Annotated in this window: 49 protein-coding genes (1 of these 49 running past the window's edge); 27 read left to right on the forward strand and 22 right to left on the reverse strand. The window is 54.3% G+C overall.

Annotated elements, in window-relative coordinates; translation table 11 throughout:
* The 6 genes from OSC10802_RS49720 to OSC10802_RS0113350 form a co-directional block, all read left to right on the forward strand.
* Positions 1 to 372: hypothetical protein (locus OSC10802_RS49720; RefSeq protein ID WP_232731674.1), on the forward strand; the 372-nt coding region annotated here is incomplete at its 5' end.
* 85 nt (positions 373 to 457) lie between these two features.
* On the forward strand, positions 458 to 1,414 hold the full coding sequence (locus OSC10802_RS0113325; RefSeq protein WP_017717259.1) for a hypothetical protein: 957 nt from the start codon (positions 458 to 460) through the stop codon (positions 1,412 to 1,414).
* A gap of 59 nt (positions 1,415 to 1,473) precedes the next feature.
* Positions 1,474 to 1,710, forward strand: coding sequence for a hypothetical protein (locus OSC10802_RS0113330; RefSeq protein WP_017717260.1), 237 nt, complete (start codon positions 1,474 to 1,476; stop codon positions 1,708 to 1,710).
* 406 nt (positions 1,711 to 2,116) lie between these two features.
* On the forward strand, positions 2,117 to 5,098 hold the full coding sequence (locus tag OSC10802_RS44330; RefSeq protein WP_198525113.1) for a CHAT domain-containing protein: 2,982 nt from the start codon (positions 2,117 to 2,119) through the stop codon (positions 5,096 to 5,098).
* Positions 5,099 to 5,709: 611 nt separating this feature from the next.
* Positions 5,710 to 7,353, forward strand: a complete 1,644-nt coding sequence (pyrG, locus tag OSC10802_RS0113345) for a CTP synthase (protein WP_017717263.1) — start codon at positions 5,710 to 5,712, stop codon at positions 7,351 to 7,353.
* 37 nt (positions 7,354 to 7,390) lie between these two features.
* On the forward strand, positions 7,391 to 7,609 hold the full coding sequence (locus OSC10802_RS0113350) for a hypothetical protein (RefSeq protein WP_017717264.1): 219 nt from the start codon (positions 7,391 to 7,393) through the stop codon (positions 7,607 to 7,609).
* Between the two features lie 172 nt (positions 7,610 to 7,781).
* On the opposite strand, the gene OSC10802_RS0113360 is transcribed toward OSC10802_RS0113350, so the two are convergent.
* From OSC10802_RS0113360 to trxB, 4 genes are all read right to left on the reverse strand, one after another.
* On the reverse strand, positions 7,782 to 8,702 hold the full coding sequence (locus OSC10802_RS0113360) for an ROK family protein (RefSeq protein WP_017717266.1): 921 nt from the start codon (positions 8,700 to 8,702) through the stop codon (positions 7,782 to 7,784).
* A gap of 463 nt (positions 8,703 to 9,165) precedes the next feature.
* Positions 9,166 to 9,732 carry a hypothetical protein gene (locus OSC10802_RS0113365; RefSeq protein WP_017717267.1) on the reverse strand — a complete coding sequence of 189 codons (567 nt, stop codon included), beginning with the start codon at positions 9,730 to 9,732 and terminating at the stop codon, positions 9,166 to 9,168.
* 361 nt (positions 9,733 to 10,093) lie between these two features.
* On the reverse strand, positions 10,094 to 10,975 hold the full coding sequence (locus OSC10802_RS0113370) for an ABC transporter permease (RefSeq protein ID WP_026098439.1): 882 nt from the start codon (positions 10,973 to 10,975) through the stop codon (positions 10,094 to 10,096).
* A gap of 121 nt (positions 10,976 to 11,096) precedes the next feature.
* On the reverse strand, positions 11,097 to 12,467 hold the full coding sequence (gene trxB, locus OSC10802_RS0113375) for a thioredoxin-disulfide reductase (RefSeq protein WP_017717269.1): 1,371 nt from the start codon (positions 12,465 to 12,467) through the stop codon (positions 11,097 to 11,099).
* A gap of 265 nt (positions 12,468 to 12,732) precedes the next feature.
* Between trxB and OSC10802_RS0113380 the strand changes: the two genes are divergently transcribed.
* Positions 12,733 to 13,203 (forward strand): peptidoglycan-binding domain-containing protein, encoded by a 471-nt coding sequence (locus tag OSC10802_RS0113380; protein ID WP_044170971.1) that lies wholly within the window; start codon positions 12,733 to 12,735, stop codon positions 13,201 to 13,203.
* Positions 13,204 to 13,464: 261 nt separating this feature from the next.
* Entirely contained in the window at positions 13,465 to 14,133 is a 669-nt protein-coding gene (locus tag OSC10802_RS0113385) for a class I SAM-dependent methyltransferase (RefSeq protein ID WP_017717271.1), read from the forward strand.
* Positions 14,134 to 14,158: 25 nt separating this feature from the next.
* Here OSC10802_RS0113385 and OSC10802_RS0113390 read toward each other — a convergent pair whose 3' ends face one another.
* Positions 14,159 to 14,677, reverse strand: a complete 519-nt coding sequence (locus OSC10802_RS0113390; RefSeq protein ID WP_017717272.1) for a macro domain-containing protein — start codon at positions 14,675 to 14,677, stop codon at positions 14,159 to 14,161.
* 67 nt (positions 14,678 to 14,744) lie between these two features.
* Here OSC10802_RS0113390 and OSC10802_RS0113395 point away from each other — a divergent pair, with 67 nt between their 5' ends.
* Positions 14,745 to 15,308, forward strand: coding sequence for an NUDIX hydrolase (locus OSC10802_RS0113395; protein WP_017717273.1), 564 nt, complete (start codon positions 14,745 to 14,747; stop codon positions 15,306 to 15,308).
* A gap of 178 nt (positions 15,309 to 15,486) precedes the next feature.
* Here OSC10802_RS0113395 and OSC10802_RS0113400 read toward each other — a convergent pair whose 3' ends face one another.
* Entirely contained in the window at positions 15,487 to 16,137 is a 651-nt protein-coding gene (locus OSC10802_RS0113400) for an RNA ligase family protein (RefSeq protein WP_026098440.1), read from the reverse strand.
* A 178-nt stretch (positions 16,138 to 16,315) separates the two neighbouring features.
* On the reverse strand, positions 16,316 to 16,600 hold the full coding sequence (locus OSC10802_RS0113405) for a Ycf34 family protein (protein WP_026098441.1): 285 nt from the start codon (positions 16,598 to 16,600) through the stop codon (positions 16,316 to 16,318).
* Positions 16,601 to 16,768: 168 nt separating this feature from the next.
* Here OSC10802_RS0113405 and OSC10802_RS0113410 point away from each other — a divergent pair, with 168 nt between their 5' ends.
* The 3 genes from OSC10802_RS0113410 (at position 16,769) to OSC10802_RS54385 (ending at position 19,597) form a co-directional block, all read left to right on the forward strand.
* On the forward strand, positions 16,769 to 18,058 hold the full coding sequence (locus OSC10802_RS0113410) for a CCA tRNA nucleotidyltransferase (RefSeq protein WP_044170117.1): 1,290 nt from the start codon (positions 16,769 to 16,771) through the stop codon (positions 18,056 to 18,058).
* A 131-nt stretch (positions 18,059 to 18,189) separates the two neighbouring features.
* Positions 18,190 to 18,369 carry an Asl3888 family RNA-binding protein gene (locus tag OSC10802_RS0113415; protein WP_017717277.1) on the forward strand — a complete coding sequence of 60 codons (180 nt, stop codon included), beginning with the start codon at positions 18,190 to 18,192 and terminating at the stop codon, positions 18,367 to 18,369.
* 832 nt (positions 18,370 to 19,201) lie between these two features.
* A complete protein-coding gene (locus OSC10802_RS54385) occupies positions 19,202 to 19,597 on the forward strand; it encodes a con-10 family general stress protein (RefSeq protein WP_017717278.1) in 396 nt (131 codons plus the stop codon).
* A gap of 146 nt (positions 19,598 to 19,743) precedes the next feature.
* Here OSC10802_RS54385 and OSC10802_RS0113425 read toward each other — a convergent pair whose 3' ends face one another.
* Positions 19,744 to 20,865: an NAD(P)/FAD-dependent oxidoreductase gene (locus OSC10802_RS0113425; protein WP_198525114.1), complete on the reverse strand. Its 1,122-nt coding sequence runs from the start codon at positions 20,863 to 20,865 to the stop codon at positions 19,744 to 19,746.
* Between the two features lie 308 nt (positions 20,866 to 21,173).
* Between OSC10802_RS0113425 and OSC10802_RS0113430 the strand changes: the two genes are divergently transcribed.
* Both OSC10802_RS0113430 and OSC10802_RS0113435 read left to right on the forward strand, forming a co-directional pair.
* Positions 21,174 to 22,016, forward strand: a complete 843-nt coding sequence (locus OSC10802_RS0113430) for a YaaW family protein (protein WP_017717280.1) — start codon at positions 21,174 to 21,176, stop codon at positions 22,014 to 22,016.
* A 13-nt stretch (positions 22,017 to 22,029) separates the two neighbouring features.
* Complete coding sequence (locus OSC10802_RS0113435) at positions 22,030 to 23,508, forward strand: O-antigen ligase family protein (RefSeq protein ID WP_017717281.1); 1,479 nt, start codon at positions 22,030 to 22,032, stop codon at positions 23,506 to 23,508.
* A gap of 218 nt (positions 23,509 to 23,726) precedes the next feature.
* On the opposite strand, the gene OSC10802_RS0113440 is transcribed toward OSC10802_RS0113435, so the two are convergent.
* The 4 genes from OSC10802_RS0113440 to OSC10802_RS0113455 all read right to left on the reverse strand — a co-directional run bounded on the left by OSC10802_RS0113440 (position 23,727) and on the right by OSC10802_RS0113455 (position 26,538).
* Positions 23,727 to 25,226 (reverse strand): hypothetical protein, encoded by a 1,500-nt coding sequence (locus OSC10802_RS0113440; RefSeq protein ID WP_017717282.1) that lies wholly within the window; start codon positions 25,224 to 25,226, stop codon positions 23,727 to 23,729.
* 109 nt (positions 25,227 to 25,335) lie between these two features.
* Positions 25,336 to 25,593: a hypothetical protein gene (locus OSC10802_RS0113445; RefSeq protein ID WP_017717283.1), complete on the reverse strand. Its 258-nt coding sequence runs from the start codon at positions 25,591 to 25,593 to the stop codon at positions 25,336 to 25,338.
* 101 nt (positions 25,594 to 25,694) lie between these two features.
* The gene (locus OSC10802_RS0113450; RefSeq protein ID WP_155967693.1) at positions 25,695 to 25,955 is read right to left on the reverse strand and encodes a hypothetical protein; all 261 of its coding nucleotides are present in this window, start codon (positions 25,953 to 25,955) and stop codon (positions 25,695 to 25,697) included.
* 310 nt (positions 25,956 to 26,265) lie between these two features.
* A complete protein-coding gene (locus OSC10802_RS0113455) occupies positions 26,266 to 26,538 on the reverse strand; it encodes a hypothetical protein (protein WP_155967696.1) in 273 nt (90 codons plus the stop codon).
* 53 nt (positions 26,539 to 26,591) lie between these two features.
* Here OSC10802_RS0113455 and OSC10802_RS49725 point away from each other — a divergent pair, with 53 nt between their 5' ends.
* From OSC10802_RS49725 to OSC10802_RS0113470, 3 genes are all read left to right on the forward strand, one after another.
* Entirely contained in the window at positions 26,592 to 28,103 is a 1,512-nt protein-coding gene (locus tag OSC10802_RS49725; RefSeq protein WP_017717286.1) for a pentapeptide repeat-containing protein, read from the forward strand.
* A 116-nt stretch (positions 28,104 to 28,219) separates the two neighbouring features.
* Positions 28,220 to 28,807: a J domain-containing protein gene (locus OSC10802_RS0113465; RefSeq protein WP_017717287.1), complete on the forward strand. Its 588-nt coding sequence runs from the start codon at positions 28,220 to 28,222 to the stop codon at positions 28,805 to 28,807.
* Positions 28,808 to 29,162: 355 nt separating this feature from the next.
* A complete protein-coding gene (locus OSC10802_RS0113470; RefSeq protein WP_017717288.1) occupies positions 29,163 to 29,435 on the forward strand; it encodes a DUF3143 domain-containing protein in 273 nt (90 codons plus the stop codon).
* A gap of 387 nt (positions 29,436 to 29,822) precedes the next feature.
* Here the strand turns inward: OSC10802_RS0113470 and uppS are convergent, their stop codons facing one another.
* The 3 genes from uppS to lysA form a co-directional block, all read right to left on the reverse strand.
* Positions 29,823 to 30,578: an undecaprenyl pyrophosphate synthase gene (uppS, locus tag OSC10802_RS0113475; protein ID WP_017717289.1), complete on the reverse strand. Its 756-nt coding sequence runs from the start codon at positions 30,576 to 30,578 to the stop codon at positions 29,823 to 29,825.
* Positions 30,575 to 31,519 carry a diadenylate cyclase CdaA gene (gene cdaA, locus OSC10802_RS0113480; RefSeq protein ID WP_017717290.1) on the reverse strand — a complete coding sequence of 315 codons (945 nt, stop codon included), beginning with the start codon at positions 31,517 to 31,519 and terminating at the stop codon, positions 30,575 to 30,577. The genes uppS and cdaA overlap by 4 nt, the downstream gene beginning before the upstream one ends.
* Before the next feature lie 606 nt (positions 31,520 to 32,125).
* A complete protein-coding gene (lysA, locus tag OSC10802_RS0113485; RefSeq protein WP_026098444.1) occupies positions 32,126 to 33,559 on the reverse strand; it encodes a diaminopimelate decarboxylase in 1,434 nt (477 codons plus the stop codon).
* 105 nt (positions 33,560 to 33,664) lie between these two features.
* Here lysA and rimI point away from each other — a divergent pair, with 105 nt between their 5' ends.
* Complete coding sequence (gene rimI, locus OSC10802_RS0113490) at positions 33,665 to 34,249, forward strand: ribosomal protein S18-alanine N-acetyltransferase (protein ID WP_017717292.1); 585 nt, start codon at positions 33,665 to 33,667, stop codon at positions 34,247 to 34,249.
* Between the two features lie 404 nt (positions 34,250 to 34,653).
* Positions 34,654 to 37,125, forward strand: coding sequence for an ATP-dependent Clp protease ATP-binding subunit (locus OSC10802_RS0113500; RefSeq protein ID WP_017717294.1), 2,472 nt, complete (start codon positions 34,654 to 34,656; stop codon positions 37,123 to 37,125).
* A 394-nt stretch (positions 37,126 to 37,519) separates the two neighbouring features.
* Here the strand turns inward: OSC10802_RS0113500 and OSC10802_RS0113505 are convergent, their stop codons facing one another.
* Positions 37,520 to 38,422, reverse strand: a complete 903-nt coding sequence (locus OSC10802_RS0113505) for a PEP-CTERM sorting domain-containing protein (protein WP_026098446.1) — start codon at positions 38,420 to 38,422, stop codon at positions 37,520 to 37,522.
* Between the two features lie 728 nt (positions 38,423 to 39,150).
* Here OSC10802_RS0113505 and lepB point away from each other — a divergent pair.
* Positions 39,151 to 39,747 carry a signal peptidase I gene (gene lepB / locus OSC10802_RS0113510; RefSeq protein ID WP_017717296.1) on the forward strand — a complete coding sequence of 199 codons (597 nt, stop codon included), beginning with the start codon at positions 39,151 to 39,153 and terminating at the stop codon, positions 39,745 to 39,747.
* A 211-nt stretch (positions 39,748 to 39,958) separates the two neighbouring features.
* Positions 39,959 to 40,282 (forward strand): DUF1825 family protein, encoded by a 324-nt coding sequence (locus OSC10802_RS0113515; RefSeq protein ID WP_017717297.1) that lies wholly within the window; start codon positions 39,959 to 39,961, stop codon positions 40,280 to 40,282.
* 200 nt (positions 40,283 to 40,482) lie between these two features.
* On the opposite strand, the gene OSC10802_RS0113520 is transcribed toward OSC10802_RS0113515, so the two are convergent.
* Positions 40,483 to 42,399: a transglycosylase domain-containing protein gene (locus tag OSC10802_RS0113520; protein WP_026098447.1), complete on the reverse strand. Its 1,917-nt coding sequence runs from the start codon at positions 42,397 to 42,399 to the stop codon at positions 40,483 to 40,485.
* Positions 42,400 to 42,784: 385 nt separating this feature from the next.
* On the opposite strand from OSC10802_RS0113520, the gene tyrS reads away from it, so the two are divergent.
* From tyrS to OSC10802_RS0113540, 4 genes are all read left to right on the forward strand, one after another.
* Positions 42,785 to 44,035 carry a tyrosine--tRNA ligase gene (gene tyrS / locus OSC10802_RS0113525; RefSeq protein ID WP_017717299.1) on the forward strand — a complete coding sequence of 417 codons (1,251 nt, stop codon included), beginning with the start codon at positions 42,785 to 42,787 and terminating at the stop codon, positions 44,033 to 44,035.
* 112 nt (positions 44,036 to 44,147) lie between these two features.
* Positions 44,148 to 44,858, forward strand: a complete 711-nt coding sequence (gene pyrF / locus OSC10802_RS0113530; RefSeq protein WP_017717300.1) for an orotidine-5'-phosphate decarboxylase — start codon at positions 44,148 to 44,150, stop codon at positions 44,856 to 44,858.
* Between the two features lie 8 nt (positions 44,859 to 44,866).
* On the forward strand, positions 44,867 to 45,469 hold the full coding sequence (locus OSC10802_RS0113535; RefSeq protein ID WP_017717301.1) for a hypothetical protein: 603 nt from the start codon (positions 44,867 to 44,869) through the stop codon (positions 45,467 to 45,469).
* Positions 45,470 to 45,800: 331 nt separating this feature from the next.
* Positions 45,801 to 46,478, forward strand: a complete 678-nt coding sequence (locus OSC10802_RS0113540; protein WP_026098449.1) for a phosphoribosyltransferase — start codon at positions 45,801 to 45,803, stop codon at positions 46,476 to 46,478.
* Positions 46,479 to 46,676: 198 nt separating this feature from the next.
* Here the strand turns inward: OSC10802_RS0113540 and OSC10802_RS0113545 are convergent, their stop codons facing one another.
* Together OSC10802_RS0113545 and OSC10802_RS0113550 are read right to left on the reverse strand one after the other, a co-directional pair.
* Positions 46,677 to 48,113, reverse strand: a complete 1,437-nt coding sequence (locus OSC10802_RS0113545) for an adenylate/guanylate cyclase domain-containing protein (RefSeq protein ID WP_017717303.1) — start codon at positions 48,111 to 48,113, stop codon at positions 46,677 to 46,679.
* A 330-nt stretch (positions 48,114 to 48,443) separates the two neighbouring features.
* Positions 48,444 to 53,834, reverse strand: coding sequence for a trifunctional serine/threonine-protein kinase/ATP-binding protein/sensor histidine kinase (locus OSC10802_RS0113550; protein ID WP_026098450.1), 5,391 nt, complete (start codon positions 53,832 to 53,834; stop codon positions 48,444 to 48,446).
* 651 nt (positions 53,835 to 54,485) lie between these two features.
* On the opposite strand from OSC10802_RS0113550, the gene OSC10802_RS0113555 reads away from it, so the two are divergent.
* Positions 54,486 to 54,782: a hypothetical protein gene (locus OSC10802_RS0113555; protein WP_017717305.1), complete on the forward strand. Its 297-nt coding sequence runs from the start codon at positions 54,486 to 54,488 to the stop codon at positions 54,780 to 54,782.
* Between the two features lie 195 nt (positions 54,783 to 54,977).
* Here the strand turns inward: OSC10802_RS0113555 and OSC10802_RS0113560 are convergent, their stop codons facing one another.
* Both OSC10802_RS0113560 and psb29 read right to left on the reverse strand, forming a co-directional pair.
* Positions 54,978 to 55,364, reverse strand: coding sequence for a VOC family protein (locus tag OSC10802_RS0113560; protein ID WP_017717306.1), 387 nt, complete (start codon positions 55,362 to 55,364; stop codon positions 54,978 to 54,980).
* A 170-nt stretch (positions 55,365 to 55,534) separates the two neighbouring features.
* Entirely contained in the window at positions 55,535 to 56,239 is a 705-nt protein-coding gene (psb29, locus tag OSC10802_RS0113565; protein WP_017717307.1) for a photosystem II biogenesis protein Psp29, read from the reverse strand.
* A 328-nt stretch (positions 56,240 to 56,567) separates the two neighbouring features.
* On the opposite strand from psb29, the gene OSC10802_RS0113570 reads away from it, so the two are divergent.
* The gene (locus OSC10802_RS0113570; RefSeq protein WP_017717308.1) at positions 56,568 to 57,188 is read left to right on the forward strand and encodes a chromophore lyase CpcT/CpeT; all 621 of its coding nucleotides are present in this window, start codon (positions 56,568 to 56,570) and stop codon (positions 57,186 to 57,188) included.
* 148 nt (positions 57,189 to 57,336) lie between these two features.
* Here the strand turns inward: OSC10802_RS0113570 and OSC10802_RS0113575 are convergent, their stop codons facing one another.
* A protein-coding gene (locus OSC10802_RS0113575; RefSeq protein WP_017717309.1) for an STAS domain-containing protein crosses the window boundary here: on the reverse strand, positions 57,337 to 57,671 show its 3' portion. It continues 28 nt past the right edge of the window; only the last 335 of its 363 coding nucleotides appear in the window; its start codon lies off the right edge, out of view; the stop codon is at positions 57,337 to 57,339.

Genomic DNA, 57,671 nt, shown 5'->3' on the forward strand with positions numbered 1-57,671 from the left:
GGTTCGTGCCAAATCGGGTGCTGGAAACCTCTTGGCGTGGGCGATCGGAAAGGCCGGTTCTCGCGGTTGGCCAAGGGGAATTGCCCCCCGTCTGGCCGGTTCGTGCCAAATCGGGTGCTGGAAACCTCTTGGCGTGGGCGATCGGAAATGCCGGTTCTCGCGGTTGGCCAAGGGGAATTGCCCCCCGTCTGGCCGGTTCGTGCCGAAATCGGGTGCTGGAAACCTCTTGGTGTGGGCGATCGGAAAGGCCGGTTCTCGCGGTTGGCCAAGGGGAATTGCCCCCCGTCTGGCCGGTTCGTGCCAAATCGGGTGCTGGAAACCTCTTGGTGTGGGCCAGATCCCCCCCAACCCCCCTTAAAAAGGGGGCTTTGAGAATTCCCACCCTTTGTAGGGGCGGGCCCTTCCACCCCGGCGTTGGGGGGGATATAACTGAAAAATCTAATTTTGGAGGTGTCTGATGACTCCCGCAGAAAAGTTTATTAGCGAAATCGCCGGCGAACTGAAAACGCAGCCTGGGTATAATATAAGAGAGGAAGTGTTTTTTCCCCTGCGTTACGCGAAAAATCGCCCGGTGGCAGTTCAACACAAAACAATTGCTGAAAAGTTGATGCCACAAGATCCCCGGCTTGGGCCGGGAAAGTATGCAGCGGGAATTGGCACACACGAGCAAAATGTTCGGCGGGCGATTGTAAATAAATATGAAGAAGAGATGACAGCCGATGGGGTGGATGTTAATATCTTACTCAATGGGCAAGTAGGACAAGGAGGCATTTGGCGAACGGCTTATGAGTGGCTGTGGAAACACAAATACCCGCGCTGGCTGGAGGCGAATAGGCAATGGCTGGAGGCGAATAGCTGGGAGCTTTTGCGGGAAAAGGCAAAATCCCCTGCCAATTGGATACAGTTTAAAACAAACGAGGAGGCAGCCCAGCTAGGGGTAGATAGAGGCCCTATTCTGCCATCGGCTCCCCCTGCGGTGCAGAAAAATCCCGCAACGATTCCCGCCAACCAGTCGCTTTGGATGGTAATTGATTTAGACTTTTCTAAGTCTCCAGTGCTGTTGTTGAATCGCAGTCAAGATGGGGAATGTTTGCTCTGTCCATCTTCTGCTTATGCACCGAATGCTATTATGGAGGAACCGCCGCTTTTGCTGCCTCAAAAGGATTCTTGGGCGGCTCTGGATGAGGAAAAGACAAATTTTAAGTTTGACAAACTGGGAAAGGAGGAGTTTTTAGCAATTGTCTTGAAGCAACCTTTAAACTTACCTTGGTTGACCCCCCGTGAAGATGAAGGACTGATAGAATGGAATGGTGAGCGGATTATGGATTTATTTGACCACTTGGAACAGCCAGGGGAATGGCAGGTTTTTTATCAAAGTTTTGAAGTGGTGGAATTGAAACCCGCAGATGGGTGAGCAAGTGAAACCCGGTTTCAGACACCGGGTTTTTTTAAGAATCATGGTGTGGTGACAGCATGAAATATCTGAACCTAGAGGAAAGCGACATCGCCCTAACAGCAATTGTTGATGAGATTGCTGCTACCCTGTCTGAGGTTGTCATTATCCGTAAGGGTTTGCCAGTCGCTCGTATTGTTCACTATTCGATTCCTGAGCCGCCTGGAAAAAATTATCCCCTGCAGGGAAGTCCAATCAAAATTGCCGCCGATTTTGATGAACCGATGCCTGAACTTTGGGATGCTTTGGGAGAATGATTTTACTCGATCCTCATGTTTGGTTATGGCTACTTCACGATCCGCGTCAATTGTCGGATGCTGCACGCACAGCCGTGTAACAGCGCAACAAAAATCAGGTATCGCGTTGGGTTTCGTTGCCTCAACCCAACCTACATGAAAGAAAAACTGGAAACCAAATATGCTTATAATCTCTGCTATAAAAAAAAATTATCCCAAACTGTCTTATAGTTTACTGGAATGTTTTGCGTTAATCATTGTACTGCCAAGTGCTTTAGTCGGATTAATTCTGTTGGCTATACCATTCAAAATCGCTAGTTTTTTTAATAAAAAAGCATCTAAAAGTATTCTCAATTATTACAAAAAAATTGGTTCATACTTGAGAGATTTTTTTGTTAGCGATATTCCGCCAACAGCAGTTAGAAAAATGACGGCAGATATTTTATTGGCCTTTGGAATTGACCATTATAATAATGGTTTATTCGGCATGGCTTGGAATTGCTGGCAACAGTGTCTTAGCATTTATCAAGCTATTCAAGACCGCGAAGGGGAAGCTGATTCTCTGGGAAATTTAGGTGTTGTTTACCGCTCTCTGGGACAATATGAAATAGCCATCACCTCCCACGAACAGTCTTTAGCTATTAGTCAGGAAATCAAATACCGGCAAGGGGAGGCAAATGCTCTGGTAAATTTAGGCAATGCTTACTACTCTCTGGGAGAATATGAACGAGCCATCACCTTCTACGAACAGCATTTAGCTATTAGTCGAAAAATCAAAAACCGCAAAGGGGAAGCAAATTCTCTGAAAAATTTAGGTAATTCTTACGACTCTCTGGGAGAATATGAAGGAGCGATCGCTTTCCACGAACAGTCTTTAGTGATTAGTCAGGAAATCAAATACCGCCAAGGGAAGGCAAATGCTCTGGTAAATTTAGGCAATGCTTACAACTCTCTGGGAGAATATGAACAAGCGATCACATTCCACGAAAAGTCTTTAGCCATTAGTCGGAAAATCAAAGACCGTCAAAATGAAGCAATTTCTCTGGCAGGTTTAGGTAATTCTTACGACTCTCTGGGAGAATATGAACGAGCGATCACATTCCACGAACAGTCTTTAGCCATTAGTCGGAAAATCAAAGACCGTGAAGGGGAGGCTAGTTCTTTGATAAATTTAAGCATTGCTTGTAGCGCTATGGGACAGTATGAACGGGGGATTGATTTCTTTGAACAGTCTTTAGCCATTAGTCGGGAAATCGGATATCGCCAAGGGGAAGCTAATTCTCTGGGAAATTTAGGGATTGCTTACGGATCTTTGGGACAATATGAACGAGCCATCACTTTCTTGGAACAGTCTTTGGTTATTAGTCAGGAAATCAAACACCGCCAAGGGGAAGCTGCTTCTCTGGGAAATTTAGGGATTGCTTACGACTCTATGGGAGAATATGAACGAGCCATCACCTTCTACGAACAGTCTTTAGCTATTAGTCAGGAAATCAAATACCGGCAAGGGGAGGCAAATGATCTGGTAAATTTAGGCTCTGTTTACCGCGAATTACAACAACCAGAAAAAGCCATTCAAAACTATCGAGACTGCCTCAAAATTGCCACTCCCGAAACTATGCCACCCGTATGCTTCACAGGAGGTCGCAACCTCGGCGATACCGGCTTTCTCCAAGGCGACTGGCAACTCGCCTTAGAAGGATACGAACCGGCTATGCAAGCAGTGGAACAACTCCGCAAAGGCTCAACCACCGACAAACGCCGCCAAGAAATCATTAAAGACGCCATATCGGTTTACGCCAACGCAGTCCAATGCTACATCAACCTTAAACAATACGATAAAGCCGTCGAAACCGCAGATCGTTCCCGTTCCCGCCACCTCGCGGACTTATTTTACAGCAAAGACCTCTACCCCCAAGGCGAAATTCCCCCAGAAGTGGCAGAATACTATCGCCTGCAAGAACAAAGTAACCGTTTGCGTATTTCTGACAACGACGGGACAAAAGCATTCGCCGCCACTCGCCAAGCAACCCCCAACAGCGACGCGACGCTTAAACTGATTGAAAACTTAGAGGCACAAAAGCAGCAAGCGTGGCTGAAAATTCGCAGCAAAGACCAGGTTTTGGCCGGTCAATTGCAAGCGGACCCCCTCAGCTTCCAGCAAATGCAAGCCTTAATTCCCGATACCGAAACCGCCATCGTCAATTTTTACACCACTGATAAACATACCCACGTTTTCATCTTGCGGCAAAATCAACCGCCCCAACTCCACACCTGCGAAGGACAAGGGTTTGAAACCTTGCAAAATTGGATCTTTAACAACTGGTTAACACCTTATCTGCAAAACCGAATCGTATGGCAAAGTCAAATGCGGGATTTTCTCCCGGAACTTGCCAACCGGCTGCAACTCAATCAACTGATTGCCGAACATCTCACCGGCATCAAAGAACTGATTATCATCCCGCACCTGTACCTGCATCAAATTCCCTTTGCTGCCTTACCTTTAAACAACACTCCCATTCCCCAAAGCAATACAGCCTACGACAAGACTCGCGTAAAAGCTGTCAAAAAACCCGACCCAGCCGCAGTCGCAGCCGCCAAAACCCCACCCCAACAACCCGAATACCTCAGCGATAAATTCCGCATTCGCATCGTTCCCAGTTGCCAAATTCTCAATTATTGCCACCAGCGAGGCAACCTGAAAATTGAGAATATGGGCATCGTGGAAAATGCCACCGGCGACCTCGTTTTCACCGGCTACGAGTGCGAAACCCTGGCCACCACGCACAAAGTTCCCAAAAACCGCCGCCTGCAATACCAGCAAGCGACTATCAGCAACTATCAAAACTTACTCCACCAAGTGCAAGTCCTCCATTCCAGCCACCACGCGGCTTCTAACCTCAATAATGCCCTGGAATCAATCCTTAAATTATTCGACGGCGATATCAACCTCGCTCGCCTTTTCACCTGGAGATTTCCGCAGCTAGCCGAAGTTATCCTCTCCTGCTGCGAAACCAACTTAACCCTCACCCCAATTACCGATGACCCCCTGAGTATTGCGGCTGGTTTCCTCTGTGCGGGTGCCCGAAATGTGGTCAGTACCTTATGGTCAGTGGATGACTTAGCAACCGCTTTGTTTTGCATTTTGTACTATGAGGAGAAGCGGGACAAGAGCCGGTCCGAAGCCATCCGCCAAACCCAATTTAAGCTGCGTAACTTGACAGGCGACGAATTATATGCTAAGTACAAACCGCAGTTAGAGGCTTATGTTGACCGGCAGCAATGGGGAGAAAACCAAGCCGAAATTATGGCCAATGTGCGATTGCGGTTAGAGTTCCTTCGCCGGGAAACTTTGCCCTTTGTCAGTCCCCATTATTGGTCGGGTTTTGTATCCCAGGGTTTGGCGTAGGAGAACAGCCAAAAACATCTTTTTTGCTCAATTACTTGAGTTAAAACCCTGATGTTTCTTTGGAGAACCCAAGTTCCGCTCCGCCAGCCAACAAACCTGGGCATGTTTTAAAGTCCGCGCAGGCGGACTTTGTTTGTATAGCCGCGATTTCCAATCGCCAGGCCCCTTTGCTAATGCAAAAACGAGATCCTCCCGAACGCACCGCTACTGGGCATGTTTTAAAGTCCGCGCAGGCGGACTTTGTTTGTATAGCCGCGATTTCCAATCGCCAGGCCCCTTTGCTAATGCAAAAACGGGATGCTCCCGAACGCACCGCTACAGGGGGGGTGGGTTCCGCCTTATTAATGCCCGCAACCGAATAAAAAGTGACGGGAGGCGGAACCCACCCTACTATCTTCAAAATATATAATTTAAATGCAGGAACACCTCAACCGGCCAGCTAAACAGTCTGGCCACTCCCAAAGGTGCTCTGACAAGAATGGTATCCTGTCATCTGGGTTGTCTGCCAGCAAGCGCTGACTGCGGACAGCCGGTAAAGGCACGCAGGCGCTTGGGCTGTGGCACAATGAACAGCAGGCGTAGGCGCGGAAATCTAGGCGTTTCGGAAGTTTATGACCAAGTTTGTGTTCGTCACCGGCGGAGTCGTCTCCAGCATTGGCAAGGGAATTGTAGCGGCAAGTCTGGGCCGGCTCCTCAAGTCGCGGGACTATTCCGTCTCCATCTTGAAACTAGACCCCTATATTAACGTCGATCCGGGCACCATGAGCCCCTTCCAGCACGGAGAGGTGTTCGTCACCCAGGATGGCGCAGAAACAGACCTGGACTTGGGGCACTACGAGCGCTTCACCGACACCTCCATGTCTCGCCTGAACAGCGTCACCACCGGCTCCATCTACCAAGCAGTCATCAACAAAGAGCGCCGAGGCGACTATCACGGCGGCACAGTTCAAGTCATCCCCCACATCACCAACGAAATCAAAGAGCGAATCCGCCGGGTGGCCAAAGATACCAACCCAGATGTGGTGATTACCGAAATAGGCGGCACAGTGGGCGACATCGAATCCCAGCCCTTTTTAGAAGCGATCCGGCAGTTCCGCAAGGATGTGGGGCGCAATAATGTCCTCTATATCCACGTCACCCTCGTGCCCTGGATTCCCTCTGCCGGCGAGATGAAAACCAAGCCAACCCAGCACTCCGTCAAAGAGCTGCGTTCCATAGGCATTCAACCGGATATTTTAGTGTGCCGGTGCGACCGGCCCTTGCAGCCGGGCATGAAAGACAAACTCTCAGAATTCTGCGACGTGCCGGTGGAGAGCGTCATTACCTGCCAAGATGCCAAAAGTATCTATGAAGTGCCCCTAATCCTAGAACGGGAGGGACTGGCCCAGCAAGTCCTGGAGTTGCTCCAGCTGGAGCAGCGCCAGCCCGACCTGAAACAGTGGCAAACCCTCGTAGACCGGCTGTATCGCGGCGGCGAAAAGATAGAGCTGGCCATTGTCGGCAAATACGTCCGGCTGACAGATGCCTACCTCTCCGTCGTGGAAGCCCTGCGCCACGCCGCCATCGCAATGGGAAGCGAATTCAACCTGCGCTGGGTCAACTCAGAAGACATCGAAGCGGACGGTGCCGAAGCCCATCTCCAAGGCGTCCACGGCATACTCGTTCCCGGCGGGTTCGGCATCCGGGGGGTGGATGGAAAAATTGCCGCCATTGAACACGCCCGCCAGTCCCAGATACCGTTCCTAGGGTTGTGCCTGGGGATGCAGTGCGCTGTCATAGAGTGGGCGCGTAACCTCGCCGGACTGCAAGATGCCAACAGCGCCGAGTTTGACCCCAGCGGGCGCAATCCGGTGATCAACTTGCTGCCGGAACAGGAAGATGTGGTAGATTTAGGCGGCACAATGCGCCTGGGGCTATATGCCTGCCGCATTGCGCCCGACACCCTGGCGTTCAATCTCTACCAGCAAGAGGTGGTTTACGAACGCCACCGGCACCGCTACGAATTCAACAACGCCTACCGCAACCTGTTTTTAGACACAGGCTTCGCCATCAGCGGCACATCCCCTGACGGGCGCTTGGTGGAAATCATCGAACTGCGCAACCACCCCTTCTTCATCGCCACCCAGTTCCACCCAGAGTTCCAGTCACGCCCGAGCCTGCCTCACCCGCTGTTCAAAGGGTTTGTCAAAGCCGCGATGGCCCGAAAGAAACCCGCAACAGCAGCAGCACCGGCAGTGCCAGCTGAAGTATCCTGACACAGGAATTGCGGCGGCTTTCATCTGAGGAGGTCTTGTGGCGCACTGGATCAAGATAAGTTATGAGCGGGACAAACAAGTATATGTGATCGATCTAGACCGCATCAGCGCTTTCAGCTTGTCTTGGAACGGTCGGCTAACCCTGTATTTGTCCAATCACCAAACCGGCATTGAGATTACTCAGCAGAGCGATCCAGAAGCCTACCACAAGATTCTCGACTACATCAAAGAAACCACTGGGTTTCCTTTACCTTGAATGGGGCATTGGGATTTTGGATTTTGGATTTTGGATTTTGGATTTTGGATTTTCCCGGACAATATGGCGGGGCACAGGCGAGACGCCTGTGCTACGTCAAAATTTTATTTCGTTCCCAGGCGAAATCTCCGTAGGGGCGCGTCCCGCCGCGCCCCGGTGTGCGGCGTCAAAATTAGCCTTTTTCCTCAATCTTTGTTGCTTCTTCCTTTTCCCTAACCAGCTGCCAAGCCAGTTTAGCCGCACCGGCAATCCCCGCAGAATTGCCCAACTCAGCCGTCAGCAACTGCAAACCGGGGCGGCACACCGGCAGCACCCGCCGCTCAATTTCTGCCATAGTTGCAGGGAAGAAAAACTCCGCACTAGCAGCCACACCCCCACCGATGATAATCGCTTCCGGCCCCAGCACATAGATCAGGCTGGCCAAACCGGCACCCAGCTGGTGTCCGTAAGTCTCCCAGAACTCCAAAGCTTGCCGGTTCCCCACTTGCGCCATGTGGCCCAGTTCCGCCGGCTCGCAACCCATGCGCCGGCGAATCGCCCCCACGGAGACAAACTGTTCCAGCGAACCGCGATTGCCGCTATTGCACTCCGGTCCGTAAAGATCCAGGGTGATTAACCCCAGCTCCCCGGCAGCGCCGGTGTGGCCCACAAACAGCTTTCCATCTATAATAATCGCACCGCCCACTCCCGTGCCCAAAGTCAGCACAATCAAATTGCGGAAGCGGCGACCGGCACCCAGCCAAGCTTCTCCCAAACCCGCGCAATTAGCGTCATTCGCCAGAACTGCCGGTCTTTTGGTCTTTTCTTCGAGCCAGTCAGCCAGGGGCACATCGCGCCACCCCGCCAGATTAATCGCCACTTTGGCCACCCGACCCGCCGCATCCGCCGGCCCGGGCGTCCCCACCCCTATGGCCAAGCATTGCCGGTCGGGGTCAAGTTGCTCAATTGCCTCAGCCATAACGCCCAACACAGCTGCCGGTGTGGCCGGTTGCGGCGTGGCCACACTCAGCGATTGGCTGCAATTGCCATCCGGGGTGAATCTCCCCAGCTTAATTGCTGTCCCCCCTAAATCAATTCCAATCACTTCGCCCATACTCGAACCTTTAATATCTTTTCTTCCATTGTAGGTTTAATTTTATATTTTTAACCGCAGATGAACGCAGATGTACTCAGATATAGCGTGTCTAAATCCTTCGTGTAAATTTCAGAACCCAGTTTCTTAAAGAAACCAGGGTTCTGTGCCCCTAGCGGTTGCGCAAATCATTCAGACCTGCTATAATCGTATCCAGTTAGGTTAGGACGTAGGACAGGCGTCTCGCCTGTCCCTTTTCCTACTAGCCAGTGAGATGCCTTGTCCTAAACTGACTGTTTCTTGCTCTATATAGCAGCAGTCATATTGGTTAGGACAATAGGAGCTTCGGGAGCGGGGGAGCAAGGGAGGCCGGAATGTACGTTCCCTAAATGCCTACTGCTATATAGACGTAGGGCAGGCGTCCCGCCCCCCTGAAGGTCTAATGTCCTAATCTAAGTGGATGCTACTATAATTCTGAGGTCAGCTAGTCGGCAATCCTGAAAGCCTTCAAAAACGCTTGAAAATCCTTCTCTGCCTGCCGGTAAGCCGCTGCTTTCTGGTCAAGCGCAGCCTTAGTAATTTCTCTGTCTTGGAATTGCTTTTGCGCTAATTCAAATTCCAGCTTTTTGATTTGGTAATTCTGCTGTCTCACCGTCCCTTCAACAGAGCCCACCCAATTGGTAAACCCCAGAGTTTGCGTTTCCGGGTCTGTATTGCCGGCATTCCTGAGCGCCGGCTCTCCCAGCTTAGCTTTCGCGGTTGCTGTCAGCCGGCAGAAGCTTTCTAAAGCTCCCTTAATTTGCTGGATGCGGCTCAGAGAGTTTTGCAAAGAAAACCTTTGATTGAGAGTGTCGCTGAGAGGTTCATCTGGAGAAACCGGGCGCTGGCTTAACTGCATCGCTGGGGGAGAGGCGTGCTGTGCCGTGCCGGTGGTAGCACTGACTGCCGGTTGCGCCGGCAGCTTCCAGACCGACCAAAACATCCCAGCGACGGTGAAAGGAACCAGCGCTAAAGGAATAACTGCTGCCAGAAAAGCTCGGTTGATTTGCATAGAAGACCCCCCAGAGAAATCAACTCTTAAACATTTAATTTGGTTTGTGTGGCGGCGCGGCACGTCCCTCGCTCCAGGAGGAGACAGGTAGAGGCGCGACCTGTCGCGTCTCTAGAAATAATGAGAGTGCGGGCCGTTTTGCCAGCCCCGCTAAAATAGCAAATTAGATGTGCGTAACGCGGATCGCCACCGGTCGCCTGAGTTTAGCTACAGCAGCCGGTGGCAGAATTCCAGTTATAAAGAAGAGAGAAAAGACCGGCAGTCTTCGGTAAACGAATTGAGCGGAAAGCCAGACAGGGAGAGCGAGAGACAGACAAAAAATCCCCCAATCCCCAAATCCCGGCTCCCACCTTTCCACCGGCTATTCTCGCCGCAACTTAGGATTGACGAACTCGTTCAACCCCTCTCCCACCAGCGACAGCCCCACAACCATCAGCGTCAGGGCCAAACCGGGGAATAGGGCAGTCCACCAGATGCCGGTGGGCAGCGCCTCCAGCGCTTGGCGCAAATCGTGCCCCCACTCCGCTGTCTCTTCCGGCAAACCCAAACCGAGAAATCCCAAACCCCCGAGGGTGAGAATGGCGTCAGCGGCGTTGAGGGTGAACACCACCGGCACGCTTTGAATCACGTTGAGGAAGAGGTAGCGGCTGAGAACTGTCCAAGTGTCGGCACCCATCGAGCGGGCGGCTTCGACAAACAGTTCAGTCTTGACGCTGACGGTGTGGTTGCGGACTATCCGATAGTATTGCGGGATGTAGGAAATACTCAGGGCGATGGCGGCATTGAGCACTCCCCGCCCGACGACAAAGGCCAGGGTAATCGACAGCAGCAGTCCGGGGAGGGTGTAGATGGTATCCATCAAAAACAGCAGCGCCCGGTCGAGTCTGCCCCCCACATAGCCGCTCACCATACCCAAGGGCACGCCGGCAACCAGACTGAGTGCTGTAGCCAGGATAACCACTTGCCATGCAGCTTGGCTGCCGAACAGGGTGCGCGAGAATACATCGTAGCCCAGGCCGCTGGTGCCGAACCAGTGGCTGGGGGAGGGTGGCTCGTGCAAGGGGTTGCTGAGGAATTCTGTGGGGCTCTGTATCCATCCCCGCGCCAGGAAAGTGGGAGCCAAGAGGGCGGTGAGCACGAAAAACAGGGTAATCGCCAGCCCCACCCACATCATCTGCATGGAGAGGCTGGGGCGAGCGGAAAGACGTAAAAATCGGGGCAGTTGCAGTCTGCTAGGAGCCATGAGAGTGGGGAGTAAGAACTAGGGAATGATTGTATCCTCTAGTTTCCAACCACTCGCTCAAGTTTCCCTACAGATTGCTACAGGGGGTGTGCGGTGCGTTCTCCCGGAACGCACCCTACTGCTACAGATTGCTTTCAATCAATTGCCGGTACTGGCTCTTTTGCTTGACGCCCTTGAGCTCGCCCACTTTGTCTTTGTGCTTGAAGAACTGAATGGTGGGCGTTCCGGTGACACCGGCAGCCTCGGCAATGTTTGGGTCTTGCTCAATGTCGATCTCGACATAGTGAATTTTGCCATCGAACTCATCCACAACTTTGCTCAAAATGGGCTTGAGGGTGTGGCATGGCCCACAGGTGGGTGAGGAATATTTTACCACGATCAGCCGGTCGCTATCATGGTACAGCTTGCGCAGCGCCCAGCCCCCCTCGTGCCGCGTCGAGGAGATGTTAAATGTCGCTTCTGTCTCCACCGGCTTTTCTTCAGCCGCCTTTTGAGCCGGCTTCTCAGCCTCACCGGCTTGATGGAATTCCTGCGCCAGCCCCTTCTCGGACAGCCACCGCTCGGCTAGCATCGCCGCCATGCAGCCTGTGCCGGCAGCTGTGATCGCTTGGCGGAACTCGTGATCTTGCACGTCACCGGCAGCATAAACCCCCTCGACGCTAGTCCCCACCGAACCGTGCTGGGTGACAATATAGCCCACTGGGTCGAGTTCCAGCTGCCCCTGGAACAGTTGAGTGTTGGGAGTGTGGCCAATGGCGTAGAACAGCCCCTTCACCGGCAAGTCGCTGACTTCGCCGGTCTTGCTGTTTCTCACTTTCATCCCTTGCATCAGCCCGCCTTCCTCACCGAACACATCCACCGCCTCGGTGTTCCAGTGCACGGTGATTTTGGGGTGGCTCAACACCCGGTCTTGCATGGCTTTGGAGGCTCGCATTTTGTCGGAGCGCACCAGCAGGTGCACGTGACTGGCGTATTTGGTGAGATAGATGGACTCTTCCGCCGCCGTGTCGCCGCCGCCAATCACCGCCAGCTCCACTCCTTTGAAGATTGGGGTGGCTCCGTCACAAATCGCGCAAGCTGAAACGCCCTGATTCCAGAATTTTAGCTCACTTGGCAAGCCGAGCCGTTTCGCGGTTGCGCCGGTGGCTATCACTATGGCGTGGGCTCTGACTTCTCGCTCTTGGGATAGCACAGTAAAAGGACGCTGGCTCAAGTCTACAGAAATCACATCTTCTGTGACTAGCTCAGCCCCCCACCGCGCCGCCTGCGCTTTCATCCTGTCCATTAATTCTGGCCCTGTCACCCCTTCCGGAAAGCCCGGAAAGTTCTCCACTTCGGTGGTGGTCATCAGCTGGCCACCCGGGATGCCCCCCATTTGATAGCCTTCAAACACCAAGGGCTTCAGGTTGGCCCGTCCTGCGTAGATGGCCGCAGTATAGCCGGCAGGGCCAGAACCAATAATCACCAAGTTTTCTACTGTTGGGCTTGCCATACACTAACTCAAACTCATAATGACTACGCTTAGTATACCACAACTCCCCTTTACCAGACAGCCGAACCGAGCGACGGGGGGGGTGGCCCGAGGTGCCGGTGAGCCGGCGAAACGAGAAGAAACCGGGGGTTCCCGCAGGCTGTGCCGGATAGCCTAACTGACTCACTGAATAGAACAAAGACTTTCAATAAGTGGGCTTCCTGGGAGATTGAACCTGCTAGGAAATCAACATCTAAGTCGATTAGCCGTGAAGGAGGTTTATTTGATGCACAGCAAGTTTGTCAAAGCAATCTTTGCCGTGATACTGTTTGTGGGATTTAGCTTTATGAGCTTTGATGCCGCTTATGCCGCCCGCGCCAGAGACTACAGTCCGAGCGAGTTCCGGTCTGTGTTAAATGGCTTGGGATATAACGTCACCCTGGGGGATACCCTAACAGATGAAGCCACCAAGAAAGCTATCAGTGATTTTCAGAAGGCTTACAAGCTAACGGCTGATGGCGTAGCGGGAGGGCAAACTCAGGACGTGGCAGCCGATTTGGTCAAAAATCTTCAGGGCTCGCTGAACCTGGTTGTCCAACCCAGCCCTGAACTGCCGCGCAACCAGTTTTATGGCCCGCGAACCGAGGCAGCCGTCAAAGCCTTTCAGAAACAATATAAACTGTCAGAGACCGGCATCGCCACTCTGCCAGTTCGCCAGAAACTCGACCAGGAGGCCAAAAGAATTCTGGGCAAATAAATAGGCCCACAAAACATTCGCTCCGCGCCGCCTCTCCCAGAAACGCCCCAGAAACCCGGTTTGTTCAAGAAACCGGGTTTCTTGCTATTCGCCCCTGAATTCCGTTTGAATAATTTAAACTCACACAAATGTGGCGCAGGGCATCCCGCCAGTCAAGTGCCGCTGCGGCAGACTTTTTATTATCCCCAGTTTCAGCTAGCGCCTATTTAATAATGAGTAATAAAATGGATTTGATGTAAGCCGCCTTTAAGGGGACCCGTGATGGAGCGAGTGCTAGAACCGGAAGTGATGGACACCTGGGAAGAAGCGATTGAGTATGACTCAATGGACTTCACCGAGATAAATACTGCCTTTGCCCAACGTGCCGTGGAGTTAGGGCCACCGGCAGGTCAAGTGCTGGACGCCGGCACCGGCACAGCGCGCATCCCCATTATAATAAGCCAGATGCGCCCGCAGTGGCAGCTGACCTGCACCGACCTGTCAAAAAACATGCTCCTGGCCGGTGCCAGGAATGTTGAGACAGCTGGGTTGCTTGGGCAGATTCAGCTGGAACTCGCTGACGCCAAGCAGCTGGATTATGAAGATGGCCGGTTTGACATGGTGATTTCCAACAGCCTCGTCCACCACTTGCCAGATCCGCTGCCATTTTTCCTGGAACTCAAGCGAGTGCTAAAACCCAACGGCGCTATCTTGATTCGGGATTTAATTCGACCGGCATCTCCGGATTTTGTCGATGCCTTCGTTGCCGGTATCGGTGCCGAATACAGCGCCCACCAGAAACAGCTGTTCCGGGATTCCCTGCACGCCGCGTTTACTCTAGAGGAGGTGAATCAGCTTGTGTTCGCCGCCCAGTTAGACGGGGTGAGAGTCTATCAATCCAGCGACCGGCACTGGACAGCTGAGCGTGCTTGGGCGGAGGGCGGGCAATAAGAACGCCCACCCCAGTGGGGGAAATTTATCCCATTACTTCCGCCATACCCCTGGTGAAGCGCTGCATCATCAGTTCCCCAACAACCACAAAGAAAACCTTCTCAATCGTGGTGTTTGTCTCCAAAAATTCTAGGGTGGCAGCTGTAGCAAATTTAGCCGCGCGTTTGACCCGGAAACGATACATGCCCACGCTCAGGGGTGGGAAAGCAATCGTGCGGAGGTCGTGCTGATCTGCTAAAGTTAAACAGCTGTGATAGCATTGAGCCAGCATCTTCGGCTCTCCATGTTTGCCGTCCAGCCACACTGGGCAAACGGTGTGGATCGCCCACTTTGCTCCCAGGTTGAAGCCCGGAGTAATTTTAGCTTCGCCGAGTTGACAGCCATTCAGCTGGCGGCACGCTTCTAACAATTCTGGGCCGGCAGCCTGGTGAATAGTTTTGTAGATGCCGGTGCCCTTCACGAGAGAAGACAGCGCGGGAATGACGATAGCATCCACTTTGATTGTGGTAATATCGCCTTCAACCAGTTCCAATCGATCGGTCATATCATTTACTTGAGTTTCGGTCCAGTCTCAATTGTACAGGGGGCCGGCAGTCCATAGAGAAAACCCTATGAAAGATTTAAAGAAGTGGCGGATATTGCGGTCGCAAGTCGTTTTTAATAATCCCTGGTGCCAAATCCGGCGAGATGAAGTAGAATTGCCGGCGGGCAACGTGATAGATGACTTTTTCGTAAATGTCAGACCGGATATAGCCCTGGTGTTCGCCGCTACTAAGACCGGCGAGATTGTGTTCGTGCGCCAGTACCGGCACGGCGTGGGGGAGATTTTGCTGGAACTGCCCGCCGGTGCTTTTAACCCAGAGGTTGAGACTCCTGCCTCAGCTGCGGCGCGGGAATTTACAGAAGAAACGGGTTATGTTTGCGAGAATCTAATTCAGATAGCAACGCTCTATGACAATCCGGTAAAAGATACAAATAAGATTCACTTGTTTGTTGCTAAGGATGCTGAGAGGGCGGGGGAGCAACTTTTAGATGTTACGGAAGAGATTGAAGTGGTGCTGGTGCCGGTGGGAGAGGTGATGGAGAGAATCTCTGCGGGGGAGATTTGTGTTTCAGGAAGTGTTGCGGCGGTTTTTTTGGGATTGAACTTCTTAAGGGAGTGCCGGTGGGTTTAGGGGTTTTGAGGACAGGCGAGAGGACAGGCGGGGGGACAGGCGGGACGCCTGTCCTACGTCTGGAAGGGGAGGGGGAGAGACGAGATGCCGGTGCCAGCGTGCTAAACTGACTGTCCATAACTATAACGGCAAAGAAAGACTGTAGGAGCAAAGGGAAAACCGCTGTTTGGCGATTTAGTTACTCCCAATATTGTTCCCAATCATCCTTAAAAGCTTGTTGCAATTTGTTCATGTAAGCGGAAGTTTTAATCTTCACCATCCACAGGTTATTAGGGTGAGTGCCTCCTTTGCAGACCACACCTTCTGCCACCCCATATTTCCCCTCGCGAACATCATCTATAAATTGACCAGTCAGCTTGCCGCGATAAACGACTCGCGCAAGATTTAAGTTACTAAAGTCACGAATTAATTCTTGAGGAGGGACAATACCTTGCTCAGTTCGCACATCGAAGAGAACAAGTTGTTTGGGGTCATCCTTATTATGCATTCCGGCGAACGAATTCGCCCCAAATAACTCTGTAAAAACTGTAATCTCAGGGCATTGATACTGCGGATTTTTTGTAAACAAAATTTCTAGGGATGTGGCAAAGTCTCTCCGAAAAATAGCTGGAGCGGCTTCTAAACCTGGATGGGCGGCATTGAAGTCGGCAATCCCCCTATCATCCAAATCAAACCTGTCACGGCGTGTGCCAAAAGCATACCAGCCAAGTTCAGCTTCCCAAACCCAGTGAAGATTGGTGCCGTCGTATTTCTCGAAGGCTATACATTTTCTCTGAGGGCAATTTTTGCTATCTGGGATTTTAGGATAGGCAAGTGGAACTCGTGCCATTGCGAGCGAAAAAGGTGTGGGAGAGATAGAGGCTACAATTTTAACACAAGTTGTTGTCTAGCAGCAATATAAAAAATGCGCAGCACCGGCATCTCCCCAGCGCCCCCCTGTGCCCCCCAGCGCCCCCCTAATCCAGGCGTAGCACAGGCGTCTCGCCTGTGCCAAATTCACCCCTTTCCTAAGTTGGAATCAACTCCCCAGGGCGCAACTTCGCCCACTTGCCAGCCTCCAACTTAAAACTCTTGCACCCCACAACATCCCATTCCTTACCGAAATCTCCCTCCTGAACTATCCGCCCGTCATCTGTCACCAGCACCTTCGGAAAATAGTGATTCACATTAATGCTGGGTTCCACCGGCTCAAAATCCGGAGTTTCAGTCAAATGCGGCTGTTCGTGCTGCATTTCAACCATGTGGTAAGTTAAGCAGCGGTCTACATAGTGGCAGTTCACACAAATACACATAATTAAAACCCTCGTGCCATTCCGCAAAGATTCATTAAATCGATATAGCCTTTTTCCGAGAAACCGGGTTTCTTCAAGAAACCCGGTTTCTGGGCTTTACAGCGATTACAGTTAATCTAGCTCAAACAAACCGTTTCTTGCTCCCCTGCCAGATTGATTTTTCCTGCCATGCCAAACCCAATACCGGCAACCTCTGCCCTCTCCCCCGAAAATTGGCCATTCAGCCCCGAATGCCTGCCCCAACCGGCTTACCTCGTTGGCGGCGCAGTGCGAGACGCCCTCCTCAGACGCCAGTCACAATACCTAGACCTAGATTTTGTCCTGCCGGCAAACGCAGTGCAAACCGCCCGCCAGATTGCCAATCGTTACCGCGCCGGATTTGTCCTCCTTGATGCCGGCAGACAAATCGCCCGCGTCGTCTTTGAAAACGCCACCGCCGACTTCGCCCAACAAGAAGGCCCAACCCTGGAAACAGACCTCCACCGGCGCGACTTCACCGTCAACGCCATCGCCTGCAACCCCCACACCGGCGAACTCATAGATCCCCTGCTTGGCTGTGCCGACTTGCAAGCCGGTTTAATCCGCATGATCTCACCGGCAAATCTCCAAGATGACCCATTGCGATTATTGCGCGCCTACCGGCAAGCCTCGCAACTCGGCTTTACCATCGAACCGGCAACCGCAGCCGCCATTCGCCATCTCGCCCCCTCACTCGCCCAAATAGCCGCCGAACGAGTCCGCACAGAATTGAGCTATCTCCTCGCCACCCCCCGAGGCACCCCCCAGTTGCAAGCCGCCCTAGAAGATAACTTGCTGCAAACCTGGTTCCCCAGCGCCACCCTTCGCAATTTGCCCCTACTAGCAGAAATTGACCGGTCAGCCGTTCAGCTAAGAGAAACCTGGCCAGAATTAGGTGCCCAACTGTGCCGCGAAATTCGCGACACCCTGAAAACCTCCTTACTCGCCATTGCTAAACTGGCAAGTTTCCTAGATCCGGACCCCCAGCAAGCCGAGGAACAGCTGCTGAATTTGAAATACAGCAACTCCGAAATCAAAGCCGCCCTCGCCGTGGTAAAACAGTTGCCGCAACTGCAAGCAACACCTGAATCCATGCCGGTGAGAGAGCAGTATTTCCTATTTCGCAACCTCGGGCCAGTGTTTCCCGCCCTAGCCGTGACGGCGGTAGCAGCCGGCACACCTGCCGGTGCCATCGCCCCCCTCATCCAGCGCTACCTCACCCCAGAAGATCCTGTCGCCCATCCCGCACCCCTCCTCACCGGCAGCGACTTAATGGCCGCCTTGAATTTGCCCCCCGGGCCACAAGTCGGTTTCCTGCTCACAGAAATTGCCATAGCGCGCGCCGAAAATCGCATATTCACACCAGAAGCCGCCCTAAAATTTGCCTTCCAGCAACTGCGCCGCGAGAGCGGGGCCGAGGGAGGTGGCAAAACTTCTTGACACTCACCCCGCCGCGTGCTAAAATAAACATTTCGCTCTAGTGTCCGGGCTGCTGTTGGCAGCAGCTTTTGGGCGCTCTGAGTTGCGGGTGACAAATGTTACTCGCCCCCTATTGTTGTTCTGAGGCCATCATGGCTAAACGCCGCAACCCTAAAAAAGAAAAAGCTCTCCGCAACCTAGCTTACGCTCGCCGATTTCGCAAACGAACCGCACCAGGCAGTTTTGGTAAAAGGCGCTTCTGGCGCGACAATCGCCAGGAAGACACTAGAGAAGAGAAAGATAGCATGAGCGCCGAGGACATGAATGTCTGAGCGCTGCCCAAGCGTCGCCCTTCCCCTGACGCACGCCCGTCAGAGATAGAGCTGAGAAATCCGGTTTCTTAAAGAAACCGGGTTTCAAAGGACGTACTTCACCCAACTGAAAACCGCTACAGTCTTCCTAGCAGCTTCTGGCCCACCGGCAAGCGCTGTGCTGTGGGGCGAGCGCATCAGGTGTCAGCTGCCGGCAGCGCCCAAAGGTTTGCACCGGCAGTCTTGACGTTTATCGGCAAACCTGGTATAATTAAACACCACTACCCAATCGGGTTGAACAAGCTTGTGGCGGGCAGCTCAATCACTTAGATTGCCAGTCATCCGTAATTCACAGAAGAATTGCGGGCGATTGCCTTCCCAGCCGGAGAGTGCGGGGCGCGAATCTCGCCCCGCCACACCCTTTCAGGCAAAAGTAAACAGTAAAAGCCGCAGGTGCAAAGCGCCAGATTGTTTGCCTGTTACCCAACCTTCTATCTTTGCCATCATTCTCCCAACCCGCCACGATGGCTGTATTCTGGCATTTTATGTAAGGATTTAGTGCTGGGAATTTCCTGAGCAACAAAATGAGAGAGATAGTATCCTTTCAGGTGGGTGAATAGCGGGTTTTTTCTGATTATTCTATCTAAAAGACGAGCTGGCAAAACTCAAAACCAGCAGGGAGTGAAAGGCGCAATACTTGATTAGCTGAAAGTTAGAAATAGTGGGGAACCTACCTCTAGCGGTATATAAGGTAACAAAAAGAGATGCTCCCCCAGCGAGATGAAGTCACCCCTCCAAGGTTTTTAGGATAACTTGCAGAAGTTCAAACGCTTGAAACATTAGGAGTACAGTTATGGCAGAGAAGAGCAATCGCGGATTTGCCTCTATGGACGAAGACAAACAGCGCGAGATAGCCAGCAAAGGCGGTCACGCCGCCCATGAGAAAGGAACCGCCCACGAATTCACCCCTGAGGAAGCAAGAGAAGCCGGTCGCAAAGGTGGCGAAACCGTCAGCCAAGACCGCGAACACATGGCTGAAATTGGCCGCAAGGGCGGGGAAACCGTCAGCCAGGACCGCGAACACATGGCGGAAATTGGCCGCAAGGGTGGGGAAACCGTCAGCCAAGACCGGGAACACATGGCTGAGATTGGCCGCAAGGGCGGGGAAACCGTCAGCCAAGACCGGGAACACATGGCTGAGATTGGCCGCAAGGGCGGTGAGCAAAGCCACAAAAACGACGAAGAGTAGCCGCAGGGTGCGTTCCCTCAAGGGAGCGCCCCAGAGATTTGCCGGGGCGGGCTCGCAGAGCAAGCCGGAGATCCCAGGAATATCGCAGACAAACCCGCCCACCCCCTCGGTTCTTCCTTGGCGTCTATGGCGGTTAATTTTTTATCTTACTCCCTGCCAATCGCATCCCAAAACCCCTCACCCGGCAGAGTCAACTGCTGCAACCGGCCATTCACCCAGCCCGCAGCGGCTATCCCAGACGCCAAAGCGCCTTCCACCAGATTCCCCCCGCACCAATCGCCACAGCAAACCACCGGCACCGGCACCTGAGCACTCAAACACGCTTCTGGCAGAGGGCGGGTAGTAAAAGCATAGCGCCAGCGGTGGACCTGCACCCAATCCGGGCTGTCCAGCCAAGGCAGCAAATACTTGGCCGCACGCGCGAGCAGCTGCTCGCCCGCCGGCTGGAAGTCCTCAGCGTCTAAATAACCTTGTGCGAACGCAGGCGTACTTTGCAGCACAAACACCGGCACCTCGGACGCCCGTCGCTTGCTGCTGTCCCAGCCAACCCACGCCAGCCTCTCATCCGAGGGAAAGACCACCGCACGCCATGCCGTGTCCCGCCGAGCTAAATCTCTCTGCCGGTCCGCAGGGTAGCCCGCCATGACGCTGATGCAAGGCTCAAACTCCACAGAGCGCAATTTGTTCAACAACTCAAGGGGAACAGCACCCTCATGTGGCTCCAGGAGCGTGAGCGCTTGGGGTGCCGGTATGGCCACCACGACAGCTTTGGCCGTCAAGTCTGTGGGGGGTTCAGCCGTAGAATTGGTAGCTTCTGCGGTGAGATGCCACGTCTGGCTGCCGGTGGGGGCGATGGCGGTGACGCGCCGGTTCAGCCAGATATCCAAGCCGGTGCCGAGAAACTTGCCAATCGCACTCATTCCTGCCGGTGCGGTGTGAGAGGGACACCACTCCCCCGCAGCCAGCTCGTGCGGGTGAAGGTCAGATCCCAGTTCATAAATCGTGTCAGTCCAGGGCTCGATAATGTTGCGGTCGGACAAAACCTGAACCAAACGCCGCAACAGCAAACCTTTGGGTTGCAGGTATCGCGCTCCGTGATCCGCACAAGTTCCCTGCAACCGGCGGGTGGCAACTCGTCCGCCCAGCCCGCGAGACTTTTCCACAACCGCCACCGAATAACCCGCCATGCGCAGCAGCTGGGCGCAAGTCAGCCCCGCCATGCCGGCACCAATCACGGCAACATCCAATATCTTGTCGCTTGCAGCCATTAGGGTCAGAAAGTAAAGAACAATCAAAGTAACACGCCCCTCTTTCAGTAGCAAGCGCTCTGGGAGCATCCCGGCTGTGCAAAGAAGCCCAAATGAATGCGACAATGATTTCAGCAGGGGGTAGGAGGAGAAGATTTTTGGCCAACTGAATCCCGGAAACGGGATTGAAATACTGCGCACAAGCGCCCAGAGGCAGGCCCCCCCTCCCCCTCCTGCCGGCGGCTGCAGCCCAATAGTACAATAAGTCAGACCCAGAATCTGCGCAAAGCCGCGCCTCTGGGCAGGACAATCCAGGGAGGAAGCGGACATTGGACGAGCTAAGAGCAGCACTGGAACTGGCAACCGACGAAGAATTGCAGCAGCTGACGGATATTCTCTTCTGCCGCCGGTTCAACCCCCTCGACTACTTTCAAACCCCCGATCCGATCGATGTTAAAAGCCGAGACCGGCAAACCTGGCTGGACACTCTCGAACAGCGCTTTCGCTATCTCGCCGCCGATGGAATCACGGTTTTGCGGGGGAGCACCGATAAAGTCACCTACCGGCACGCCCTGATTCAGGTGTGCCGCTACCTGAAAATCTCCTACTCCAACAAGCTGTCCACCACCGATCTAGAAGCTGAGGTGTTTCTCTTCTTGATGGGCAAAGCTTGGAAAAAATTGCCCGCCTCAGAACAGGAAGCTTTGACGGAGCGAGTGCGCGGAGCGCTGGCGCAATCGGACCCCTCCCAACCGCTGCCGCTGCTGGCCCAAAAAGATCCCCTCGGCTTGCTGTTCAAAGGCGGCAGCGCTCTGGCGGTCAGTTCTGTCATTCAGCCCCTGGTGCTGCAGCAGATTGCCCGCCAGTTTGCCATTCACTTCGCCACCTATCAAATGGCCAAGGCCACCCTGCTTGAGGGCGGGGCAGCGGCAGCAGCGGGGTTGGAAACCTACGCAGCCCTGCAAGCCGCCCGCCAAGGCATGGCCGTGACTGCCGCCCGCTACGGCGCAGTCCGCACTGTTTTTGCCTTTATCGGGCCGGTGCTGTGGGCCGCGTTTTTGGCGGATCTGGGCTGGCGTGCCATTTCCACCAACTACGCCCGCATCATCCCCACTATCTTTACCTTGGCCCAAATTCGCCTCACCCGCGCTGAGTGCTGGCAGCCTGCTTGACAGTTAATCAGTTTTGAGATATAATATCAAACCTTTAAGTTTTCTGAGTTCGCGGCATCCTGAACCGCGCCTGCAGGTGGCGTGGAACTGCGCCGGGCTGTCGCTGCTGCTTTTGCCTTTGAGCCCGCTGCTGGGAGTTTCGGGTCTGGGTCTGGCAATGCTGCTCATTTGGCGGCAGAATTTCGCCACGATTGTCCGGCGTCGGCTCAATTGGGGCTTTGCTGCTCTCACCGGCTGGCTGGCGATAACCGCCGGCTTGGCTGCAGACCGGCTGGAGGCGTTCCTGGGGCTGTTTAATTTTGTGCCGTTTTTCGCCTTTTTTGCCGCTTTGAGCGCTCTGATTCAAACACCGGCTCAGTTGCGGCGGATAGCGTGGGTTTTGGTGGCGGGTTCGGTGCCGGTGGCGATTGTCGGCTTCGGGCAGATGTTTTGGGGCTGGAGTGGGCCGGTGCGAGTGCTGTGGGCTCTCGTGGATTGGCCTTTGGAACCGGCAGGCACCCCTCCCGGGCGAATGGCTTCTGTGTTTGCCTATGCAAATGTTTTGGCGAACTATCTGGTGATTGTTTTCAGTTTGGGGTTGGGGCTGTGGGTGGAGGCTGTTCAGGAGTTGCGCCATCTCGCGTCTGAGCGCCGGCAAAAGGTGCGCGATGAAAATGACCCGCGCATCGTCAGAGTTGTGGAGAAAAAAGCGACGAAATATGAAAAGCAAGTGTGGCGGCGCTTGGTGTTTTTGAGTTTGGCGGTGCTGGGGAATGCGGCAGCGCTGATTTTGACGGATTCGCGGAATGCTTGGGGAATTGCCGGTTTGGCAAGTCTGGCCTTTTCGCTGTATTTGGGCTGGCTGCCGCTGGTGGCGGCGGTGGCTGGGGTTGCCGGTGGGGTGCTTTTGGCGGCGTTTGGGCCGGTGCCGGTCAGGGACTGGCTGCGGCGGATTGTGCCGGCGTATTTCTGGGCGCGGCTGACTGACCAGATGTATCCAAACAGGCCGGTGCCCACGTTGCGGGTAACGCAGTGGGAGTTTGCTTGGGAGATGGTGCGCCAGCGTCCTTGGACGGGTTGGGGGTTGCGGAATTTCTTCCCACTTTACAAGCAGCATTACGCCCCTCTTTACCTGGGGCAGGAGTTTACCTGGGCAACGCACCCCCACAATCTGTTTTTGATGCTGGCGTGTGAGACCGGCATTCCGGGAATGCTCCTATTTTGCAGTTTGGTTGGCTGGGCTGTCGCGCGAGGGGTGCTGCTGTTGCGGGATTGGCCGGCTGTTGCTTCGGGGGAGGGGGCCAGCCCCGTTTCCAATCCCGATAAATTGATTTTTTTCAGCTATTTAGTTGCTTTTGCCGGCTGCACGCTATTTCACCTCTTTGACGTGACGCTGTTTGATTCGCGGGTGAATATTTTGGGGTGGTTGCTGCTGTCTGGAATTTATGGGGTTGTCTGTCAGAAGGGAGCGAATCAGGCTAATTCCCATTATAGCAGTAGCCACTTAGATTAGGACATTAGACCTTCAGGCTCGGCGGACGCCGTACATACGTCTATATAGCAGTAGGCATTTAGGGAAGGTACATTCCGGCCTCCCTTGCTCCCCCGCTCCCGAAGCTCCTATTGTCTTAACCCATATGACTACTGCTATAATCGCCCCAACCCGGTAGGGGGCACCGCTTGTGGGTGCCCTTGTGCGGAGAAACAGGAGCGATCGCCGGCCCTAACGCCTTAGGCTGAGTTTTCCAACCGAATGTTATTTTCGGCGACTTCAAATAGATCCCCCAGGTAATTTTCAACGAGATGGGCAATTTCTAACTGCCCCGTTCGCTCATTGTTGGCCAGCGTCTCACTTTGGCCAATGTACCGATAGCCGTAAATCCAGTCGCCACGCCGCCAAATCTGCACCGGCGTACCTCGTTTCAGCCGCTGACGGGCAGAATTTTCCGCTGCCGGTGCGGGGGAAGGCTGTTCCGCCTGTTTGGGCGGAGGACCGGCAGGATTTTCCGCTGCCGGTGCGGGTTCTGGCTCTTCTGCCTGTTTGGGCGGAGGACCGGCAGGATTTTCCGCTGCCGGTGCAGGTGTTGGCTGTTCCGCCTGAGCCCCTTGTTGGGAATCCCGCTGGACAATGGCCCGAATCTTTTCTTTTTCCTCTGGAATTAACTGCTTCCAGACGGCATTGGAAATCTCGTCGCCGTAAGCGGCTTTAATTTGCTTGAGTTCCGCCAGGGTGGCAGCCGCCAAAAATTTCTCCCTCAATTCCTGCATGACTTGGGGTTTGTGCTCCGCCGGTGCCTGAGATCCACCGGCAGAAGGCCCACTGTCTGTCCCCACCATTGGACTGGGTGCGGCTTCTTCTTCTGCGGGGTGCGGTGCGTCGTCGAGTTCAACACTCGTTTGTGCCGGCTTCTCTTGTGGAGTTGCGGACATGCCGGCTTCAGGGTTCTGGGTTTGTGAAACTTGCTCAGCGCTGGCGGTTTCCGGGGAAAGCTCCACTTCCTGCAGCGCCTGTACCGCTGTCTCTGGCAGTTCTGGCGATTCGCTTTCCTTATATATATAGATTTCTGGCGATTGCGACTCGGCGGCGGGTGCCGGTGGGGTGTTTTCAGCTGCAGGTTCCGCTTGTGCCGGCGCGTCGCTAGTGGTGGCCAACTCTGGCTGCGGGGACTCGACAGCGGGTGCCGGTGGGGTGTTTTCGGTTAATGATTCCAGTTGTGCCGGCGCGTCGCTCATGGTGGCCAACTCTGGCTGCGGGGACTCGGCTGCGGGTGCCGGTGGGGTGTTTTCAGCTGCAGGTTCCAGTTGTGCCGGCGCGTCGCTCATGGTGGCCAACTCTGGCTGCGGCGGCTCGACAGCGGGTGCCGGTGGGGTGAGCGAGGTTGGTGATTTCCGTTTGGCCCGCTTGCCGGTCCTGGGTGTTGGTGCCGGGGATAACTGCCCCTCTGGCAGCTCCATTTGCCAGTCATTAATTGGCCCAAACTTGACCCCAAAAACGTTCTGCAAAGCAATCATCGCTTTGCGCAGCGAATACCGGCTCATCTTCAAAGCCCGCATCACTTCTTCTGGCTTGAACCGGAAGATCCGATGGCCAGTTAAACCATAGCTCTTGATGTACTGGTAAACGCTGAATGCATTCTTGTCCAATATCTGATGCAGCTCTTGCATTGTATCCAGATTCTCGGAATATACAAGATCGCTAGGTTGCTGAAAAAAGGTGACTGCCGCTATCATATTGCTAATTAGTAATTTTTTTTTTGATGGCTTGGCCACTTTTTTGGCCTCACCATCTTTTTTTTGCTTGATTACCCATCATACCACAAGCTTTCTTCCAGTGCAACCCCTAATTTGGGTATGGGGCGGCAGCAGGTGCCGCTGGGGTAAGGATTGCCGGTTCCGCTTGTGCCGGCGCGTCGCTCATGGTGGCCAGCTCGGGCTGCGGCGGCTCGGCAGCCGGTGCCGGTGCGGTAATGATTGCTGATTCCGCTTGTGCCGGCGCGTCGCTCATGGTGGCCAACTCTGGCTGCGGGGAATCGGCGGCGGGTGCCGGTGGGGTGTTTTCGGTTAATGATTCCAGTTGTGCCGGCGCGTCGCTGATCATGGCCACCTCTGGATGCGGTGACTGGCGGTGTCAGTCAAGGTATTGGCCCGCCGTTTCTAGATCCAGGCCAACTTCTCCGGGCCTCCGCGTTACTCTCGCACTTATATCGGCAACTCGTCACGGTCATCTGGGGCCATCCCTGAGTGCTGTGACGGGACAGCCCCAGATTGTGGGCCGCTCTGGAGCGGGTTAGCGGGCTGTGCCGGCGCGTTGGCGGCTAGTTCCGGTGGCAATCGCACTTCTATTAAATTAATGGGCTCACACTTGAATAACCTAAGTTTCTGGAACTTTGCCATTGCCTTCTCTAAGGTACGGTAGCCAATCCCCAATTCTTTCATAATTGGCTCAGACTGAATGCGCATGTTTCTATTGCCGGATTCTTCCATAAGCTTCCTTATATGAAGGTAGATCTTTAATTCTGTGTCGTTCAGTTTCTTTGTTAATTCGGACAACTTTTCCTGAGTCATGACAGACAGCTTTCCTTAATTTGCTGACAAGTTGGTTGAGAGTGGCTGAGACCAGTTCTTTTTGCGTTTTTCTTGATGGGAGGGCGAATTGCCACGGTGGCCCTGCTCATCTCTTTTTTTGATTAGGCCCTATTATACCACAACCCCAGCACCGGCAGGCACCCCGATTGCCCCTGCAGTGCCAGCGCCACCCAAATCGGGTAAGCTAAATCCAGACAGTCAGGGTGCCACCGGCAGACAGCGATTCGCGCTTTGCGGGGCTTTCCAACACAGCCGCACGCACCGCACCGTAAAAAATCGCTCTCATTAGTGCATCTATATAGCCCCCGGCAGCAAAGCTACTGCGCAAAATTTGTAAGCGCTTTGTCTTGCCGCGCCGGCAAAACATTCGTAAACTCTCCATGCGGATACGTTTCTCTCGCCGGCATTGCCGGTTGCGGGAGCGACAGCCGCAAAAGTTGCGACGCCAATCTGCCATTGCGATTAGGAAAACTTATACAGACCCGTCCCTCCCACACGAGAAGCGAGTTTATGGCAGACAAAATGAGCGCCGGCGAACTCCAGAAGCACTACGCAGCAGGCAGGAGAAACTTCCCCAACATAGAACTGAGTGGGGCCGATTTGAAGCGGGCTAACTTGCAAGGAGTCAACTTGCAAGGAGCCAACCTGCATTGGGTAAACCTGCAAGGAGCCAACTTGGAAGAGGCGTCCCTGACCGGCGCAGACTTCCACAAAACAACCCTGCTTGACGCCAAACTGCAAAAAGCCAACCTGCAAAAAGCCCACCTCAAAGGCGTCAACCTCCAGTGGGCCAACCTGCAAGAGGCTTGCCTGCAAGAAGCGGTACTCCCCAAAACAGACCTGGGCAACGCCAATCTCAGGGGCGCAAACCTGCGGTGGGCGTCGTTACAGGGAGCCAACCTGCAAAAAGCTTCCCTTGCCGGTGCGGATCTGCGAATGGCAGGACTGGCACAAGCCAACCTGGCTGAGGCCGACCTGCAAAAGGCCAAGCTGCAAAACGCTTCCCTGCAACAGGCTTCACTCACCGGCGCGAACCTGCAACAGGCATTTCTCATCGGCGCAGAGTTGCAGCAAGCTTCCCTCGTGAGTGCTAACCTGCAAGACGCTTTCCTCCAGCAGGCCAATCTTCAAGGGGCAGACTTGCGCAAAGCAAACCTAGCGAGCGCCAACCTGCAAGGGGCCAACCTGCAAGGGGCAGCACTGCCATCTCTAAAAAACATGTCCGGGGCAAACTTGTTTGAGGCCAATTTAGAGGGCGTTCAATTGCCAGAGGGGGAAAACCTGCACGAAGTTCTACTGCCTAGCGGGCTGATACCAGACAGCCGAGACACTGCCCCGATGCAGTCTTTGGCCGCTCCGCCAACAAGCGGCGATATTATACCAAAAGAATTGCAAACTGTCAATAACCCCACCGGCACTTCCCCAGGCACGCTGGCCTCACCCACCCTCGGGACATATACTCGTTCCCTCCTGGGGGAGAGGGCTGGAGGGTTGGGTTTGGTGCAAGATATCAATTTAGAGGGAAGCCAGTCAGACCGGCAGCCGGCGGCAGAACAGGAGCAGCTGGCCCTCGCCCAGCAGCGGGCTGACGGCGAGGGAGATTCAGAAAGTGCAGCAGTTGCCGCAGAGCGCAGCGCCATAGACATAGCGCGCCGGCGGGGGAAATCAGCCTTTCGCCAAAAATTGCTAGAAGCGTACAGATGCCGGTGCGCCATCACCGGCTGCAATGCCGAAGCAGCCCTAGAAGCGGCTCCCATCCTGCGTGCCGGCACCCCAGAGAGCAGCAGTGCCTGCAATGGGTTGCTGCTGCGAGCGGACATCCACACCCTCTTTGACTTGAATCTGATTGCCATCGAGCCAGACACCCTAACCGTGCGGCTCGCCCCCAGCTTAAGCAACACAACCTACAGCGCGCTCAGCGGGCAGCCCCTGAACCTTCCAGCTGATGAGGCAGCCAGACCCAGCAGGGAGGCGCTGCAGCAGCGATGGGACCAGTGCCGGTGGGCGGCGGGGCAGCGATAGGCCAAGTTGCCCGCAGTTGCGGGGCTGCAGCGCCAGAGCTTGGCGTACTGCCAAGAAAGCGCAACCTCGTTAAAATAGTCGAAAACCGTTGAGAACTAGGTAAAGTAGCAGCTTCCGTGACTCAGAAGAGGGCAACAGAAAAAGATGAGAATCCGCAAGGGGTGTGGCAGCACACCGCCCTAGCGAACAGTTACTACACCTTGCTAGGACTGCATCCCTCAGCGTCAGTCATAGAAATCCGGCGAGCGTATCGGGAGTTGAGCAAGCGCTACCATCCCGATACGACGGAACTCCCACCGGCAATCGCCACGGAAAAGTTCCAAAAACTGAACGAAGCCTACGCCACCCTCAGCAGTCCAGAACGGCGGATGGCTTACGACCAAAAGATTCGCTACTCCCGCATACCGGTGATTCAGCCACCGGTGGCCTTAAACCGGCCTGTTTCCCAGCAGCGCCAAACCCAGCACTCCGCCGCATACCTGGACCCTACAGATCGCCCGCTGTCTGCCGGCGAGATTTTCGCCCTATTCATTCTGGGGGTGACCTTCCTGGGGTGCTTGCTGATAGCGATTGCCATTGGGGTGGTCAGAGAGGGAGCCACCGTAGAGCCGGTGGCATTGAGCACCCCCCCCAACACCGTGCTGGTGCGAGAAATAGGACAGGACATGCCGGCCCTGCAACTGCTCAGCCCGCAAAAGCCGTGAGCGAGCGGTGAGCAGTGCGATTGACTTCAATTTAACAGTCAACATTTAAAATTTATTGGTGGCGTCTGTCGGTCACTCCCCACTCAGGTGAAAGCGCCATTTGGGAATACTGGACTTGTAATTTAGTTTTTTTTTTAGATAACAGAACAGATAGCGAGCGCGGACATCATTAAGCATCACAGGTTAGCGGCCAGAAACCCGGTTTCTAGATGTTCCGATTCTTGGTGTCCGCATACTTATATAAGGTAAAAAAGGGTAAAAATGGGTGGATAATTAGAGGGGGAAAGAGATAGGCGGGAGCGGGAAAGACTGCTCCAACTCAACCCAAGTAAAACTCAACACTCTTGTGAAGATTATGGTTCTGCCTAGCGCCGAGACTCCACTGTACAACCATCCCCTGCCTGAAATCGAGCAATGGCTGAGAGCGCAAGGATGCCAGCAAGACCGCGACCAGCTGCACTGCTGGCACATCCTGCGGCCTAGCTGGGAAGCGGAGATAGTGCTAGATATCGACCAGCTGACCGTGCGATATTTCCAGGCCGGTGCGGACGGGCAAGATATTCAGCGCGCTTTTAAATACTCGCTGTCCCGGCGAGACATTGAACAAGCCGTTTTTTCTGGCCCTTAGAAAAATAAAAAAGGAAAAAGGGGGAAATCGCTCTTTTTCCTTTTCGGCTGTTCCGATACTTTTTTGCTAACAACCTTTAACAGTCGCTAACAAATACACAAGCTTCAGAGTTTCTCAACCAAGGCTTATCAATTCCTGACCGCAGTCAAAGCCCCGAAGTATTTTGAGAGCAATCTAGATCCCATTTTACAGTTTATAAATTTAAAGAAACGAGGATCTAAACTCAGGAAAGTCGGCACACAATCATGGGTTTGAGGTAATAGATGGCTCCCTATTTCGGCGGGCAACTGTCCGCCTTTGGTTCTCGGGCTAGTGGCGGCTGCCAATAGCAAAGTATAGCATACAATGGCTAAGCGGAACGCTCTCGCGGCTGCGGCTGGCAGCCTTTTAAGTTTTGACCTTTCCAAACCGGCGGTCGCGCTGCTGGTAGGCGCGCAGAGCCCGGTAAAACTCAGCGCGGTCAAAATCTGGCCAAAGGGTGTCCGTGATGTAGATTTCCGAGTAAGCCACCTGCCAGAGGAGGAAATTGGAGATGCGCATCTCGCCACTGGTGCGGATTAGCAAGTCGGGGTCAGAAATGCCGGCAGTGTAGAGATGGCGCTCAAACAGAGCCTCATCGATTTGCTCGGGCTGGATTAAACCTTGCTGCACCTGCAAAGCGATCGACCGGCACGCCTGGAGAATCTCCTGACGGCCCCCATAATTTGTGGCCACAGTAAACTGAATGCCCTGATTGTGGCGGGTGTCCTCCATAGAGCGCTCGATCTCAGCTTGCAGCGAGCGAGGCAGGGAGTTTAAATTGCCCACAAATTGGATGCGCACATTTTCCCGCATCATCTCCTGGAGTTCCTGCCGCAAGACCCGCTCAAACAGGGCCATCAAAAAATCCACCTCCTCCAGGGGCCGGCCCCAGTTTTCCGTAGAAAAGGCATAGGCCGTTAGCGCTTGGATACCCCAGTCCCTGCAGCAGCGCAGGAGGTCTTTGAGCGCATCCACCCCCCGGCGGTGACCCAGGATGCGAGGCAGCCCCTGACGCTTGGCCCACCGGCCATTGCCATCCATAATCACCGCCACATGCATCGGGAGGCGCTCTCGGTCAAGGTCAGCAGGCAAGTCTTGTAAGACAGTTGGGTTTGCAGTCATTTTTTCTCACCCGAAGCCGATGATGGAAGACTCAGAATACGCGAAACAAAAGCCAGTATTCGGGAGCTAAGGCGACCCAAAGTGCGCAGATTCGGGGCGACGGCTTCCCGCTCAACCGATTGAGAGAATCGAGCCTCTAGCAGTTCCTTAAGTTTACTGCTGGTCAAAGGCCGATTCAGGCCCCCTCGTTCTGCGAGGGAAATGGAGCCTGTTTCTTCAGATACAACAACACACAGGCAATTTTCGACACGATCAGTAATTCCCATCGCCGCTCGGTGGCGGGTGCCGAGCTGTCGGGAAGCCGTGCGCTCAGACAGGGGAAGAATCACGCCGGCAGCCACAATGCGGGAGGCGCGAATCAGCACAGCTCCGTCGTGCAGCAGGGTTGTCGTCTGAAAAATCGTCTGGAGCAGTTCCTTGGAAACCTCACTGTTGAGCCTCACACCCGGAACCGAAAAATCGCGCTCATCTATGGGAGGGCCAGTTTCCAGAATCAGCAGAGCGCCGGTGCGGTTTTGGGAGAGTTCCCTAACCGCCTCCACAATTTCATCGATCACGCTGTCGGGTTTGGGAACGGCTCCCCGGTGAGATTGAAACAGCTGCACAATTTCTCCCCGACCGAGCTGTTCTAGAAACCGGCGGAACTCCGACTGCAGGATCACAGCCATTGCCACCGCACAGCCGATCGCCAACTTTTCCAGCACAAAACTCAACAGCCTCAGCTGCAGGCTGCTGCTGATGGCCGTGCACAGCATGAGGACAATCAACCCTCGCACCATCCACAGCGTGCGGCGCTCACCAATGATGACGAGTACCATGTAAGTCAGGGCCAGAACCAGCCCAATATCGATTGGGCCTTTCAGCCAATGCGTCCAAATATCCATCAGGTGACGCAGCAAGGACTGAGTCCAGCTTGGGTCATAACCGGGACCCGAAATCATTAAACTTTAGGCAACGATTAGCTGAATTTTGCTTGGAACGGGATCAGCACGCTGAGTCCCTACTAGCTTGATTTTATGCCAGCCGACATCTATTTCAGGCCGGCAGCTCACCCTCACCCCCCGAATTGGGGCGCTAGTTACGCCCGCTTTTGACATCAGGCACCGCTGACAGGAGGGGGAGCCCGCCGGCACAACCCTCGTCGGGGCGGCCCCCGGGAGCTGCCCCCGGCGTTTTGTGCGGGGGCGGCAGCTTCACTCCACCCCGCTCGCAGACTCAGAGAGGCATCGCCTGAGGTGCCGCCCGGGCTGCAGGCATTGCCCGGAACCGCCGGCCACTGCCAGGCGCTACCGGCATCTTGCCGGATGCCTGTGCCACTCAAGTGGCACAGGGGCTGGGGAGCAATCGGCGCTGTGCGCCGGTCAAATCATCTCAGAAACCGGGTTTCTTTTGCTAGGGGCAAGGAAATACCGGTCGAATCCCGGAAAAGAAACCCGGTTTCTTTTCCCCGCCAGAGTGCGAGAGTTTTTTATTTTACGCCTCAGCCCTTTCCCCCCAACGCCGGCTCTCACATTTGTGAGGTATGGCCTCTCCCTCGCCCTCACAGCTCACTCTTGTGGGAGTGGCGGAGTGATGCCGCTTTCAGGAATCAGCCTTGCGGGCAAGCGGTCGAGTCGCAGCAAGTCCTGGTAGGTTTCCCGCTGCAAGATGACATTCGCTTCCCCATCTCTGACCAAAACCGCTGCCGGTCGGGGCAGGCGGTTGTAGTTAGAGGCCATACTGTAATTGTAAGCACCCGTGCCGGGAACTACCAAAATGTCCCCGGGTTCAGTTTTAGGCAGCTCCGCTTCTTGAATCAGGATGTCTCCCGACTCGCAGTGTTTGCCGGCAACCGTCACCTTCTCCGTCAGGGGATCTCCCATGCGGTTGGCCACCACGGCGCGGTAGACGGCTTGATAGGTGATCGGGCGGGGGTTGTCCGACATGCCCCCATCCACCGACAGGTAAGTGCGAATTCCCGGAATCGCTTTCTGACTGCCGGCAGTGTAAGCCGTCACACAAGCCGGGCCAACGATTGACCGGCCTGGCTCGCACAGCAGCTTCGGCAGCGGCAGCCCCTCGGACCCGAGTGCGCCGGCAATCGAAACGCAGACGGTTTTCACCCAGGCGTCGATGCTTGGCGGGTCGTCCGATTCCGTGTAGCGAATCCCCAAACCCCCACCCACATTGAGTTCCCGCACCGGCAGCCCGTACTGGGCGGCTTTCTTCAGCCAGTGCACCAGGACACCCGCGAGATCCTCATGGGGTTGCAGTTCAAAAATCTGCGAGCCAATGTGGGCGTGCAGACCGGTACAGGATAGCGCCGGGTGCTGGCTGACAAAACTGAATACCTCGTCCGCCCAGTCGGGGTCGAAGCCAAATTTGCTGTCCAAATGGCCGGTGCGGATGTACTCGTGGGTGTGACACTCAATGCCTGGGGTAAACCGCAGCATCAGCCGGACGGGTTGCCTTGCCTTCTTAGAAATGTCTGCTATGGTCAATAGGTCCAGCCAGTTGTCCGCCACCACAGTGCAGCCGGTTTCAATCGCCAGCTGCAGTTCCTCACGGGATTTGTTGTTGCCGTGCAGGTAGATACTCTCGGGGCTGGCACCGGCTGTGAGGGCAGTGTGAAGCTCTCCCCCTGACACCACATCGATCCCCAAGCCTTCTTGCGCCGCCACCGCGCAAATGGCCAAACAGCTCCACGCCTTAGAAGCGTAGATCACCTGCCACTGGCCAGGATAGTAGCGACTGAGAGCCTCCCGGTACTGCCGGCAAGCCGTCCGCAGCGTTTCCTCATCGACAATATAAAGCGGCGAGCCAAATCGCTCAACCAGCACCGTCACGTCACAGCCCCCAATTTCCAGGTGGTCAGCGCGGTTCACCCGGGCTGTGAGCGGCATAAGTTCCTGGTTGGGTGAGCGAGATTCTGATGCGCTGGCCGCCGCAGGCAAATATTTCCGGCCAGAATTGTCAACCCCTACAGGGCGAGTCGATAGCATAATCCTCTTAGTTGTCCGCCGGTCGCGGAACGGACGTGAGTGGGTTTCGTTTTTCAGTGTACAATTGACAATTGTGCCTTGCTGAAACATTCACTCCCATATTTGGTGAATTTTTTAGACTTAAAACCGCTGACATCACAGCTGCTGCCCTCCGTCCTCGATCTAGACCGGCTGTGCTTTGGCGGACTGTGGACTTTAGAGGGCTACCAGCGAGAGTTAGCCAGCCCCAACAGCGACTTGCTGGCTCTGTCCATTCCCCCACAGAACCGGCTCGAAGGCGGCGAGTCAGAGCGCTTGGTTGGGATCGGTTGCCTGTGGGCGATTTTGGATGAGGCTCACATCATCCTGCTGGGCATTCATCCCGACTTCCAGCAGCAAGGCTTGGGTCAGGCGATGCTGGCAGCCCTGCTGGGGACAGCCGCCCAAAGGCACCTGGAGCGGGCCACTCTAGAAGCGCGGATCTCTAACCGCGCCGCCCTCGGGCTGTACCAAAAATTGGGCTTTCGGGAAGCCGGTCGCCGCCGCAACTACTACCAAGACACCAATGAAGATGCTGTAATTATGTGGCGTCCCGGCCTGCAGCACCCCGAATTTGGGCCAAGATTGGCCAGCTGGCAGCGAGAGAGTGGCCTGCGACTGGCTTCAGCTGGCTGGCATTTGGACTTAAGTTACCAGCGCTCGCCCGAGTAGAATGGTTCTGAAGTCTGCTGCAAGCCTGAAAGCGATGTTGCGCCGTTAGAGTGGCAGCCCCCTCGGGGTGGGCTCTTCGAGTAAAATGTAAAGAATGGGAGATTCCCGCTTCAGAAGAGATCGGTTTTCCGAAAAGCTTCTGCTCTCACCGACAAGCGATCCGTTACATTAATTACAGAATAATTTTTGACCGCGCCAATAAAGGCAAATTGCCACATCGCCTAATTGCGCTTGCTTGCTAGATTGCCTGCAACCGCGTGCCGGCAGCCAGCGCTCCCACACGGTCACGCACCGGACGTATCGCTTCAGACAAACCCGTGACAGCTATCAAGCCCATCACAGACAGCTAGATTCACTGTGCTAGAATCAGCATACGGGCACGCAGCAGGTGATGGAAGAACGCCATGTTTGAACGCTTTACAGAAAAAGCCATTAAGGTGATTATGCTAGCCCAGGAGGAAGCACGTCGCCTGGGGCATAACTTCGTAGGGACAGAGCAGATCCTTCTGGGTCTGATAGGAGAAGGGACCGGTGTAGCCGCCAAAGTGCTGAAATCTATGGGCGTAAACCTGAAAGACGCCCGGATAGAGGTGGAAAAAATCATCGGCAGGGGCTCAGGCTTCGTCGCTGTTGAAATTCCGTTCACTCCCAGGGCAAAGCGGGTTTTGGAGCTATCCCTGGAAGAAGCTCGCCAGCTGGGGCACAACTACATTGGCACAGAACACCTGCTCCTTGGCCTCATCCGTGAGGGGGAAGGCGTGGCAGCACGAGTGCTGGAAAACCTGGGAGTTGACCTCTCGAAAGTCCGCACGCAAGTCATCCGCATGCTGGGCGAAACGGCAGAAGTCACCCCCGGCGCTACCGGCGGTCGCACGAAAACCCCAACCCTGGATGAGTTTGGTGCCAACCTGACCCAAATGGCAGCGGAAGGCAAGCTTGACCCGGTGGTGGGACGCCAGAAGGAAATTGAACGGGTGATTCAGATTCTGGGACGCCGCACCAAAAACAACCCCGTGCTGATTGGGGAGCCCGGAGTCGGGAAAACCGCCATCGCCGAAGGTCTGGCTCAGCGGATTGCCAACAATGATGTCCCCGACATCCTGGAAGACAAGCGGGTCGTCACCCTGGACATCGGCCTGCTGGTGGCCGGCACGAAGTACCGGGGCGAATTTGAGGAGCGCCTCAAGAAAATCATGGATGAAATCCGCTCCGCCGGCAACGTCATCCTGGTGATAGACGAAGTTCACACCCTGATCGGGGCGGGTGCGGCAGAAGGGGCGATCGACGCCGCCAACATCCTCAAACCGGCACTGGCGCGGGGCGAACTGCAGTGCATCGGCGCAACCACCCTGGATGAGTACCGCAAGCACATCGAGCGCGATGCCGCCCTAGAACGCCGGTTCCAGCCAGTGATGGTGGGCGAGCCGAGCGTGGTAGAAACCATTGAGATTCTCTACGGTTTGCGCGAACGCTACGAGCAACACCACAAGCTGAAGATTTCGGACGCCGCCCTGGAAGCCGCCGCCAAGCTCTCTGACCGCTACATCTCAGACCGCTACTTGCCCGATAAGGCAATTGACCTGATTGATGAAGCCGGCTCCAGAGTCCGCCTGCTCACCTCCCAGCTGCCACCGGCAGCTAAAGAACTCGATAAGGAGCTGCGCCAAGTCCTCAAAGAAAAAGACGACGCCGTCCGCGCTCAGGACTTTGACCGCGCCGGCGAGCTCCGCGACCGCGAAATGGAAATTAAAGCCGAAATTCGCGCTATCGCCCAAAACAAAAAGTCAGACTCCCCTCGCGGTGAGGATGTATCGCCGGTGGTCACCGAAGAGGACATCGCCCAAATCGTGGCTAGCTGGACAGGGGTGCCGGTGAACAAGCTCACGGAATCCGAATCCGAAAAGCTGCTGCACATGGAAGACACCCTGCACCAGCGTCTCATCGGTCAGGAAGAAGCTGTCAAGGCCGTCTCTCGCGCCATTCGTCGCGCTCGCGTCGGTCTGAAGAACCCCAACCGGCCTATCGCTAGCTTTATCTTCTCCGGGCCCACCGGCGTCGGCAAGACGGAACTCACTAAGTCACTGGCGGCTTATTTCTTCGGTTCCGAAGACGCCATGATTCGGCTGGACATGTCCGAATACATGGAGCGCCACACCGTCTCCAAACTCATCGGTTCGCCTCCGGGCTACGTCGGGTACAACGAAGGTGGCCAGCTGACCGAAGCCGTGCGCCGGCGTCCCTACACCGTGGTGCTGTTCGACGAAATCGAAAAAGCCCACCCCGATGTCTTCAATATGCTGCTGCAAATTTTGGAAGACGGTCGCCTCACCGATGCCAAGGGCCGCACGGTGGACTTCAAGAACACCTTGCTGATCATGACCTCCAATATCGGTTCCAAGGTGATTGAAAAGGGTGGCGGCGGGATCGGCTTCGAGTTCTCCTCGGAAAATGAAGCCGAAACGCAGTACAACCGGATTCGCTCTCTGGTGAATGAAGAGCTCAAGCAGTATTTCCGCCCAGAGTTCCTCAACCGGCTTGACGAGATCATCGTCTTCCGCCAGCTGAACAAGGAGGAAGTCAAGGAGATCGCAGATATCATGCTGAAGGATGTCTTCAAGCGCCTGACTGACCAAGGCATCACCTTGGAAGTCACAGAACGGTTCAAAGACCGCTTGGTGCAAGAAGGCTACAACCCCAGCTACGGCGCTCGACCCCTGCGCCGCGCTATCATGCGCCTGCTGGAAGATGTCCTGGCTGAGGAAATCCTCTCAGGTCGCGTCAAGGAAGGCGACACTGCTGTCGTCGATATGGGCGATGACGGTCAGGTGAAGGTACTGCCCAGCCAAAAGCCGGAACTGCAACCTCAAGTTGGTTGAAAAGTAGGGTGAGAGGGAAAAGGGTGTAGAGTGAGGCAAGTTTCTCTATTCGCTCTTTTCTCCCTTGCAGTTCTCACTTCTATTTCATTGAATTTAAAAAGCGGTAGAGAAGTTTCGTTCTCTACCGCTTTTTGTTTGTGTTATTTTTCCCTACCATCTGATTGCTTTTTCTGGGCTTAACTCTATTTTATGAATCGCCACAAGACGCACAGAACCTTGTGAGAATACCTTGCGCTATAGACGCGCAAGCTGCTTCCGGCAGGGTTGAGCTACCGCCACAAAGCGCCTGCGGCACAAGGCTTCCCGCCGCTGCCTAGGGGCAAAGACGCGCCCGGAAGAAGAAAGAGGAAAAGGGGGAGAACAATTAATTGCGGTTAATTGACCGGACATGATATTACTCGGCGATTTTGGCGCTCAGGAGGCGACGCTTGCGCAACATTGAGCCGGCGGCGGTTAACCCGACCAAAGCTAAACCGGCCATGCTAGACGGTTCGGGGACTGATGTCATTCCGGCCAGGGCCACACCATCATTGCCGCACTCAACAAACACATTGGCTAGATAGTTGCCGCTGCCGATCAAAGACCGGTCAAACTGGAATCCGATGGTTTGAGTGCCGGTCGCCCCAAAATGGCCAAAGTCAAGACCGGCAGCGGTCAGGGCACTGCTGGTAAGCATTGCAATGTCACCCACCTTTGTGCCAGAATTGATTACATTAAGAATGGGAGTATTTCCCGTGGTGGGATTGCTGGCAACGGCAGCCGGATAGAAGTAGTTGTAGGCAGCCTGCGCTGTCGGCAGATCGGTGCCTTGAGTGTTGGTTTTGTTAAACCCGGCGTCATAGTACCACCGCAAGCTGGTGTAGCCGTGGTTGTCTCCAGTCACGCTCTTGGCCTGGACATTTTGGTAAACGCCGGTGCTGGCAGCTCCTGAATCGTTAGTGCCGGCAAAGCGAATCCCAAACAAACTGCTTTGATTGCTGGCCGTCTGAAAATCCTTGCCTGAGAAGTTGAAGAACAGGTCGCCCCAACCAATATTTCCGTCAGCAGCACCACTTTCTGGCGTGCCTGTCAAGGGCATCCCGCCGGTCAGGGCGACGAAAACGCTATCCGCCGTTTCTTTGATGGCCAGACCCTTAATTTCATAGGCCGCCCCACCAGAGCCATCATTGAAGGCATCGATGCCATAGTTCCAGCCGTTATAGAGCTGTCCGGCGGTGGCTTGCTGGCCCGTTGCAGAGATTAGGCAGACACTGGCAGCAGCGGTTCCGAGTAAAGTGCGCATCCCGATAGTCTTCATTTGCAAATCTCCTGATTGCTGTTCAACTCTCTGTCTTGATAAACAGCTTAAGCAATCTAGTGTGAAGTTGCAAGGGGAAAACGGGCGTTTTATATGAATTTATCGTGAAGTTTTCAGATGCCTGCGGCTGCCCATTTTGGGTGTTTTACCGGTATACATAATTCAGTAATTTTACAGGATCGGCCTTTTCAGTTTTCCTCTAGGGAGCGGCAGGAGTTCATTAATTGAACATCAGCCGGCAGTCCTTGTCAAGCGCCCAGAGAGCCAAACACCTCCCGCACTCTTTGCTCCTGGGAGGGGGGATAACACCGGATTAAAAGATTTACAAGCGTAATTGTCGCCTGTGAGGGGGGGGGATAAAAGTCGAGCGCTGCTTTTGATTGGTGGGGGGGTGAGTTCCGCCTTGAGAGCCCTCCGTAGAAACATTGCCCAGAGGGCGGAACGCACCCTACTTTTGATGGGTGGGGGGTGCGTTCTGCTTTGAGAGTTCTCCGTAGAAGTAGAGACGAGAGGGCGGACCCACCCTACTTTTGATGGGTGGGGGGTGAGTTCCGGCTTGAGAGCTCTCCGTAGAAGTAGTGACGAGAGGGTGGAACTCACCCTAATTTTGATTGCAGGTAGTTGAGTTCACCGGCACAATTCAGGATACAATGGCAAAACTGCTTGGCGGCTGTCAGGGGAAGACAGCGGACGTTCACAGAACGGGAGTACCTGTAAGAGAGGACGAGATGGAATTAGAGGAAAAAGACTTAGAAAAGTCGCCTGCATGGTTGCGGGTGTGGCGCTCGCAGCGGGAAAATATACAGATTCTAGTCATGGCCCTGGCCTTAGCCCTGCTGCTCCGCACCTTTGTGGCAGAACCGAGGTACATCCCATCAGATTCGATGCTGCCAACCTTGCAAGTGGGCGACCGGCTAGTGGTGGAAAAAATCTCCTACCATTTTCGGCCACCGGCAGCCGGTGAGATCGCAGTCTTTTTCCCGCCGCAACAGCTGCAAAAATACCTGCAATTTCAGGGATACAGCAAAAAGCAAGCCTTGCGGCAAGTATTCATCAAACGGATTATTGGGGCAGCCGGCCAAACCGTGGGAGTGAAGGATGGCCAAGTCTGGCTGAATGGAGAGCCCCAGCCGGAAGATTACATTGCTGAACCGCCCGACTATGACTGGGGTCCAGCGACCGTTCCGGAGAATCAGTTTTTTGTCATGGGGGATAACCGTAACAACAGCAATGACTCCCACATCTGGGGGTTTCTGGCCAAAGAGAAAATCATTGGCCGCGCCGCCTTTCGCTTTTGGCCCCCCAACCGGATCGGGCCGGTGTGAGGGCCCGACCGGGGGCAATCTTGGAGGGCGGGCCGGTCGCGGCGAGGAGAGAGTCTCGCACCGGTTCCGCCAGTGCTTGCGGGAAAAGTAGGGCTTTCCGCACTAGACGAGTTGGAAGCGAAACTTGGCGCTGCTCTACAATAGGACTAGATCATTCAGGTACAGCGGGACTTCCCATCTAGTCATAAAATCAATTGGGTGGACGCGGGCAATGGGATTCTTTGATTCAGAGATCGTTCAGCAAGAAGCCAAACAGCTGTTTGAGGACTATCAAGCCCTGATAAAACTCGGCAGTAACTACGGCAAATTTGACCGCGAGGGAAAAAAGCTGTTCATCGAGCAGATGGAAGCCATGATGGAGCGCTATCGGATTTTTATGAAGCGCTTTGAGCTGTCTGAGGACTTCATGGCCCAGATGACCGTGGAGCAGCTGAAGACCCAGCTGAGTCAATTTGGCATGACGCCGCAGCAAATGTTCGAGCAGATGCACTTCACCCTAGAGCGGATGAAAGCAGAGCTCGACAAGCAGCTGTGAGATTTTTAGATGTGAGATTTTGGATTTTAGATTGTCCCAACAGCTATGTGACAGCTCCTCTCTCACGGCGGGGCAACAGGCCCGCACACCTGAGGGGCAATACAGAGTAGGGATAGATAGTATTGTTACCTGGGTTTGAAAAGATGTTATTGCAGCCTTTTTCAATCCAAAATCCAAAATCGGGGCATCCAAAATAGCCATCAGTTGGGAGAGGGCGGCTCAAAGTCAGAAGCCGGTCGGAAATATTGCACCGGCGTATTTTCCAGCGCTTGCAGCATAAAATCGCGCCAGACCGGCGCTACATAACTGCCCCCTGTCGAGCCCGAGTACAGGGGAGTGAAATCGTCATTGCCCACCCAAACAGCGGTAGCGAGTTGCGGCACATAGCCCACGAACCAAATATCCCGTTCTGAGGAGGTTGTGCCGGTTTTGCCCGCCGCCGGACGCCCAATCTGAGCGGCGGTTGCCGTACCCCGAGAAATCACCCCTTGCAGGGCGCTATTTAAGGAAGCGGACGCCCAGGGATCGAGAACCAGCTTGGGTTTGGGGGTGTTGTCCAGCAGGACGTTGCCGCTGCTGTCAGTCACTTGGACAATAAACGTGGTGTCAGAGTGCCAGCCATTGTTGGCGAAAGTGGCGAAAGCGCCGGCCATTTCCAGGGGGGTGAGATCGACAGCGCCCAAGGGCAAAGAAATCACCGGCTCAATCGGACTCTTAATCCCCAGGATGCGGCAGGTTTCAATCACCTTATTCAGCCCTACGTCCTGGCCTATCTTAATAGCGGGAACGTTCAGCGATACCTCCAGAGCCCTGCGAATGCTGACAGCGCCAGAGAATCCGCCGCCGTAATTTCTGGGATAGTAATAGCTGTCACCGTCGGGATAGCCCACCGGCGAGTCATAGACGATCGAGTCTGGCCCGTACCGCCCGCTGGCAAAAGCCGTATAGTAAACAAACGGCTTAAAAGACGATCCGGGCTGCCGCAGGGCTTGGACGGCGCGGTTGAATTGGCTTTTGTCGTAATCGACGCCACCCACCATAGCCTTGACAAAGTGAGTGCGGGGATCGACCGCCACCAGAGCCATTTGGTCAGCACCGACCTGGTAGTAAAGCCGCTGGTGGGCGTAGCGCACCGTATCTTCAGCGATCCGCTGCAGTCGCAGGTCGATAGTGGTCTGGACTCGCATGCCCCCTTTGAGAACTGCGTCTCGGCCAAAGCGCTTGGTCAGCTCTTGAACCACCGCCTGGGTGACGTAAGGCACCTTACTTCCGGGGAAAGAAGTAATTTTACCGAGTTTTATCGGTTGCTTGAAGGCTGCGGCTTCTTCTTCATCGGTGATCCACTGCAGCTCCTTCAAGCGATTGAGCACAGTGGCTTGTCGCTGTTTCGCCAGCTTGTAATTTATGAAGGGGCTGTAATCTTCAGGAGCCTGGATCATGCCGGCCATCATCGCCGCTTCCGCCAGGGTTAACTTAGAGGCTGACTTGCCAAAATAACTTCTGGCGGCCATCTCAGCGCCGTACAAATTGTGGCCCCAGTAGACCTGATTCAGGTACAGCTCCAAAATCTCGTCTTTCTTAAAGATTTGCTCCAAACGGATGGCCAGCACCGCTTCGGCGAGCTTGCGGCTGAAGGCGCGTTTGGGGGAGAGGAAGAGATTTTTCACCAGCTGCATGGTGAGAGTGGAGCCCCCCTCAACCGTCCTGCCCTCCTCCAAGTTTTTCACCATAGCCCGCATCACGCCGCCTGGGTTAATGCCGTAGTGGCTGTAGAAGTGGCTGTCTTCTATGCCGATCACCGCCCGCTTCAGCTGCGGAGAGATTTTGGTGAGCGGGACAACTTCTCTGTTCGCTTCGTCGTGGATGCTGGTGAGGAGCGTGCCCTTAATATCGTAGATGTGGGTCGTTTCCGTAGGCGTGTAGTTGCGCAGGACTCGAACGTCTGGGAGGTTGCGGAAGCTGATCGCCAAGCCCACCAGCCCACCGGCCACTACGGAACTGGCCAGCATGGTCACCCCCAGCAGCGTTCCGGCTGTTACCTTACTGACCCCTTGAACAAAGTCAAAAACTGGTGCTGAGTCTCTCAGCTGCTGTCGTCTTATTGTGTTAGTTGCCACGGCGATGTCACATCCTCATCGATAAAGGCTCAATCCGAAAAAGTCTAAGTGGGCTAGCTCTCCTGTTTGAGATTTTAATTTGAGAGCGCCACCTTGAGGCAGGAAAACCTGGCTGTCCGCCCAGCTTTAGTAATTTCACCGGCACCCCCACAGCCATCAGGACAATTGCCGGCTGCTGATTAACCATTATCCTGACACACCAGCCAGGTCTTGACCCCTTGGCTCTGTCAAATCCGACTCTCACAGATTTTTCTGCCATTTTTGCTTATGGTAATCTGGCGATAGGACAATTTAAAGGTTAGGGCGCAGGGGAACACTTGCCCCGTTGCCATGTCAGTGCCATATCCAAAGGATTTTTATTTCCGTGAGTGTAACGAATCGAGTTGTGGATTTGCAAACCCTGGCTTCAGGAACCCCCCAAAGTGTCAGCTGTGACCTCTCCTGGCTGCGTCGTGGCGTCAGTGAGATTTTTCCCGACCAGCCTGATTCATCCGATCCCCTGGAAAATCTGGCGCACCTGCTGGCCACCTCTGACCGGCCTTTGCGGGTCAAGCTGGGAATTGACCCCACCGGCGCAGACATTCATCTGGGTCACAGCATTCCTGTGCGCAAGCTGCGGGCCTTCCAAGATGCCGGTCACACGGCGGTACTGATCATAGGCGATTTTACCGCTCGCATTGGCGACCCCACCGGCAAGTCAGAGGTGCGCAAGCAGCTGACCGCAGAGGAAGTGGCGGCTAACGCCCAAACCTACCTCAACCAAGTGCGCCCAATTCTCGATTTTGACACACCCGGACGCCTGGAGATTCGCTACAACTCCGAATGGCTCTCCCAACTTGACCTGTCCAAAATTCTGTCCCTGCTTGCCACGATGACCGTTGGCCAAATGCTGGCCAAAGAAGGGTTTGCCGAACGCTACCAGCAAGGCAGCCCCATTTACCTGCACGAGTTCCTCTACCCCCTGATGCAGGGCTACGATTCCGTAGCTGTCCAATCTGACGTGGAACTCGGCGGAACCGACCAGAAATTCAACATTGCCGTCGGGCGCGACTTGCAGCGACATTTTGGCCAAAAACCCCAATTTGGCCTGCTGACGCCGATTTTGCTGGGCACGGATGGGGTGCAGAAAATGTCCAAGTCCCTGGGCAATTACGTCGGCCTGTCGGAAGACGCCCTCACCATGTACTCCAAACTGGAAAAAACTCCTGACCGGCTCGTGGGACAGTATTTCGAACTATTGACAAATTTGCCGCTAAATGCTATGCCAGAAAATCCCCGCGACCGGCAAAAACTTCTCGCCCTAGAAGTGGTGACGCAATACCACGGCAAAGAAGCAGCAGAGCAAGCGATGCAGTCGGCGCAGGCGCTTGTCCTCGGAGGAGATGCCTCCGGTGCCGGTGCGGTGCCAGAATTCTCTCTCGCGGCGGTGCAGTTCCCCGCCAAGCTCTTCTACATCCTCGGCGCGTGCGGCGTCTGCCCAACCACCAGCGAAGCCCGCCGGCAGATACAAGGCGGTGGGGTGAAGCTCGATGGCGAGCGCGTCGAGGACGTTAACCTGACGTTTGACTCACCGGCTGACTTGCACGGGCGAGTTTTGCAGGTGGGGAAAAAGAAGTTTGTGCGCTTAGTGGTGTGAGCGGCAATTAAGAAGCGCAGAATGACAAATATAAGCTTTGATTTATAACCGTTTATCTGCGTCAATCTGCGATTTCTATTCACAATAGAAAATCCAAAAGTTTCTCATTATTATGTCAGTAACAGAGCGCATTATTGTCCCCCTAGATGTTTCCACCGAAGCCGAGGCTCTCGCCCTGCTGGAAGCGCTCCCCCAAGTCAGCTGGTGGAAAGTCGGCCTGGAGCTATTTGTCAGCACCGGCCCGGGAATTTTGGCCCTCTTAAAAAACCGGCACAAGCGAATTTTTCTCGATCTCAAATTCCACGACATCCCCAATACGGTGGCGGGCGCAAGCCGGTCGGCGGCGGGCTATGGTGCGGATTTGCTGACTGTCCACGCTGCTGCCGGTCGGGCGGCGCTGTCTGCGGCGCAAGCGGCTGTGCGCGAGGGTGCCGGTGCGCTTCAGCCTCCCAAAGTCATCGCGATTACGCTGCTAACGAGTCTGTCGTCGCGAGATTTGGCCTTTGACCTCAAAGTTCCTCTGGAATTGCCAGAATACGCTTTGCAAATGGCAATTTTGGCTCAAGAGGCCGGTCTTGCCGGCGCTGTTTGCTCGCCCCAGGAGGTGTCGCAGCTGCGGCGTGTCTGCGGGGATGATTTTCTGCTGGTCTGTCCTGGGGTGCGTCCGGTGTGGGCTGCGGCGGGGGATCAGCGGCGAACGATGACGCCCGCTGACGCCCTGAAAGCCGGTGCCGATTACTTGGTCATCGGGCGTCCGATTACTGCCGCACCCGATCCCGCTGCTGCTTTCGACCGCATTTGTCAAGAAATTGCGGGAATTTAAAATAAAAAATGGGAAAAATATTAATTATTTTTTTTCTGTTAAATTTTATTTTTCCGAATCAGGTGGCGTCCGCTGCGGAAAAACCGAGGCAGGTACGGGAGAGAGCCAGCATCCAAAATCGAAAATTTGTTTGCCCAAAAGATTTGGAAACCCTGATTGAGCCGCTGCTGCGGGACCTGCCCAGTTATGCCAATCGCGTGCTTCAGCGCTCTCGACTTAGAGGTGTGAGCTACGAGTCGAGTTACGTGATTCTCGCGGGGCGTCCTGAGTTTGAGCCTCTGCCCCTCGGCCCAGGCCGGTCGGAGGAGGCAAGTTCTCCTGGGAGTGGGGAAAAGCCGGCGGGCAGCTCAGACGGCGATCCCCGGCAAGTGTTTATTACGACTTTGGAGCGCAACTATTCCTCAGGTCAGGCGGTGCAATTGCAGCATTACCACTGGCTGTTTCTGACCAAAACGGAAAGTGGCTGGCGGCTAGCGATGATGTTTTCCCGACTGGGAACTTACCCCGCCGGCAACCCGCTTTTGCCGCCGCGAGATAACAGTAACGGAGCGATCGCTCAGGCTATCAGCACTTGGTTGAGAGACTGTCGCGCTGGGACTGTGCGCCAGTAGCGGTTAGAATTGAGGAGTGTAAATTAAATAAATCGCCAAGACGCCAAGAGCACGAAGGGAAGAGAAGAAAGAGAATTTCACAAATCATTTAGAAGTTCTATAGATATGGTAAAGGGCAGCTCCTAGTTTGGAGAGGCGACGGGCGGGTTCGCAGATTACCCCCCGCTCCTGTGCTTCCCGGCTCCCTGGCTTGAGAGCGGTGCGCCCCCATAGAATTAAGAAAGGCTATACTGTCACCGGCGCGCACTGCAACAGAATCGCACCGCAACACAGTTTGTCACAAAATCAGGCATCATAGAAGCAAATGGACTGCAAAGGGCTGGAGGGATCAATGTCACCTTGCCCACTGTTCCGCAATCGCGACGATGCCGGCGAGCAACTGGCTGAGCGGGTTCTGTCTGAGTTCGGGAAGCTGGATGAGGCCGTTGGATATGCCAAGCCGGTTGTTTATGCTTTGCCTCGGGGCGGGCTGCCGGTGGCTGCGCCGGTGGCGCGTCTCCTGGGTTGCCCCCTAGATATAGTGGTGGCGAAAAAAATTGCCCGCCCACAAAACCCAGAACTGGCCATAGGCGCTTGCACGGCAGATGGCCACGCACTGTGGTCGCGGCACCCGTCGATCCGCCGGCTCAATCCCAAAGTGCGGGAGGTGGCGCTGCGTTATGCCCTGGAGAAAGCGCGGGATGTCCTCGAGCAACTAGCACCGGCACGCCCTGGCGTCAGCCCCAGGGGTGCGATTGCTATTTTGGTGGACGATGGGATTGCCACCGGCATGACGGTCGCCGTTGCGGCGGAAGCGTTGAGGGCGCAACAGCCCAGAGCGGTGTGGGTGGCTGCGCCGGTGGCACCCCTGGACTTGCTGCCATCCCTGCGCCAGTGGGGCGAGCGGGCTTTCGTGCTAGCCACTCCCGACCGGTTCGTGAGTGTGAGCCGGTTTTATGCCGACTTTCCCCAGGTTGAGATGGAAGAAGCGCTGGCGTGCCTGGAGCAACAAAACGCAAAGGCTGGCTAATGCCTAATTGCTGCGTAAAAATTTGCCACCAGAAGTAGGGTACACTCCCTCTGGAAGCGCCCTATAAACTGCTATAAGCTGTTACGCTTTTAATCTGCTCAGTACAGGAAGGAGGCAGAGCCTCTTGAACTGCGTTCCCAGGCAGAGCCTGGGAACGAGGAACGAGGAAAATCCAAAATCTAAAATCCAAAATTGGTATTAGTCCTCATCGAAATATTCTGCCCCATCCCACCACTCAAGTGGGCCATATTTTTGTAACTTGCAAGAGCGTTTCAGATAGAGGGCAGAGGCTTTATCCTGGGGATTTATTTGCAATATATCCTGGAAAATTTGCTCAGCAGCAGCAAATTGCTGTTTGTGATAGAGATCGACGCCCCGCTGAAATTCGGCGCGGGTTTGCTGCTTGAGCTTTCGCAGGGCGGGCGCATCTGCTTCGTAAATTTCAAAGACTGGAACGGGCTCTTTTTTGCCTTTCACCTGAACTTGACCGAGAAACCGGTGGGAGTATTTTGCCGGCTCCTCCAGTTGCGTCAGGGTTTTGGCGCTGATCGCGATGCCCGCCCCGTAGAGTTTGGTCAAGTCTTGCAGGCGAGAAGCCAAGTTCACCGCATCAGAAATCACGGTGCTTTCCATGCGCTGCTCCTCGCCAATGGTGCCCAGCATCAAGCTACCGCTGTGCAAGCCAATGCCGATGGAAATCGGAGATTGGCCCTTTTTTTTGCGGGACTTGTTCCAGAGGGAAACCTGATTTTGCATGGCGAGCGCCGCCCGCACCGCTTCTTCCGGCGTGTCCGGAAACAGCGCCATGATGGCATCGCCAATATATTTATCAATAAAGCCATTGTGCTCGCGGATAACTGGGCCAACCCGGCTCAAGTAGTCGTTGATAAAGTCAAAGTTTTCTTTCGGGGACATGCTCTCAGACAGGGTGGTGAAAGAGCGCAAGTCCGCAAACAGGATAGTCATTTCTGCCTGCACGGAGTCGCCCAGTTTGGCATCTACGATACTTTCTTTTTGCAGGAAGTGCAAAAATTGAGCCGGCACAAAGCGGGCGGAAGCTGCGGCGATTTTTTCCAGCTCTCTCCGGCTGGCTTCCAGAGTCGTCAGAGCGCGGAACGCTCTTAAGGCGGTTAAGACTGTTGTAAAAAGCTTTTTAGTGGTGAGTTCAGTTTTTGTCTTATAATCATTAATATCGTAGTGAACAATCACGACATCTTCCGGGACTTGTCCTGGCTGGCCGGTGCGCAAAATAATCCGCACTAACTTGTTGTCTAGCACGTCGCGGATATATTTAACGACCTCTAAGCCGGCCTCATCGCTTTCCATGACCACATCCAGCAAAATCAGGGCGGTATCGGGGTGTTCTTGGATTAACTCTTTGGCTTCTTTGCCGGAAAAAGCGCTCAGGTAAATTAAGGGTTGCCCTTCAAATATAAATTCATTCAGAGCGAGCTTGGTGACATTGTGAATTTCTGGCTCATCGTCTACAATTAAAATTTTCCAACTGCCTTTGGCCTGTTCCAGTTCCAGCGCCTCTCCCTCTTCTCCGGCAAATATCAATTCTTCATCTTCTTCAGCAAAAATAACTTCGTCGCTCTCATAACTAAAAAGCGGCTTCTGATTTTCTTCTCTCATCGAGCAGTCTCCTTGACGTTCAGTCAGATGTAGATATTATTTTCAGGGGAGCGGAGGGCGGAGGAAGGGCGAAGCCGCTCACCCTCGGGTTCAGGGAGCAGCCCCGAAAAGCGGACAGGGTTCCGGAGGCTGCTCTCTCTGCTGGCGCTTGCCTTGACATTTCCCGCGCCAGCGACTGAGTTTGGGTGGCCCTTCCTGGGGAGTGCGAGTAAATGGTATTATTATATAGCGTTTCTCGTATTAGTGAGGTACTGAGAAACCCGGTTTCTTTAAGAAACCGGGTTTCTGGGCCCTAGTTCATCCAACTGAGAACCGCTATAATGTCTCAGGTCACATTTGTGCCGGCAATGTCATAAGAAACTTTGTGCCAGCACCGACCTGGCTTTCGCATTCGATAGTTCCCTGGAGTTTTTGGGTGACGAGGTTGTAAAGGAGATGTAAGCCCAAGCCGGTGCCGCCCTGACCCCGCTTGGTGGTAAAGAAGGGGTCAAAGATTCTGCTTAAGTTCTCTGGGGGAATGCCTTTGCCATCGTCGGTATATTCAAAGATAACCCGATCGCCATCTTGTTTAAACTCAAATCGGATAAGTCCACAGTCTTCTGGATCGTAAGCGTGGATGAGAGAGTTCATCACCAGATTGGTGACAATCTGAGAGAGCGCGCCCGGATAGGTGTCCAGGGTGAGATTTCGGTCGCCATGAATTTCCACCCGATGTTTCGTGGCTTTGAGTTTTGCTCTTAAGGAGAGCAAAATCTCCTGCAGGTAATCCCGGATATTGAAGGTGCGTTTTGACTCGCTGGACTGATCCACCGCCACCTGCTTAAAACTCTGGATCAATTCTGCCGCCCGGTTGAGGTTGGCTAAAACCATACTGCTGCTTTGCATGGCGGTATCCAGGAACTTTTCTAAGTCAGATCGTTTCATTTGACCGGCTTTGTACGTCTCGAAAAAAGCTGTGGCTTTTTCAGCTAAGAGAGAGGCGGCGGTGACGCCGATGCCGATGGGAGTGTTGATCTCATGGGCGACACCCGCCACCAGCCCGCCCAAAGACGCCATTTTTTCCGAGTCCACCAATTTTTTTTGGGTGGCTTTGAGATTTTCTAGCGTTTGTGACAGTTCCTGAGTGCGCTCCTCAACCAATTGTTCCAGATTTTGGTTGAACTCCCGCAAGTTGGCATAGAGTTGGGCATTTTCAATCGAGATGGCAATTTGAGAGGAGAGCAGTTGCAGCACCTCTAGCCGGTCTGGGGTAAACGCGCCCGCCGTGAGATTATTTTCCAGGTATAGGATACCGCATAACTTGCCTTGATGGATCAGGGGAGTGCAGAGAATGGACTTGGTTTGAGTGGCGACAATATAAGGATCTCGCGTGTACTGTCCCTCGCGTGCCGCGTCATTTAAGACCTCATGTGAGTGCGTGCGGGCGACATAATTAATGATGGCGGCGGAGAGCACCGGCGTCTGGGTGGCTGCATCTATTGAGTCTGCGGGAACCGATTGCAGGACAGTCACGCTATCGCAATCCACCGAGCCAGATGCTTCGATGACCCAGCGTCCTTCCTTCTCCAGAATCAGAAAGCCTTTTTCAGCGCCGGCATTCTCAATCACAATCTTCATCAACGTCGCCAGCAGCTTGTCCAGCACGATTTCACCGGCTAGCGCTTGAGAGGATCTCACGACTGCGGTCAAGTCTAGCACGCCTGAACTGCTGCTGGTTGTGGAAGTCGTGGTGCTGATCGTTACGCCCAGTTCCGTTTTATTCAAAGCCAGTTTTCTCCCTAAGAACTGCGGATATTTTGACTCCAAATGCGCCACCTTGGCTTTTGCCCCCCAGCGCGTATAGCAATAGTGTGCCTCAGTCAGGTAGGTTTTGGCAACCTTTTCCCGCCCCAGAGACAGGTAAAATGCTCCAGCCAATTCACAGGCGAGCGCTTCTTCCTGAATGTAGCCCTGTTTCTTGGCACCGGCAATCGCCCGGTCGTAATACTCCATTGCCTCTAGTGTGCGCCCCAAAACTCGCGCTCTCTCAGCTTCTACCAACTCATATTTGTGCTGAAAATTCACCGGAGCGTGCTGCGCCCATTCCCGCATCTTTTCCTGATTGCTTTTCACCTTGATCAGCGGGCGTCTTCTCTCAGCCTTTGAGAAAGATGCAGCCACAGCCAACCGCGCCAGAGAATCGTAGAAGTAAAACGCACCAACCAGCGCTAACCCCGTCCCGCCGTCCAAGTATTTCTTGGCCATATTGCCATTTTCTGCGGCAGAATCGAACTCCTGAAATAAATAGCTGAGGATAAGCTTATTCAAATAGAAGTACAGCAGCCCGTAGCGATCGCTAGCCCGGTGATAGCGGGGGAGTTCTACCGGCTCGTCATAAATTTTGCCCGTTAAGATTCCAGGGTGGGGGGACTCCTCCATGAAATTTAAAACAGCCTGCCGGTCTCTTTGCAGATAGTTAACCGCGTGACCTTGCTTCAGCTCCTTTAAATCCTGAGTGTACAGTGCCAGTTTTTGGTCGAGTTCCTGGAGGGGCACCCCCGCTAGAAACGAATAGTAGCAGTGTTTGAGAATGCTATAGCCGGCATATTCAAACGTTCCATTATCCCGGCCTATTTGATAGGCGTCCTTCAAAGGCTCCAAGGTTTCTCGGAGGTGAACCTTCCAACTCTGGATCATTCCATAAACGATATCCATCGTCCTGGCTTGAATCTGTTTATCATCGAATCTTTCTAGAAGATTCAGCGCCACTTGACCGAATTTATAGCCGGACTCAATCGAGTCCACTGCCCCACAAAGCATAGCGCCGTAATAGGCATAGGTCAGGGGAGAGGCGTCAGCGTTACCGCACTCAACTGATAAGTTAACCTGTTTCGACACAATCACGGGCAGAAGTTTAGGAGTTGCGGTATAAGCCGGAGCGTTGGCGCTCGCTAACAGCCGCATAACGGCGAGGACAGCAGGATCGGACATCACCGGCAAGTCGATTAAGTCCAAAATTACTTTGCCGTTCAGTTTCGCTGCAGTTTCTGAGAGAGCTTGCTGAATCTCTGACTTGCTCGGTTTCTCTGGAACGCTCACACCCAAGATCGAGATGGCTTGCAGTACCATCTGAACCGCTGACTGCATTTGGTTCCGCGCCAGACAAGCCTGAATCTTTACTTCATAAACTCTCACTTTGTCCAGTTGAGTTTTGGAGTGTTCCAGAACTTTCTCCGCCCATTTTTCCATTTCCTCAAAGTCAGTGTTCAGGTACGCCGCCTCGGCGGCTGACTCAAAGAGTCCCAGAGTCAGCTCATACTGAGTTTCCCAAGCTTCAGGGGGCAAAAGCTCTATACCTGCGGTAAAATATTTCAGAGATGGTTCGCAGGCAGCACTGGCTTTTGCCTTGCGTCCCGCGATTAAATTCAACTGTGCCAGTTTGAGTTTCTCTGACTGGCTGCTAGCGCGACCAATTCCCAGATTCAACTGGTTTACCAGCTCAAATATATTCTCCTCCACGCGATCCGCCGGCGTATTTTGCAGCAGCAAACGCCCGATTTTCAGGTGTGTCTCTCGCTTCTGCAATTCGGGAATGAGAGCGTAAGCAGCTTGCTGCACCCGGTCGTGCAAGAATTTGTATTCTACCCCAGACGCAATACCAGACGCAACAGATGGCATCCCGACAAACTCTTCCAACTCTTCCAAAAGCGCCGGAAGTTTGTAGGCATTGCTCATGGGTAAAATTAGGCCGGCCTCCAGCGCCTCCCAAAGGTCAGCTGCCGTGGATGCCAGAGATTTTTCACTGACTGTGGCGAGAACGTCTAAATTAAACCGGCTGCCAATACAGGCGGCTAGCTTGAGTGCGTTCTGCGTTTCTTCCGACAGTTTCTCAATGGTGCCGGCCATTAACTCAACCACATTATCGGTGAGTCCCATCCCTTGAATCCGCTCGATGTCCCACTCCCACTCAGCGGTGCTGAAATTGAAGCTCAGCAGGTTTTCTGAGTGGAGAGATTTCAGCAGCTGAGTCAAGAAAAAAGGATTGCCGCTGGTTTTCAGGAGCAAGAGTTCTGCCAGAGGCTGGGATTTTTCTGGCTTGCAGTTGAGAGTGCCGGCAATGAATTGGCGGAGATCGCCGCGATTTAAAGGTCGGAGGCTAATCCGATTTATCCTAGCACCGGCTTTTGCTATCTCCTCGATCGCCAGCATCAGGGGATGAGCCCCATCCACTTCCGAATCGCGATACGCGCCAATCAGCAACAGGTTCCCCGCAGTGCCGGCGCTATCCGCCGGTCCTACAAGCAGTTGAATCAACTTCAAAGATGGCAAATCCGCCCACTGCAGATCGTCCAGGAAGATCGCCAGGGGGTGTTCTTTTTTGGCGAAGACGCGCATGAATTTTTGAAACACCAGATGGAACCGATTTTGGGACTCCGCCGGTCCCAATTTCGGCACAGGCGGCTGTTTGCCGGCAATCAGTTTCACTTCCGGAATCACATCGACAATCACCTGCCCATTTTGTCCGAGGGCATCTGCCAGTTTTTCTTTCCAAGCTTCAATCTGCGCTTCGCTTTCCGTCAGCAACTGCCGCATCAAATCCTGAAATGCTTGAATCAGGGCGCTGTAGGGAATGTTCCGCCTAAATTGGTCAAACTTGCCGGCAATAAAATACCCCCGCTCCCGCACGATCGGTTTGTGAATTTCACTCACCAAGGCTGACTTGCCAATCCCTGAATACCCGGCAACGAGCGCCATCTCTGCGGTGCCGGCGGCTACCCGCTCAAAACTGGCCATCAGCGCCGCCACTTCTTTTTCCCGTCCGTAGAGTTTTTGCGGGATTTGCAGCTGCCCAGAAAAATCTTGGCTTCCGAGTGAGAAGTCAGCAATTTTTCCCGTTTTTTGCAGCTGGTGCAGGCAAGTTTCCAGGTCAGCTTTTAGCCCCCAGGCACTTTGATATCGGTCTTCAGCCGTCTTGGCTAATAACTTCATCACAATATCCGAAACCGGCTTGGGGATCTCCCCCACTCCCTTGCTCCCCAGCCCGCCCGCTTCGCGCGGAGGCACCGGCATCTTGGCAATGTGAGAGTGAACCAACTCCACCGGATCGCTGGTTGAAAACGGCAGCTCACCCGCCAGCATTTCATAAAAAGTGACGCCCAAGGAATAAAAGTCGGTGCGGCGGTCAATCGACCGATTCATCCGACCGGTTTGTTCTGGGGACATATAGGCGAGGGTGCCTTCCAGCAGATTGGGGGTGCTGGCGGCATGGCTCTCTCGCGACAGCAGCGTTGCCAGACTGAAATCGGCAATTTTAACATGGCCGCTCTGTGGATTAATGATGATATTCTGCGGTTTAATATCCTTGTGAATAATATTTTTATGGTGCAGCTGCCCCAGGGTTTCCGCAAGCAGGCGAGCGATTTGTAAAAATTCTAATAAATTCAGCCTGTGAGCGCTGATATAATCTTTTAGGGACTGACCCCCAAAATCTTCCATCACCACAACCAGGCTGTTTTGGTAGGTTTCCAGGCTGTAGGATTTGACAGCACCTGGCAAGTCCAGGTTCTTGGTAATTTCATATTGCTGTTTAAATTTGGCCAGCTCTTCGGGCGTGGGATATTCCTTGTTCAGCAGCTTCAGGACAACCGGCTGAAAGTCCCGCTCTCTGCGCCCACGGTAAACAACCGTACTGACACCCGTATAAATTGCTTCTGCTATCTCGTATCCAGGTATGGCGAGCATAATCCGACTCCACTTGGCGTGATAATCTTTACTCTTCACAGGGAACGGAAGGCGTCCGGACTGTTTCGACCTGATTTTTTGTATTTTATCGCACAAGCTGCTTTCCACTCGTCTAGAGAGGAAATGCGTTGCCTGTATTATACAAAGGCTCTGCTGCCGGTGCCAAGTCTGCCGCTCAATTCCCAGGCAAACTATCTAAAAACTCGCCGGCTAGCACTTGACAGGCAACAAAACTTGTGCTACTTTGAAAGCCCGGTAGACTTGTAGAGTTCCGCTTTGCGGAACGCACCCTACTGATCGCCGGCGTTTGTGTCGGGGAGTAGTTCCCGTATATAAATGGGCGAATTGATTGCGCAAGGTGGCGCTGCCGGTGGGCCGTTTGTAAGTTCAGCGCAGCCCAAAGGTTGCGCAGTATGGGCTTTAGCCCAAAAGTTGCGCAGTATGGGCTTTAGCCCAAAAGTTGCGCAGTATGGGCTTTAGCCCCACCGGCAGCTTTGAGAGGGCCGCGCCGATATCTCGCCCTGATGCGTTCACGAGAGGCTGGCGTTGCTGCGCCGGCGGTGGTACGATTGTAGAGCGAGCGTATAAAATTTAAAAGATCGGGGCGCGCGCAAGGCCGGTTCCTAAAAGCTGATAGCTGAGATGTAATCGATGAGATTTTGGCAATTTTGGCGGGAGACGCTGATTCTGTGCAGCCAGCACAGTCCACCCCGGTTCATTGAGATGGTTATGTTATTGCTGGCAATGCCCCTGCTTTTGCTGTGGGGCCTTACAGAAAAGTGGCCATACCTAGTGCTGAGCTTGAGCTACGTGGTGGGCTCGTCTTCCTCGGTTTTGATTCGGGAAAGAATCGCCCCCTCCCCCTATCCCCAAGTGATTCAACTGACTGCGGTCTTGCTGTTAATTGTCAGCCTGTACAGCTTTGCTGAATTGACACGCTACCTGTAGCATTGAGTGTTGGATGTCTCGGCTGAAGGTGCGCTAGGGGCGGGTTGATATAGCAGTTCTAAATGATTTGCGCAACCTCTGTGAGCGCAGAACCCCGGTTTCTTTAAGAAACCGGGGTTCTGAAATTTACACAGAGGATTTAGACGCGCTATAGCTCTTCTTCGCCACCGGCAAATATGTTGGGTAAACCCGCCCCTACAGGACTCGGAACTCTCCAGACTGGTGAAGGATGAGGCGATTGCCAGCTGGGTCGCAGGCATAGATTTCTCTGCCGTGAGAAGCGGTTAAAATTTCACCGGCAGGGGGGAAACCCAAGGCGTCAAGATGGGCAATTGCTGCCTCCAAGTCACTCACTTCTAAACACAAACTCATGCCACTTTGGCCGGTGCTGGCAAACTCTTCCAGCTGTGTTTCCTTCGGCCTGAAAATTCCCAGTCGCAAGCCCGTCAGCTGAAATTCAGCGTAAAAATTGGGAATGTAGGTCTGCGGTGCGTGACCGAGTAACTGACTGTAAAACTGCACCAGCGCTTCAGAGTTTGCAGCGGCTAGGGTGAGGAGTGCGGCGTGGCATTTTAAACCCATAATTTGGGGTGGTAACTCTGCCTTGGATTGGGGATTTTAGAGTTAGGGCTCCTGGATTGTAAACCGCAGATAAACGCAGATAAACGCCGAGAATTATACCATCTATCTGCGCGGTGCGGGTCTGCAGTTTTGGACTGTCGGCCACTCTAAAATTTAGTGGGGATCTGGGGTTAAGAGCCACTTGGGGGAGTGGCGGCTGTGCCTTTGGCTTGGGCTCGCTCTTCCCGTTTTTTCCGGTCGGCTTTCAGGATATCCTCCATGACAATCCGCGCCTGCGCCATTTTTTCCAGATTGCTGCTGTACAGCTCCAGGTCTTTGAGCAGCTTTTCTTCTGGGAGGTGCAAACCGGCACAAATTTTGCTGAGCGCCTCGTTCCGCTGCTTTTCGTCTTTGGACAGCTCTGTACTGGCAAGTTCAAGCAGGGTGAACAGACCAATGCCAAATAGACGGCTGTACTTGAATTTCGAGTTGTGGCCAATGGACTGGAGACACTCCTGCAAGTCTCCCGCCTCTGGATGGAACGACGAGAGGCTCAGCCACGCCAATAATTCCTGGGGCGACAGACTCCTGGCGAAGGCTTCCAACTTTTCGGCATCCTGCCGGTAGGGTGGGGAACCGTCTCCTAGAGCCTGACAGAGGGCGTTAAAAATCGAGAGCTTGTCCTCTTCTGGGACATACGCTTGCATAAATCGGTCAAAGGACGTGACAACCCCTAGGGCGTAGATGGGGTCGTAGCGAAAGTCCACATTGACCGAGAGCAAGTGCATTTCCACCATCAGCTCTTCCACCACCCGGCGATAGATGGAGTTGATGGGGCGGGTGTGAGTGCTATAGAAAGTTCGCTTGGTATCTGAGACAGTGCGGACGTTGTTCACGCGCTTGAGAGTTTAGGGGTTGACGTAACTTCATTGTCTCCCGCTGGTGACACCTTTGCCAAGCCCCTTGGCGCTGCTGCCGGTGCCCAAGTTTTGAAAAGGGCGTCAGGGGGTGAGGTGTCAGCGGCCCGGTGACAGATCTCCTCGCCCGGGCGGAACGCACACTGCCGGCAGCCCCTACAGCTTACAATGCCGGAACCAGCAGAGGCGGGCATCCGCACGCCCATGAAAATAATTTACTTTTAATTTTCATATATTGCTATTATGTTTACAGGCTCGCGCCCGCAATGTCAACTAAAATTTGTGTGAACTGCTCGCCAACGCGCTCATGACCCTCTCTCCTCAACTGCTCGCCCTAGCTCGCTACCTGGCCGGTGAATTTGGCAATCAAGCCCAAGCGCTCGCGGAGCCGGTGTGGTATGTCCACCTGCGCCTGTGGCAGCGACCGGTGCCGGCTCCGCTATTTCCAGAAGACAGCATCGCCCTATTTGCTGAACAAGCCAATGCGCTCAATCCGGAGCAGCCGTACCGCCAGCGGATTTTGCGGCTCATGCCCCACGCCGAGAATCCCTCCGGGCTGCAAGTGCAGTATTACGCGCTAAAAGACCCGGCTGCTTTTCGCGGTGCCGGTGGCAATCGGGCGTTGCTGGGGCAGCTCACACCGGCACAGATAGAATTCCTCCCAGGCTGCGCCCTCACCGTGACAGCGCAACCGCTCACCCCCGACAGCTATCACTTTTCCGCATTTTTGCCTCCCGACGCCCGCTGCTGCTTTACTTATCTTGGCGAAATTCGCCAAGTGTCGCTGGGCTTCGAGGCAACACCGGCGCAATTCCTCAGCTATGACAGGGGCATTGACCCAGCTACCGGCCAAGCTATTTGGGGGGCGATCCAAGGCCCTTTTCAATTTACGAAGTCCCAAGATTTTTCAGCGGAGCTGCCCCTCTAGCCCGCCTGCAGGAATTTGTCAGCCAGACCGCCCTCCCCTGTTTGTGCAAATTAAATGCAGCCCTGCGACAGGACAGCTTGCCTTAGGCCCGCGTGGGAGTGAAGACCAGTGTGCCGCAGCTGTCCCGGGCCGGCAGTGGCGTTAAAGTTTAGCTGGCGCGGGGCACCCCTTCCAGGGCTTCTTCCTCTGTCTCGAAGATTTCAAAAACCGAATCCATCATCGTAACTTCAAACACCAGTTTGGCCTCTGGATGGACATTACAAATGCGGAAACTGCCTTTAACTTTATCCGCATCGCGCATGCCGGCCACGAGTGAAGTCAGGCCAGAGCTATCGATAAAATTCACTTGACCCAGATTCACCACAATATGGCGGCTGAGTTTGGAAATACATTCCTGCAACTTCAAGCGGAACTGCCATGCCGTCGTGATGTCCAAGCGCCCGGTGGGTGCCAGGACAATCACGGTTGTGCCGTCCGCTGTCG

Source organism: Kamptonema formosum PCC 10802 (assembly GCF_000332335.1).
In the GTDB taxonomy this organism is placed as follows: domain Bacteria; phylum Cyanobacteriota; class Cyanobacteriia; order Cyanobacteriales; family Oscillatoriaceae; genus Oscillatoria.

Bases quoted from the DNA above. Each gene is read 5' to 3' on its own strand.
- OSC10802_RS0113325 (WP_017717259.1), top strand. From the start codon at position 458: ATGACTCCCGCAGAAAAGTTTATTAGCGAAATCGCCGGCGAACTGAAA.
- OSC10802_RS0113330 (WP_017717260.1), top strand. From the start codon at position 1,474: ATGAAATATCTGAACCTAGAGGAAAGCGACATCGCCCTAACAGCAATT.
- OSC10802_RS44330 (WP_198525113.1), top strand. From the start codon at position 2,117: ATGACGGCAGATATTTTATTGGCCTTTGGAATTGACCATTATAATAAT.
- pyrG (WP_017717263.1), top strand. From the start codon at position 5,710: ATGACCAAGTTTGTGTTCGTCACCGGCGGAGTCGTCTCCAGCATTGGC.
- OSC10802_RS0113360 (WP_017717266.1), bottom strand. From the start codon at position 8,702: ATGGGCGAAGTGATTGGAATTGATTTAGGGGGGACAGCAATTAAGCTG.
- OSC10802_RS0113365 (WP_017717267.1), bottom strand. From the start codon at position 9,732: ATGCAAATCAACCGAGCTTTTCTGGCAGCAGTTATTCCTTTAGCGCTG.
- OSC10802_RS0113370 (WP_026098439.1), bottom strand. From the start codon at position 10,975: ATGGCTCCTAGCAGACTGCAACTGCCCCGATTTTTACGTCTTTCCGCT.
- trxB (WP_017717269.1), bottom strand. From the start codon at position 12,467: ATGGCAAGCCCAACAGTAGAAAACTTGGTGATTATTGGTTCTGGCCCT.
- OSC10802_RS0113380 (WP_044170971.1), top strand. From the start codon at position 12,733: ATGCACAGCAAGTTTGTCAAAGCAATCTTTGCCGTGATACTGTTTGTG.
- OSC10802_RS0113385 (WP_017717271.1), top strand. From the start codon at position 13,465: ATGGAGCGAGTGCTAGAACCGGAAGTGATGGACACCTGGGAAGAAGCG.
- OSC10802_RS0113390 (WP_017717272.1), bottom strand. From the start codon at position 14,677: ATGACCGATCGATTGGAACTGGTTGAAGGCGATATTACCACAATCAAA.
- OSC10802_RS0113395 (WP_017717273.1), top strand. From the start codon at position 14,745: ATGAAAGATTTAAAGAAGTGGCGGATATTGCGGTCGCAAGTCGTTTTT.
- OSC10802_RS0113400 (WP_026098440.1), bottom strand. From the start codon at position 16,137: ATGGCACGAGTTCCACTTGCCTATCCTAAAATCCCAGATAGCAAAAAT.
- OSC10802_RS0113405 (WP_026098441.1), bottom strand. From the start codon at position 16,600: ATGTGTATTTGTGTGAACTGCCACTATGTAGACCGCTGCTTAACTTAC.
- OSC10802_RS0113410 (WP_044170117.1), top strand. From the start codon at position 16,769: ATGCCAAACCCAATACCGGCAACCTCTGCCCTCTCCCCCGAAAATTGG.
- OSC10802_RS0113415 (WP_017717277.1), top strand. From the start codon at position 18,190: ATGGCTAAACGCCGCAACCCTAAAAAAGAAAAAGCTCTCCGCAACCTA.
- OSC10802_RS54385 (WP_017717278.1), top strand. From the start codon at position 19,202: ATGGCAGAGAAGAGCAATCGCGGATTTGCCTCTATGGACGAAGACAAA.
- OSC10802_RS0113425 (WP_198525114.1), bottom strand. From the start codon at position 20,865: ATGGCTGCAAGCGACAAGATATTGGATGTTGCCGTGATTGGTGCCGGC.
- OSC10802_RS0113440 (WP_017717282.1), bottom strand. From the start codon at position 25,226: ATGATAGCGGCAGTCACCTTTTTTCAGCAACCTAGCGATCTTGTATAT.
- OSC10802_RS0113445 (WP_017717283.1), bottom strand. From the start codon at position 25,593: ATGATCAGCGACGCGCCGGCACAACTGGAATCATTAACCGAAAACACC.
- OSC10802_RS0113450 (WP_155967693.1), bottom strand. From the start codon at position 25,955: ATGCGCATTCAGTCTGAGCCAATTATGAAAGAATTGGGGATTGGCTAC.
- OSC10802_RS0113455 (WP_155967696.1), bottom strand. From the start codon at position 26,538: ATGGCAGATTGGCGTCGCAACTTTTGCGGCTGTCGCTCCCGCAACCGG.
- OSC10802_RS49725 (WP_017717286.1), top strand. From the start codon at position 26,592: ATGGCAGACAAAATGAGCGCCGGCGAACTCCAGAAGCACTACGCAGCA.
- OSC10802_RS0113470 (WP_017717288.1), top strand. From the start codon at position 29,163: ATGGTTCTGCCTAGCGCCGAGACTCCACTGTACAACCATCCCCTGCCT.
- uppS (WP_017717289.1), bottom strand. From the start codon at position 30,578: ATGACTGCAAACCCAACTGTCTTACAAGACTTGCCTGCTGACCTTGAC.
- cdaA (WP_017717290.1), bottom strand. From the start codon at position 31,519: ATGATTTCGGGTCCCGGTTATGACCCAAGCTGGACTCAGTCCTTGCTG.
- lysA (WP_026098444.1), bottom strand. From the start codon at position 33,559: ATGCTATCGACTCGCCCTGTAGGGGTTGACAATTCTGGCCGGAAATAT.
- OSC10802_RS0113500 (WP_017717294.1), top strand. From the start codon at position 34,654: ATGTTTGAACGCTTTACAGAAAAAGCCATTAAGGTGATTATGCTAGCC.
- OSC10802_RS0113505 (WP_026098446.1), bottom strand. From the start codon at position 38,422: ATGAAGACTATCGGGATGCGCACTTTACTCGGAACCGCTGCTGCCAGT.
- lepB (WP_017717296.1), top strand. From the start codon at position 39,151: ATGGAATTAGAGGAAAAAGACTTAGAAAAGTCGCCTGCATGGTTGCGG.
- OSC10802_RS0113515 (WP_017717297.1), top strand. From the start codon at position 39,959: ATGGGATTCTTTGATTCAGAGATCGTTCAGCAAGAAGCCAAACAGCTG.
- pyrF (WP_017717300.1), top strand. From the start codon at position 44,148: ATGTCAGTAACAGAGCGCATTATTGTCCCCCTAGATGTTTCCACCGAA.
- OSC10802_RS0113535 (WP_017717301.1), top strand. From the start codon at position 44,867: ATGGGAAAAATATTAATTATTTTTTTTCTGTTAAATTTTATTTTTCCG.
- OSC10802_RS0113540 (WP_026098449.1), top strand. From the start codon at position 45,801: ATGTCACCTTGCCCACTGTTCCGCAATCGCGACGATGCCGGCGAGCAA.
- OSC10802_RS0113545 (WP_017717303.1), bottom strand. From the start codon at position 48,113: ATGAGAGAAGAAAATCAGAAGCCGCTTTTTAGTTATGAGAGCGACGAA.
- OSC10802_RS0113550 (WP_026098450.1), bottom strand. From the start codon at position 53,834: ATGCTCGCCATACCTGGATACGAGATAGCAGAAGCAATTTATACGGGT.
- OSC10802_RS0113555 (WP_017717305.1), top strand. From the start codon at position 54,486: ATGAGATTTTGGCAATTTTGGCGGGAGACGCTGATTCTGTGCAGCCAG.
- OSC10802_RS0113560 (WP_017717306.1), bottom strand. From the start codon at position 55,364: ATGGGTTTAAAATGCCACGCCGCACTCCTCACCCTAGCCGCTGCAAAC.
- OSC10802_RS0113570 (WP_017717308.1), top strand. From the start codon at position 56,568: ATGACCCTCTCTCCTCAACTGCTCGCCCTAGCTCGCTACCTGGCCGGT.